This window comes from Lacticaseibacillus hulanensis (genome assembly GCF_004010095.1).
Taxonomy (GTDB): domain Bacteria; phylum Bacillota; class Bacilli; order Lactobacillales; family Lactobacillaceae; genus Lacticaseibacillus; species Lacticaseibacillus hulanensis.
Window position 1 is genome coordinate 57,672 of sequence record NZ_RRYD01000001.1, and the last position, 57,671, is coordinate 115,342.

Sequence of the window (57,671 nt, forward strand, 5' to 3'; positions counted from 1 at the left end):
CTGAACTACTGGCCGACTTTGGGGCGATTCAGAGCAGTTTCGACTAAGCACGCGTTGATACGGATGCTAGTTATATAGAAGAGCGAAGGAGAAACATTTATGAAAAAACGTACTATGTATGCTGGTGATGTTACTGCCATCAACATTGACCAAACCGTTACGCTCATGGGCTGGGTCAAAAAGCGACGTAGCCTCGGGAACCTAATCTTTGTCGACTTGCGCGACCGTGCCGGCATCGTGCAGCTCGTCTTTTCGGCGGACTTTGATCAGGACGCACTCGACCAGGCCAACAACCTGCGCAGCGAATACGTCATTGAAGCAACCGGTGTCGTTAAGGCGCGCAAGCCAGAAGCCATTAACAAGAACATGAAGACCGGTGAAATCGAAATTGAAGTGCAGGAACTCACCGTCTTGAACAAATCCAAGACGCCTGTCTTTGAAATCGAGGACGGCATCACCGCCTCCGAGGACACCAAGCTCAAGTACCGTTACCTTGACCTGCGCCGTCCAGAAATGCAAAAGGCCCTCATGACCCGGTCCCAGATTATCATGTCCACCAACCGTTACTTCGACGAGAACGGCTTCCTGTACATCGAAACGCCAGATCTGACCAAGAGCACGCCAGAAGGTGCCCGTGACTACCTCGTGCCTTCACGTGTCTACCCAGGTTCATTTTACGCATTGCCACAATCCCCACAGCTATTCAAGCAGTTGCTGATGGGGGCAGGTTACGACCGTTACTTCCAGATTGCTAAGTGTTTCCGGGACGAAGACCTGCGCGGTGACCGTCAACCAGAATTCACGCAAATCGACATGGAAACCAGCTTCCTGTCCGCTGAAGAAATTCAGGAGATTACTGAAGGCCTCATCGTTCGCGTCATGAAGGAAGTTAAGGGTATCGATGTTCCCCAGCCATTCCGGCGCATCAAGTGGCAGGACGCCATGGACCGGTTCGGTTCCGACAAGCCAGATTTGCGGTTCGGGATGGAACTGCAGGACGCGGCACCATTCGTCAAGGATGCGGGCTTTAAGGTCTTTGACAACGCACTTGCAAACGGCGGCCAGGTGAAGGCCATCGTGCTTCCAGGCGCGGCCCAGAAGTACTCCCGGAAGATGATCGACAAGCAGGCCGACTACATCAAGCGTTTCGGTGCGCACGGTTTGGCTTGGCTCAAGGTTGAAGACGGCAAGGTTTCCGGACCAATCGCCAAGTTCTTCGCCGAGAGCACAGAACTCGTGAATGGCCTCGGCGCGAAGGCGGGTGACATGATCATGTTCATCGCCGACCGCAAGAAGGTTGTCGCCGACACACTCGGTTACCTGCGGACGTACTACGGCAAGGACCTCGGCCTCATCGACGAAAACCGCTACGAGTTTGCCTGGGTTGTTGACTGGCCATTGTTCGAATTCGACGAAGGGGACCAGCACTGGGTTGCAGCACACCACCCATTCACGATGCCAAACGAAGAAGACGTTCACCTGCTGGACACCGACCCACATTCCGCCCACGCTCAGTCATACGACATTATTCTGAACGGTTACGAACTCGGTGGTGGGTCAATTCGTATCCACACCCGGGAAATTCAGGAGAAGATGCTCAAGGCCCTGGACTTCACGCCTGAACGGGCAGAAGAACAGTTCGGCTTCCTCCTGCAGGCACTTGACTACGGGTTCCCACCTCATGGCGGTCTCGCAATTGGTCTCGACCGGTTCGCAATGCTCCTGACTGGCAAGAGCAACATCCGCGACGTCATTGCCTTCCCAAAGAACTCCAACGCGACCGAACCAATGACCCATGCCCCTCAGCCGGTTGAAGCCAACCAGCTGCAGCCACTTGGGATTGAAGTTACACCAGAAGCAGAGGCTGAAATCGAAGCCGAAGCCGAAGACAAGCCTAAAGATTAATGCAAAAGCCCACGGTTTCCGTGGGCTTTTACTGTCTGGCAGCGTCAGTCCTTTTTACTTGGTGGGTACTGAAGTGGTCTAGGGGCCGCGCCTGGGCGGGGCCGGTGCGCGTTCCGTGCGGCTGGGATTTTCCGTGCGGCCGGTTGAAGCCCCAAAAGCGGGGTCTTCAACCTAAAAATTTAGCCCCACATCCGCTTCTTGAGGTTACAAGACTAATACGTGTTGTTAAGATCCGCTGGGAAACTTTGTCCTCCCTGGCGGGTCTTAATTTTTGCCGGCTATGGTGTGGAGAAGCCCGGCGCAAAAACCGCACCGGTCTTCTCTCACCATAGCTTTCACAGGAAAATCCCAGCCGCACTCCACGCGCACCGACCCCGCCCAGGCGCTACAACGTGGTTAAAAGAAAGTCTTACCGAGGTTTTTCAAAGTGACAGAAATGATCTATCACGTCTGATCCTTTAGCCATCGACTGATGACTACTCTAATGTTGTTGAGCACCATGTGATAACCAAGATGTTAACTGCTTATAAAGCGGAGCGTTGTGGGGTTTGGCCGGAGGGTCCGGGCTGGGTCTCGGGTGTGTCGCCCAGCTGTGGCAACAAGAAAACACGATGTGACGACTGTGTTTTTTGCAGTTGGCACATCGTATTTTCTTGAGGGAAAAATTTAGATTTGTGTGAGGAGCATTCAGGATTTAGGCACGAGATAGAGGTTTCGATTACATACCAAACATCGTACGAGTTAGACTCAGGCTGCGACGATGCAAAGCTAAATTTTTAGTCTGGAGACGGCGCTTTTCCGGCTCCAGACGACCGCCACAGCAACCACGGCGAAGCACACCCGAGGCCCAGCCCGGACCCGGAGGCCAAACCCCACAACGCGGAGCCTCCTCACTGGTCTACCTCAGCAATCACGCTGACGCTGCCGGACAGCGTTTGTAATTGATTGTTAAAGTGGTGGGGCACCGTGCTATACTGGTCTTACAAATTGGGAGGGTATTTCTTTGCAGGAACTTGATAAATTAATTCGTCGGCATCAGAATATGAGCCGACTTTCCGCCGCATTCTTCTATGGAATATGTGTCACCCTTGCGCTGAACCTTTTTTGGGAACCGGGTGGGATTTACGCATCCGGGATCACCGGGGCGGCGCAGCTGGTTGCCACGGTGGTTAGCCGCTGGTTTAATGTGGTTATTTATACGCCATTCGGGATGATTACAACCGCCACCATCTTCTCAACTGGGACGATGCTGTTCGTCCTAAACGTGCCTTTGTTCATTTTGGCTTGGCGCCGAATTGGACACCGGTTTACAATTTTTACCTTCCTGGCCGTTCTTTTTTCAACCATCATGCTGCACCTGTTCTCATTCCCGCCACTTACCAAGGACCCAATCATCTGTGGGATCTTCGGGGCGGTCGTTAATGGTTTGGGGACCGGTTTTGCCCTCCGCAACAACATTTCAACCGGTGGCCTCGATATTCTTGGGATTGTGATTCGCAAGCGAACCGGGAAATCGATTGGCCAAATCAACATCTTCTTCAATGCGTTCATCATCCTGTTCGCCGGGTTCATTTACAGCTGGCCCCACGCGCTCATTTCCGCGCTGTCGATTTTTATCAACGGCAAAATGATTGACTCAATGTACACGCGTCAGCAGCGCATGCAGGTGATGATTGTTACCGCCCACCCCAAAGAGGTGACGAATGCCATTCAAAACGGTCTGCGCCGCGGGATTACGATTGTCCACGACGTCGAAGGGGCTTTCCGTCATGAAGAAATGACCATTCTGTTCACCGTCATCAGTCGGGCCGAAATGTACGACCTCGAAGTCGCAATGAAGAACTCCGATCCGTACGCGTTCGTCTCAATTACCGATTCGGTCAAAATTCTGGGCCGCTTCTATGAGCCGAAGATCCAATAACCAAATAATCCATCCAAAAACGCCCAGACAGCAGCAACAATTGTCTGGACGTTTTCATTTGCAGTTTTTTCAATGTATCTTCTGTGTGCAGTGGGGAGTTGCGGCAAATAACCCGCAACTAACGCCAGCTGCCTAGTTATCAGTATCATCGAGGCCCATGTGTTCCAAAATCAGCGTGGCGGTCTCTTCAATTGACCGGTGCGCCGTGTTGATGACCATGCAGCCGAGCTTAGCGTAGAGCTGGTTGGCGTAGTCGAGTTCTTCAAGGACCTGGGTCCGAGCGGAATAATTGTTGTCCGGGTTCAGTCCGTAAGCAATCATGCGCTGGCGCCGAAATTCCATCAGTACCTGCGGGTCAGTGGTCAGGCCAATAATCTTATTGGGGTCGACCTTGTAGATTTCATCCGGGATTTTGGCGGAAGGAACCAGCGGCAGGTTGGCCACTTTGAGATTCCGGTTAGCTAGGAAGAGGGACAGTGGCGTCTTGCTGGTGCGGGAAACACCGAGCAGCACAATATCAGCTTCGAGGAACCCCTTAGGATCTTTCCCGTCATCATAGGTCACCGCGAACTCAATCGCGCCAATCCGGTCGAAGTAATTCTCGTTCAGGTCGTGAACTGAGCCCGCAATCCCCGTCGGTTCTTCGTTGAACTTCTTGCTAATTGCGCGCACGGCGGGGGTGAAGACGTCTAGGCAAGGAACACCAATCTTCTTTGCGTATTCATCAGCCTCATCAGCCAGGTCGGCGATTGCCAGGGTGTTGATGACAATCCCGTTGTCTTTTTGCGCATCGTCCAAGGCTTCAACTAGTTTTTCCCGGGTTTGAATGAATGGATAACGGCGGTAGCGGGGTGTCAGTCGGGGAAACTGTGCGGCCACCGCACGTGCCAGCTGTAAAGCGGTGTCCCCAACCGCATCAGAGATGATAAATAAATTCAATTCATTGCTCATAGACAAGACCTCATTCGGAAATATTTTTGTTAGCGTTATCACTTTGTATAATAACATGAAAGCATGCTTCAGGCGAGCCAGAGAATGTTACAATGAGCACAAGAGCGGGCGAATCAGCACCTTTTTTCACAAAACAAGGCGTTTTTTGCCTCAGGTGCATTGACGATTAGCTGCAGCTTAGATATAATATTTAAGAATTGCTGGCAGGATACTGTTCAGCGGTTACATCGTTTCGGAGGGAGGGATAACACATGGCAAAGACAACTGTTAAGAAAAACGAATCTCTCGACGATGCACTCCGCCGTTTCAAGCGGACCGTATCTAAGGCTGGCACCCTGGCCGAATACCGTAAGCGTGAGTTTTACGAAAAGCCTAGCGTGAAGCGCAAGCTCAAGTCTGAGGCGGCTCGTAAGCGTAAGAAGTACTAATCAAAGGACTGATTTTAAGTGGCATTAGCCGATGAATTGAATCAGGATTTGAAGAGTGCAATGAGGGAACACAACAAAGTTGCACTGAACACAATCCGCGCAATCAAAACAGCGCTCACCAACGCTAAGATTGCTTCTGGTAAAGAACTCAGTGAGGACGAAGAGCGTTCCATTCTTGCCACACAGCTTAAGCAGCGGAAGGATTCGCTGGAACAGTTCGAGGCAGGCAATCGGGAAGACTTGGCGGAAGAAACCAAGGCCGAGATTGTCATCGTCGAGAAATATCTGCCTGCCCAATTGGACGAGGCAGAAATCGGCAAGCTTGTCGATGAAGCGATAGCCGAAAGTGGCGCTACTAACGTCAAGCAGTTTGGCCTTGTAATGAAGGTCTTAATGCCCCGCGTTAAAGGTCGGGCGGACGGTTCAGCCGTTACCCAGATCGTTAAATCAAAACTCAATGCTTAACCGAAAAGAAGGCACCCGCGCAATTGCGTGGGTGTTTTTGCGTGCCCTAAGTTTTTGGCGTGCGATTAACCTTAATTCTGATTGATTATGGCCCCAATTCATTCAGGAATAATCATTCATGTGCTAAAATGGGACCAGAACACTCGGGAGGACAGTCTTTGACAGAAGAAACCGTAACTAAGCGTCTACTGGTAAGTGACGTGAACGAAATGTTGAACTTAATTGGTGTCGGCAACGCCTATCTGGACATTATTGCTGATGCCCTGGACGTCGACATCACCACTGTTGGGCAAGAAATCCGCATTACCGGCCCGCGGGACTCTGGCAGTACCGCCTACACGATTTTGCAAAAGCTCCTTGAGCTCCTCGCCCAAAACATCAAAATCGCCGGACCAGACGTGGTCAGTGCCGTGAAGATGGCACAAAAGGGCACGCTTGATTACTTCACCGACATGTACAACGAAGCCTTAATTAAGGACGCGAAGGGCCAACCCATCCGCGTGAAGAACTTCGGTCAGCGGCAATACATTGACGCCATCCGCCGCAACACCATCACGTTCGGAATTGGCCCAGCGGGGACCGGGAAAACCTTCCTCGCGGTCGTCATAGCCGTCGCCGCACTCAAGGCCGGTGAAGTTGAACGTATTATTGTCACCCGTCCGGCCGTGGAAGCGGGCGAGAGTCTAGGCTTTTTGCCCGGGGACCTCAAGGACAAGGTTGACCCGTACTTGCGGCCAATCTACGACGCGCTCCACGCGGTGATTGGGACCGAGCACACGAACCGCCTGCTTGAACGCGGCGTCATTGAAATCGCACCGCTAGCGTACATGCGTGGCCGCACCTTGGAAAACGCGTTTGCCATCCTGGATGAAGCGCAGAACACGACCCAGGCACAGATGAAAATGTTCCTGACCCGGCTTGGCTTCAACTCCCAAATGATCGTCAACGGGGACATCTCACAAATAGACTTACCAAGCAAGGGCCGCAGCGGTTTGATTCAAGCGGAAAACCTGCTGCAAAAGGTACCGCACATCCGCTTTGTGTACTTCGATGCCAGTGATGTCGTGCGCAACCCAGTCGTTGCGGCCATTATTGAAGCGTACAGCCGCGGCACCAGCGAACCACACACGCACGCCAGCGTTGCAAAGACCATTAAGCCAGAAAAAGACCCGAAGAAAGAGGACTAATCATGGATTTGACCCTGTACGATGACAACAACTTGTTAAGCGAAGAACACAAAGAGCTCGCAATTAAGTTAGTAGATTTTGCCGCAAAGGAACTTGGCTCGGCCGACGACACAGAAATGTCCATCACCATTGTCGACGACGACGAGATTCAGCGCATCAACCGCGAATACCGCAACACCGACCGGGTGACCGATGTCATTAGCTTTGCCATTGAAGATGGGGAATCTGATGACGACGAGTTTGCCGGCTTCGAGGGGATTCCCGAAAACATCGGCGATCTTTTCATCGACCCGTTCAAGGTTAAGGCCCAGGCAGAAGATTACGGGCACAGTTTTGAACGCGAGCTGGGTTACACCGTCGTTCACGGCTTCTTGCACCTGAATGGCTACGACCACATCAAGCCTGAAGATGAAGCAGTAATGATTCCACTTCAGGAGAAAATTCTGTCTGCATATGGCCTCGAACGGTAAGAATAAGAACTTTGGCCAGGCACTGCACCACGCACTGGCTGGCCTCGTCAGCATGGTGCGCACCGAACGGAATGCCCGGTTTGACCTGCTGGCGGCAGCAATTGCAATTTGCCTCGCGTATTTCCTGCACGTGCAGTGGTACAGGTGGGTGGTGCTCGCGGTTTGTATTGCTGCGGTTCTAGCTGCCGAGGCCATCAATACCGCAATCGAGACACTGGCCAACGCCATCGCTCCGGATCACCAGCTGCAAGCAACTGGACGAGCGAAGGATTTGGCGGCGGGCGCAACTTTACTGATTTGCCTAGGGGTTTTAGCCGCGGCAATCTGGCTGTTTGGCCCAGGGCTGCTGGCCTGCTTTTAACGAACAACAACGGGTTTAAGGGAGAATAATCATGGATAAAGAAGAATTGATGGCAGAGGCCATTACTGCTCGACAAAACGCGTACGTTCCATACTCACACTTCAAGGTTGGCGCAACGGCCGTGGCTGCTGATGGCCGGCACTTTAGTGGTGCCAACATCGAGAACGCATCCTTTGGTATCACCATGTGCGCCGAACGTAACGCAATTTTTGGTGCCGCGAGCGCCGGCGTGCGCAAGATTACCGCACTCGCCGTGGTCGCAGACACTGATGGCGGGGTATCACCATGTGGCGCCTGCCGTCAAGCCATGACTGAATTCATGAACGCCGACACGCCAGTTTTTCTAGGTAACCTGCACGGAGTAATTGAAGAAACTACTGTCGGCGCCCTTTTGCCCGGCGCATTTAACAAGGAGGACATGCACAATGCCTAACCATCGTTCCGGATTTGTTGCCATCATCGGCCGGCCTAATGTCGGCAAATCAACCTTCATGAACCGCATCCTAGGGGAGAAGATTGCCATCATGTCCCCAAAGGCGCAGACGACGCGGAATAAGATCAACGGGATTTACACCACCGATGACGCCCAAATCGTCTTTGTCGACACGCCCGGAATCCACAAGCCCCAAAACGAGTTGGACGAATACATGGACCAAGCCGCGTTGTCCACGCTCAACCAGGTTGATGCCGTCATGTTCATGGTTGCGGCGGACGAACAGCCCGGTCGCGGCGACAAGTGGATTATTGAGGAATTAAAGAAGGTCACCAAGCCAGTGTTCCTGCTCGTTAACAAGATTGACCTGGTGCACCCCGACGAATTAATTCCGCTGATTGACCAGTACAGCCGGATGCGCGACTTTGATCAAGTGTTCCCGATTTCGGCGACCGAGGGGAACAACGTCGACGAACTGCTGAAGTCACTCACGGCAACTCTGCCCGAGGGGCCGCAATACTACCCTGACGATGAATTAACCGACCACCCTGAATACTTCGTTGTCGGTGAGCTGATTCGCGAAAAAATTCTGGAATTGAGCCACGACGAAGTGCCACATGCGGTGGCGGTCGTCGTTGAGCGCATGAAGGATTACGCTGGGGGCAAGCTCCAGATTGAAGCCAACATTTTCGTTGAACGTGATGGCCAAAAGGCGATTATCATCGGGAAAGGCGGCTCGATGCTCAAGCAAATCGGGATTCGGGCTCGTCGCGACATCGAAAACCTGCTGGGCGAAAAGGTTAACCTTAAGCTCTGGGTGAAGGTGCAAAAAAACTGGCGTGACAACAACGCATACCTGCGCACGCTGGGCTATAACAAGAAGGACCTGCGCTAATGCGGGGCGCGCAGGTCAAGTTCGCTGGGCTGGTCCTGTCGCGTCACAATTATCGGGAAGCGGATATGCTGGTCAAGATTCTGACCGATCAGTACGGCATTCGTACCTTCATCTGCCACCGTGCCCGTAAACCCGGTTTTCAGTTCGCCGCGGGCATTTTACCCTTCACGCACGCGCAGTACTGGGGCACCATCAAGGATGGGTTCTCGTACATCACCTCGGTGCGCGATGCCAACCAGTTTCAGCACATCGCAGGCGACCTCATGGCTAACGCGTACGCCACTTACGTCCTCGGTCTCATCGACCTGGCGTTCCCCGAAAACGAGCCAATCCCGCAGTGGTTTAACTTTGCGAAAGCGGCGCTGCAAAAAATCGATGACGGCGTGGACGCACAAATCATCGGCCACATCGCTGAGATTCAGTTGTTAGGTGCGTTTGGCGTGGCCCCGCACTGGCAGGACTGCACCGTTTGCGGCCGGAGTGATTTGCCCCTCGATTTTTCGGAGGCGTACGGCGGGGTGCTTTGCAGTAACCACTGGCAGCTAGACGAGCACCGCTACCACGTTTCTCCGCGGAGCATGTATTATTTGCGGCTCTTTTCGACGATTACGCTGAAGCAACTCGGCAAGGTGAACGTTGCTCCGGCCACCAAGGTAGAGCTGCGGACAATTATTGACCGGTTGTACGAGGATATGGTCGGTGTAACGCCGAGGGCCAAACGCTTCTTGGACCAGATGCTTAGTGGTAGTCGCAAACTTAAGCCGCTCAGCCCGCGCTGACAGGCGTTTTCCCCTTGCCCTGAACACACCTCTGTGCTAAACTGGGCAACAGTTGAACAGGCGACGAGAAAAAGGGTCATTTGTTGCACCCACCAGCGAATCCGGGGCCGTGGAAGCCGGATCGGCAATGCAAATGATTGGCGTTTTTGAGCCATTACACGAAAGAGCGCAGAATTTATTCTGCGAAGTAGGGTGGAACCGCGCTAACAGCGTCCCTATGCCAAATTGGCATAGAGGCGCTTTTTTTATTTTCCCGGACGACCTGTGGGAGTGCTGCAGTGGCAGGGCTTCAGTCAATTATTTTTAGTAAACCAATTTAAAGGAGAGTTTTTCATGGTCAAGAAAATGAATGTTCAAACCATGATCCAGACGTTGCAAAACTTCTGGGGCGGTAAGGGCTGCATGCTCATGCAAGCCTACGATACAGAAAAAGGGGCGGGGACGATGAGCCCATACACGTTCCTGCGGGCAATTGGCCCAGAACCATGGAACGCGGCGTACGTTGAACCATCACGGCGTCCAGCTGACGGCCGTTACGGTGAAAACCCGAACCGTTTGTACCAACACCACCAGTTCCAGGTTGTGATGAAGCCATCACCAGAGAACATCCAGGAATACTACCTCGATTCTCTGCGCGCCTTGGGTATTGAACCACTGGAACACGACATTCGTTTCGTTGAAGACAACTGGGAAAACCCATCAATGGGTTGTGCCGGTGTTGGTTGGGAAGTATGGCTTGACGGAATGGAAGTCACCCAGTTCACCTACTTCCAGGTTGTCGGTGGCCTTGAAGTAAGTCCCGTTACCAGCGAAATCACATACGGTGTCGAACGCCTGGCCAGCTACATTCAGGATGTGAACTCGGTTTACGACCTCGAATGGGGCGATGGTGTTTACTACGGTGACATCTTCAAGGAACCTGAATACGAACACTCCAAGTACTCCTTTGAGGAGAGCGACCAGGAAATGTTGCTGCGCTTCTTCAACGACTACGAAAAGGAAGCATGGCGCCTGATGGATCTCGGTCTGGTTCACCCAGCGTACGACTACATCTTGAAGTGCAGCCACACGTTCAACCTGCTTGACGCGCGCGGTGCCGTTTCTGTCACCGAACGTGCAGGCTATCTGAGCCGAATTCGGAAGATGGCGCACAAGATTGCCCGTGCATTCGTTGCGGAACGCAAGAAGCTCGGATTCCCGTTGCTCCACGATGACAAAGTAGCGGAGGAGGACTAACATGCAGTATTTACTTGAAATTGGCCTAGAAGACATGCCCGCACACGTGGTCACCCCAAGCTTAAACCAGCTTGCTGACAAAACGGCCAAGTACCTAAAGGACGCTAAACTGGATTTTGGCACCATCACGAAGCTCGCAACCCCGCGCCGTTTGGCCTTAATCATTAATGACGTGGCCGATAAGACCGCGGACATCGCCGAAGACGTTAAGGGCCCCGCGAAGAAAATTGCGCTCGACAAGGATGGCAACTGGTCCAAGGCCGCAATGGGCTTCACCCGCGGCAAGGGCATGACCGTTGACGACATCACGTTCAAAGACATCAAGGGCACCGAATACGTGTACCTGCACAAGGAAATCGCCGGCAAGCCAGCCGCCGAAATCCTAAGTGGCCTGATTGATGTCATCAAGAGCTTGACCTTCCCAACCCGCATGCACTGGGGTAGCTACGACTTCGAATTCATTCGGCCCGTGCACTGGATTATTAGCCTCCTTGATGACCAAGTTGTGCCAATGCAGCTCCTTGACGTGCAGGCTGGTAAGACAACTGAGGGCCACCGGTTCCTCGGCCACGAAGTCACCATCAACACGCCAGCAGATTACGTCGAAGCACTGCGCGGCCAGAAGGTCATCGTTGACCCAACGGAGCGCAAACAGCTCATCGCGGACCAAATCAAACAGATTGCCCAGGCAAATGACTGGCAAGTTGATCTGGATGCTGACCTTCTTGAAGAGGTTAACAACCTGGTCGAATGGCCAACCGCCTTTGCCGGCAAGTTCGACGCTAAGTACCTGTCCATTCCTGAAGAAGTACTGATTACCTCCATGAAGGACAACCAGCGCTACTTCTACGCGCGCGATAACTCCGGGAAAATGGTCAACGTCTTCATCGGGGTGCGCAACGGTAACAGCGAATACCTGGACAACGTTATTCGCGGGAACGAAAAGGTGCTCACGGCCCGGCTTGAAGATGCAGCCTTCTTCTACGCTGAAGACCAGAAGAAGAGCATTGAGGAATACGTGGCTAAACTGCAGAACGTTTCCTTCCACGAAAAGCTCGGCTCAATGGCGGCGAAGATGTCCCGTGTTCAGACAATCAGTGCCATCCTTGCACCGAGTTTTGACCTGACTGCCGACGAGAAGAAGGACCTGCAAAGGGCCGCTTCAATCTACAAGTTCGACCTGGTTACCGGCATGGTCGGTGAATTCGCCGAACTGCAGGGGACCATGGCCGCACACTACGCCTCAATCAAGGGCGAAAACGCGACGGTGGCAACGGCACTTGGCGAACAATACATGCCAATCTCCGCGGAGGGTGACCTGCCAACAAGCAAGGTCGGTACTGTGCTCGCGATGGCCGACAAGCTGGACACCTTGCTGTCATTCTTCGCCGTCGATATGATTCCTAGTGGGAGCAACGACCCATACGCACTGCGGCGTCAGGCTTACGGGATTGTGCGCATGCTGGACAACGCGCACGTCTCATTGCCACTTGACCTGCTGCAAATGCTCATTGCGACCCAGCTGAAGGCCGCAAAGCAAGATGCTGGCCTGGACTACAGCAAAAACGCCGACCAAGTTACCAGCTTCATTCAGGACCGTGTGCGTCAGCTCCTCCAGTTGCGGCACGTTCGTCACGACATCATTGACGCCGTGACCGCGATGGGTTCCGCTGACGTGACTGCCGAAGTCGCCGCTGCAGCCACCCTGAGCAAGAACGCCGACAAGCCTGACTTCAAGGACCACATGGAGGCACTGACTCGGGTAGTGCGGATTGCCACCAAGAACCCGGTGGACGCAAAGGTCAAACCAGAACTGTTCGAAAACGATAGTGAAGGGGCACTTCACGATGCAATTAATGGTTTGAACGCCCAGGCCGACCTGGATGATTTGTTTGTCCAGCTGAGCAACCTGACTGCAACCATTAACGCGTACTTTGAAGCCACAATGGTTATGGCGGACGATGACGCCGTGCGGACCAACCGCCTCGCAGAGTTGAACCGGCTGGCCCAAATCACCCGTCGCTTTGGGGACTTGACCGTCGTGATTGCTAAATAAATATATTAATTTTTCTGCGTGGAAAATTTGAAAAAATCGAACTGTGGCGTTACAATGTAAGTTGCGCTTTTACGCAGTTTGGTGTGAAGGCGTGCCCCTTAATTTGGGGTGCGCCTTTTGCTTACCGCTTGATTGGAGGTGTGTTTCATGGCAGGAATGGTACCAACAGAAAAAATTGACGAAATTCGTGCAGCCGTCAACATCGCTGACTATATTGGTCAGTACGTGGCACTGGAAAAACGTGGTCAAAATTTATTCGGTCTGTGCCCATTCGTTCCGGAAAAGACACCTTCATTTACGGTGACGGAGCAAAAACAACTATTTAAGTGCTTCTCTTGTTCGCGTGGGGGAGATGTTTTCAAGTTCGTCATGGAATACGACCACCTCGACTTCATCCACGCGGTGAAGAAGGTGGCAGATTACGCGGGCATTGCCCTTGACGTGAATCTGAATTCCGGACGGCCCGAAAATCCCGCTGTGCGCCAGCAAAAGAACATTTTGGCGCAGGTAACGGATTTCTTCCACCACCTGCTGATTAACACCGATAGTGGTCGTCAGGCGTTGAGCTACCTGCACGAACGCGGATTGACGGATGAAACCATCGATGCGTACGGTCTCGGCTTTGCCCCGGAAGACGGGGACTTGCTGGTTAAGTTCTTAAACAGTAAGGACATCAGTCGTGACGAGCAGCGACAAACCGGACTGCTGGTTGATCGCAGTAACGGCGGCCTCTACGCCCGGTTCACCAATCGGGTGATGTTCCCGCTCCGGAACGAACGCGGCGAAACCATTGGCTTTTCTGGGCGGACGCTGAGCGGCGATAAAACATCGGCCAAGTACCTCAACAGTCCGGAGACGGTGATTTTCAACAAAAGTGACGTGCTGTTCAACCTCGACAAGGCGTTAAATACGCCGGGGAATACGGACAAGCAGTTAATTCTGTTTGAAGGTTACATGGACGTTATCTCCGCTTACCAGGCGGGGGTCACGAACGGTATTGCCTCGATGGGGACGTCACTCACGCCCAAGCAGGTACAAAGCATTGCCCGCCACACCGATAAGGTCACCATCTGTTACGACGGTGACGCTCCGGGGCAAAAGGCAATCAGCCGCGCGCTGGGGATGTTCGAGGGGACAGACGTGGATGTTGGTGTCACCTTTCTCCCCGATAATCTGGATCCCGATGAATTCATCCAAAAGCGTGGGGCCAAGGCGTTTGCCGACCAGCTCAAAGTCGTCCTCACGCCGACCGCGTTCCGCCTGCACCATCTAGCTAGCGGCGTGGACATGTTCAATGACCATGCCAAGCTTCAGTACATCAAGGATGCGCTGACGGTGGTTAAACGGGTCCCAGATACCGTTGCCCGTACGGTTTACCTTCAGCAAATCGCCGAGCAAACTGAGGTGCCCCTGGACGTGCTCAGTCAGCAACTTGACGAACTGCAGGTGACTCCGGCAGCAAGCCAGCCGGAAACAGGGCCGAACGGAGAAGATGAAGGCAGAACGCCGGCTTGGCCAAGCGATGATGATTTGCCGCCAGACACTGAAGACAATCCGTGGATTCCGGCTGAACCAAACGTCTGGCAGCCGGCAAGTACGCCCATTGCTGCGTCCAAGCCGTACCTGTCACGCTTTGATCGCGCAGAGCGAGCACTACTGCATTACGCGTTCACAGATGCGGAAACGGCTTTGCACCTGCAGAGTGACACCGTTAATTTTCTGAACGTTGGTTGTGCAAGCCTGGCTGCGGCCTGGCTGGACTTTCTTCAGGACAATCCGGTGACAATCGGTATGACGCCCGACTATCAAGGGTTCATTGCCACGCTGGATGCGACAGATGCCGATTTGGCAACGGCGATTGTGACGGAGAACTTGCCACCACTCAATGAGTTCAGTATCACTGAGCTGGAGCAAGTTATCAGTCAGGGCGACGTTTCGGTCCGCTTGTCGTCGGTGCGTGCCGAGATGAATCAGGCAAAACGATTGGGCGACAAGGAAAAGCAGGCGGCACTCGCCACGCAGTATGTGGTCTTGATGCGGCAGAAGCAAAATGAACTATAATTAATTCAGTCCCACCAGAAATCGGAGGAATTAAAATGGCAAAAACAGATAAAGAAAAAGAATACACATCTGCACTGAAAGCATTAGTTAAGGAATACAAACCTGCCAAGCAGATTTCCACCGATGAACTTGCAACGAAGATGGTTAAACCTTTTGAACTCAAGAGTGAGGCCATCGATGACCTGATGCAGCACCTCGAAGATTCCGGCATCAGTATCGTCGACGAAAACGGTGATCCAGCCGTCGCTGCAATTAAGGCCACCAAGAAGGTCTCCAAGAAAGAACTTAACGACACATCAGCGCCAAGTGGTGTGAAAATTAATGATCCGGTGCGCATGTACCTGAAGGAAATCGGTCGTGTATCCTTGCTGACAGCCGATGAAGAAGTTGCGCTTGCCCTCAAGATTGAACAGGGCGATCAAGAAGCGAAGCAACGTCTAGCAGAAGCCAACCTCCGTCTGGTTGTTTCCATCGCCAAGCGTTACGTTGGGCGCGGGATGCAGTTCCTCGACCTGATTCAGGAAGGGAACATGGGGCTGATGAAGGCGGTCGAGAAGTTCGACTACCGGAAGGGGTTCAAGTTCTCCACGTACGCCACCTGGTGGATTCGTCAGGCGATTACGCGTGCAATTGCTGACCAGGCACGGACAATCCGGATTCCCGTGCACATGGTTGAAACCATCAACAAACTGATTCGCATTCAGCGTCAGTTGCTCCAGGACCTTGGTCGCGAACCAACTCCCGAAGAAATCGGTGCCGAAATGGACATTCCAACCGAGAAGGTCCGCGAAATTCTGAAGATTGCTCAAGAACCAGTTTCCCTGGAAACACCAATTGGTGAAGAGGATGACTCCCACCTTGGTGACTTCATCGAAGACGCTGACGCAACGAGCCCAGAAGACCACGCTAGTTACCAGCTGCTCAAGGAACAGCTGGAATCCGTTCTCGACACGCTCACCGACCGTGAAGAAAACGTCCTGCGTTTACGCTTCGGACTCGATGACGGCCGGACCCGCACCCTTGAAGAAGTGGGGAAGGTCTTCGGCGTTACGCGTGAACGTATCCGCCAAATCGAAGCCAAGGCCCTGCGCAAGCTCCGCCACCCAAGTCGGTCCAAGCAGCTCAAGGACTTCCTGGAATAGCTTCATCAGTTCAATCAACCTCACGCTGATACTTGGCGTGAGGTTTTTTTGTGAAAATGTGGTGACACGCCAACATTGTTCGACAGATTTGCCAGTTTGTTGTATGTGACAGCTGACACGAGCGTAAAGATTGAATAACGGTTATAATTATGCTAATAGAACACAAGGAGGACAACGATGGAAATCACATTGAAACCCCTGGCGCATGACGAATTGGCAGAATTTTGGCAGCTTGCGTTCAGTAACCCTAAGGCAGAGTGGGCGCAATGGAACGGCCCATACTTCCATGACCAAATGCCAACGCGGCGCGAGTTTCTCACCCGGGTGGGCGTTGACGAATTCCAAGACAATCCCAATCGTCAAGTAATCTGGGCGGACGACCGCATGGTGGGGATGGTCTCGGCCTACTTCGACGACGGCGCGCTACTGCGGTGGCTCGACGTCGGCATCACGATTTACGACGAAAATTATTGGGGGCAGGGGATTGGTACCGCGGCCCTCAAGCTGTGGATTACCCACCTGTTTAACCACATCAACCTGCCCCACATCGGCCTCACGACTTGGTCCGGTAACGAACGCATGATGCGGCTTGCCGACCACCTGGGCCTTAAGCTGGAAGCGCGCGTGCGGCAGGTCCGCTACTGGCAGGGCCAGTACTGGGACTCAATTAAGTACGGCATTTTGCGCGACGAATGGTTTAACCAGGAATAGACAAGGAGCAATCATGGCAACAATTCATTTAAGCAAGCGGCTGCAGGCAATCGCTGACTGCGTTGAATCCGGCGAACGGGTTGCGGACATTGGTACCGACCACGCCTTCCTGCCCATGGCGCTGGCTCAGAGCGGCAAGATTGATTTTGCGCTCGCGTGCGACGTTGGCGAAGGCCCAATTGCCATAGCTAAGCAAAACATTGAAGTCAACGGGCTGCAAAATGTCGTCCAGACGCGGCTGGCAGACGGGCTTGAGGGTCTGCGCACCACGGATGGCATCAGCACCGTTGTCATCGCCGGGATGGGCGGGGAGTTGATTGCCAAAATCCTGACGCGGGGCCGCAAGCACCTTGACGGTACTGAGACCCTGGTCCTGAGCCCGCACCGCGACGTGCCCATTGTGCGCCAGTGGCTCGCGGACAACGATTACGGGATTGTTAGCGAAAAAATGCTCGAAGATGAGGGCCACGTATACACCGTCATGGTCGCCGGTCGCACTAAACCAGACGTGCCATACACGCCCGCAGACATCGAATTTGGGCCCATTCTTCGTCAGGAACGCAGTGAACTGTTCGTCAGCGAACTGCGGCGCGAAGAAAAGACCATGAAGAATATTTTGGCGGGATTAAAGGCGGCACAGCACTTGCAACAAGAACGCATCGCCGCAACCGAAGCCCGGTTGGCACTTGTCCAAAAGGAGCTTGAAAATGACTGACACTTTAACCATCGTGCGGGCCGTGACGGATTATGCACCCGCCGCACTGGCGGTGCCGGGCGATCCCATCGGCTGGCAATTGGGTGACCCACACGCAGTAGTTAACCGGGTGCTCGTGAGCCTAGATGTGCGGCCAAGTGTCGTTCAAGAGGCCATCGACGGACATTTTGATCTGATTGTTGCCCATCATCCGCTCGTGTTCAGACCAGCCCATAATTTGGATGAACGCAATCCGCAAAACGCGATGTACGCCAACCTGTTGCGGCACAACATCGGCGTGTTTGGTGCCCACACGAATCTGGACAACGCTAACCCGGGCATGAACGACTGGCTCAGTGCCGATTTACATCTGACCAACGTCCGTCCGTTCATCGATGCCGGTGAACTCCAGGGAATGGGGCGCATTGGCGAGTTACCGCACGCCCTCACGCTTCGTGAACTGGCGGCGCAGTGCAAGACGGTCTGGCAGTTAACGGGCCTGCGCGCAATCGCCAAGGACCTGGATAAACCAGTGCGAACAGTTGCCATTCTGGGCGGCTCTGGTGCTGACGTATATCCGGATGCCGCGGCGGCCGGCGCTGACGTGCTCATCACCGGCGACGTTTCGTACCACACCGGACACGACATCCTTGAAAGCAAGGTGGCGGTGCTTGATGTTGGCCACCACGTCGAACACGTGATGAAGAAGCATTTGGCCGCAATTCTGCAGGAACGCAATTTGGCAGACGGCTGGAATGTCACCATTGTGCCATCGACATTGAACACAGATCCATTCACATTTCTCTAACAAAAAAGGAGCGGTAAAATGCAGCCCGAATCGGGGTTGCATTTTACTGCTCCTTTTTGCATTATGAACCGATTAATCGTTAAAGGTTGGGATCCATCCGGAAGGTTAACTTGCCAAGACCCGTGGATTTGTCCAGCATCGTCATGCGCAGCTTTTCAAAGGCCGCGTCAGCAATCTTGGCCGCCTCGAAGGTTGAATCCGTTGCCAGTTTGGCAAGTGCGTCGGGGTCGGACAATTCAGCCGCCTGCGCGTTCGTGTCCACCACTAACTTAACGTGCTTGGCGTGAACCTCTTCCTGCGTGTTTTCCAGCAGTGGGGCAAACATCTGCGCGTGCGCGTCAATTAAGACACTGGTCAATTTGTACTGCCAGTATGCTGAATCGAGTGAGGCCGGAATTGCGCCAACCTGATAGTTCGCCGGCACATCAGTCAGCCCGGCAAAAAACGGGACGTACTGGCTCTGTGACGGCACACCCATCGCGAGCCACTGAATGTTGCCAATCTCCTTGGGCAGGTCGGACCGTAATTGCAACACGTGACTTTCCTGGGTTGCGGTGACACTGATTGGCCGGAAGCGCCGGCTGTCCTCGGGGTTCGTCTTTGCAAAGCGGCCTTGCGGGTCATACGGGGTGTCCTGGTAGTGCCGCGCCAGCAGTCCGGTTGCGTCCTCCAGTTGTAGTGGCCGGTTCGCGTGCATGATGAACGGCAAATCTGAGTCAGTCGGGGTTTCGCTGCTGGCCAGGCTGCCAGACAAAAACTGGTGACCATCCCACACCCGCGGCGTGTTGTAAATCCGGTCTGAGGGGTCGTCGGTGCCAAAGATGCGCCGCACTGAAAATGGCGTGCCCGGGCGCCACAGGTGGGCGTTCAGCGCAAAGTCCCGCAGCGTCGCATCAACAATGAAATCCTCACTGTCGAAGTCGACATCCTGAATGCTCAGCTGGTTTGCCACGACCGCATAGCCATCGTCGGGAATCCGCTGGGCCAGCCAGTGGTGCCCCGAGACAACCTCCATGTACCAGCCCTCGTCGCTGTCGGCAAACAAAATTCCGTTGGCCTCACCGGTGCCGTACTGCTCAATCAGACTGCCGAGGCGGCGCACGCCTTCACGCGCGGTGTGAACGTAGGGCAAGACAACGGTGACCATGCACTCTTCAAGAATTCCGTACTCGACAAAGGGGTCAAAACCCTGCACGCGGGCATTGGCGTACGCGCTTTCGGTGGCACTCATTGCGACCCCGGCACTATTAATGCCGTCTTCCTCAAACACCCCGTACTTATCCGTCCACTCGGGGGTGGCTGTGTACTTTAGGCTGTCTTTGGGCAAACTAATTTCAACACCCGTATCCTTTGATTTGAAGACCGGGGTCTCATCGCGGTGCGTCGCAGGGTGCACCACAACCGTCTTGGGCCAGGAAGACCTGGAATCTTCGTTGCGCCCAATCATCACGGAGCCGTCCGCGGTGGCTGCCTTACCGATAAGAATGCTTGTGCAAGAACTACGCATGTCTTATCCTCCTTAATGTCTTTTAAATGGTCTGGAAAAACTCAATTACCGTCCATTATACCGTTGCGGGTGGTAATCCAACAGTACTAATTCCAATGGCCATTGCGTTGGTCAACTGATTAAATTACAATACAAGCAAGTATTAATGGAGAAGCAGGGTGCAATCGCTGCGAAAGGGCAGGGTGGCTTTTATGCAGGCAATGTTGGGATTCATTACGCGGTTAGCAATAACCGCGTGCATCATCTGGATACTGTGGCTCGATTATCGGGCGCTATTCAAACGCAATCAATCGCAGCGAACCTGGGTCGACAAGGCGGCGGTGTACCTTAGCATAACTGCGTTTCTTGGCCTGACGCTGGTTAGCATTGTTGCCATCGTGAGCATCATCATCGCCGCTGTGCAACACCAATATTTTGGCGTGGGTGTACTGATTCTGCTGATCATCTACATCTTGGCCGGAATTGCCGGTGGATACGCCGCCGTAAGTATGTGGCACCTACTGCGCACTCGACCTGACACCGCCTCGGACGCCGATGCACATTTGACGAACAGGCAGTTAGCCGAGATTATGGCCAGTACCAAGTCAACTTTCATTTGGCTGCGTCTGCTTTACGCGGCGGGCTTGCTTGGCACCGTCATACTGGTTATCCGCGGCGAACTGGCCTCTGGGTTCTTGAGTGGCCTAATTGCTGCGGCCCTGATTGTTGCTGATTTCAAATTACACGCATTCACGCAGCACCGGGGCAAAGATTAATCAACTTCAGCAACAATGCACCCAAATAAAAAGGCGGCAAACATGCAATCATGTTTGTCGCCTTTTGTCATTATTCTTCGGACTTCAAAGTGCCACCAACAGCGTAACGGTCCTTGGCCATTTCGCTGAGCACCACGTGCACGTGTTCAGCTGGAGCACCCGTGTTCTTAACGATTGCAGCGGTAACGTCCTTGCAAAGCTGGCTTAATTGCGCCTGTGTGCGGCCCTCAATCAGCTCGATGTGAACTAATGGCATAATAATTTCCCCTTTTTAAACATAATTTTAACTGTTCAATTATCGCATATTTTGGTCAGCCCGTCACACACTTGCTGCGGGAAAGTGGCGGGGTAATGGTTACTGGCACAGACGCGGGACAGTCAGATTAAAGGGCCCCGGCCGGCTGCACAAACCCGCGGGCAGCTTGATCCGCCACCGCCGCGGGGCTTCTCGTGTTATAATTTTATGCGAGACTAAACTAAGTGGGGACTTTCGACATGCGCTATTGGGAACGGGTCAAGACATTAGGGGATAAATATCAGCGGTTGCCGGCCGTTACAAGCCAGCTGACCCCACTGACTTCCGCGCGCGACGCGATTATCGCTAGGCGTCTGCCAGAGCACCAACTACCCCGGCTGGGCTTAGACATTACGACCATCGCCATGGCCGGAACCGTCCCGAACGGCAAGATTGAAGAACTCGTGGCTCTCGACCACCTGCTCGGCAATTTTCGCTGGTACCTCGCTTACCACTATGGTGTCTGGGCGTACATCACCCAGGACCTAATTACCAAATGGATGGGCCTGTACCCCAATCGGCGCTACCTGGAAGTTGCGGCGGGCAATGGCCTGCTAAGCTACGGTTTCAGAAGTGCTGGCGCCAAGGTCATCAGCACCGACGCACTAACTTGGGTATCCGAAAACGGAACGGGTAAAACCCCGTGGACCAAGGTGGAGGCGGCAACCGCCACCAGTGCGCTGTGGGAATACGGCAACCAGGTAGACGCCGTCATCATGGCGTGGAGCCCGGACCGTGACCCAAGCGACGCGCACCTGCTCCAAACCATTCGCACCCATTTTCCGCAGCTCGAGCTGTTTGTGATTGGCGACCGTTTTGGCATCACCAACAGCAACTTGTTCTGGCGGGAGGCACGCATGGTCCCCGACAAGAAACTCCTGCAACTGAACCAAGCCTTCCGGAAGTTTGATCAGGTGGGGGACCACATTTACCTGATGCACTAACATTTCAAACTATAATTAGAAAGCGGGAAAAACGGTGTTAAGACACGCAATCATCAATATTCTGGGCGTTCTCGTCGCGGTTTTGGCCGGGCTGGCACTCAGTAATGCCGATCAAGCTGAATACGCCAACGTGCTGAACCATTCCGGCCTGTCCGACCAAGCCTTTGTGTACCACACGAAGAGCACCAAGACAGTTAGCACCGCAATTAAACAGCTGGAACAAATCGATGACCTGAACGACTACCAGGTGCAATTTGCCGTCAGTCGCAACAAGACCCTGTTCTACGCGAAGGGCGAGTACACCACGTTGCCGATTAAATCCGGGCATTTTTTCTCCTCAGCTGACTTCGATTCAACCCTGCCCGTAATGGTGGTGGGCGCAAACGTCACGCAGCGGCTCTACAAGGCGGGGGAACAATCCTACCTTTACAGCAATGGTCGCTACATCCCCGTCATCGGCGTCGTCGGTACACAGGAGGGAAACCAGCTGAACGACCACATCTTCATCAACGCCTCGTCAACCCGCAAAACCGATGACCCGCAGCTAAACAACGTGGAAATATTCGTCGATGGCGTTGATGAAAGTGAGCTGTCCGACTTCAGCCGCATCTTTGTGGCCAAGCCGCACCAGATTACCGTGGCCAAAACGCAAACGAGCCACAAGTCGTGGTGGCAACTACACGCCATCTGGCTGCTCGCCCTCATCGGTACCGCCATCGCCATGAGTCTAATTGCACTGCTGGCCGCCTGGATTGCACCGCGTGCCCAGGTTAAGGGCCTTGATGCACCACAAACTAATCGCTACCTGTGGGGAATGGGCAGTAACTACATGCCCGGTATGGCCGGGGCAATCGTTGTCGGGAGTGCAATCTCCTGGTGGCGGTTCTACATGAACAACCACTTCCGGCTCGTTATTATCGCCATCGGGTTATTCCTTGTATTCGTCATCACTACTCAAGTGTTCATGCACATGCGCCTAAGAAAGGAACAACAATAGTGTCATTACCAGAAGGATTCATTTCTAAATACACAAAACTACTTGGCGCAGACGCCCCGGCATTTTTTGCCAGCTACAATGAACCGGCTGGCGCGGGCTTCCGCATCAATCCGCTGCGGCCCAATTTTGACCAGGTGGCACTGCCGCTAACTGATCCAATCAGCTACTCCAAGTGGGGCTACCGCGGCCATGTCGACGGCAACGCAATTGACCACGTCAGCGGTTATGTCTACAGTCAGGAACCGAGCGCTCAGGTTGTGGGGGCCGTGGCCGACGCTCAGCCGGGCACCCGCGTGCTCGACCTTTGTGCCGCGCCCGGCGGCAAAACAACCCACCTGGCTAGTTCAATGGCCAACACGGGCCTGCTGGTGGCCAACGAAATTCACCCAACGCGCGTAAAGGTACTGGCGAGCAATCTGGAACGATTCGGTGTCCGCAACGCAATCGTGACCAACACCGACCCCGACAGCTTGGCGGCGGTTTTACCCGAATTCTTCGACTTAATTCTGGTCGACGCGCCGTGCTCGGGGGAGGGGATGTTCCGCAAAGACCCAGACGCCACCCAGTACTGGCACGAAGGCTATGCGCAGGAATGTGCAGACCGGCAGCGCGAAATTCTGGATGCGGCGCTGCTGATGTTGCGACCAGGTGGTAAACTGGTCTACTCAACCTGCACCTTTGCCCCCGAGGAGGATGAGCAAATCGCCGCGTGGTTGGTTCAGGAACACGGGATGGTGATCGACCCAATCACCCGCACGGAGGACATGCGCCCGGGGCACCCGGAATGGGCGGACGGCAATCCAGATTTGGCCGGGACCATCCGCATGTGGCCGCAGATCCAGCGCGGCGAGGGCCACTTCTGTGCGCGGCTCATCAAACCCGGCGAACCCGTTGCGGCCGCCCACACCAAAAAGAAGGGCAAAAAACAGCACCAAAACCAATCCACGGTTTCGCTGGAACAAAAGCAGCTGTGGCAGGACTGGCAGGCAAACAATCTCGCCACCGAGCTCACCGGCCGCCTAGTTGCGTTTGGCGACCAGCTTTACCTGCAACCAGATGGCGCACCGAAATTCGGTAAGGTCCGCGTGCTGCGACCAGGATTGCACCTCGGAACCTTTAAGAAGAAGCGTTTTGCCCCCAGCCACAGCCTCGCAACGGCCCTGAACCCTGATGACTTTTTGTGCACGATTGCAGTCAGTGATCAGGAGTACCGCGATTACCGACACGGCCTGACCATCAGCCGACCGGAGCAGGCGGGCAAATTCCACGTGCTGCTCACAAACCAGGGCAAAGGCTTTGCCCTTGGCCACCTCGTGAATGGCACCATCAAAAACATGTACCCCAAAGGTCTGCGCGTCTAGCACATCAGCGCAGACACACAAAATCCCTTAGGCTGACAAGCTCCGAGCTTGCCGTACCTAAGGGATTATTTTAGTTTAAGTTAAAGGTTACAGTCCGGCGTTCGGTACTGTCAATCCGCGCTGGGCCGCATAATGAGCCAGGTGGTCGGTGACAATCGGGACCTGCCGCAACTGCGCCAGATTAGTGCAGCCAAGGAGGGCAACAATGTCGCGCATCTCCTTCATGAATGCCTGCAAGCGAGCCTGCGTGGTTGCCTCATCCGTTTTGGTCAACCAGTGTAAAACCAGCCCGGCTAACCCAACGGCACTGGCGCCAAGGCGCAGAGCGGCGACAGCCTGGAGCGGGGTCCGAATGCCCCCGGTGGCAATCAGCGGCAGGGTGCACCCCTGCGCCTCAATCAGGGACTCCGCCGTCGTTTGGCCAAACCCGAACAGGTCGCTGTAATCCGCATCGTGGCGGCGCGCATTTTCGATTTTGGCGAAGTTCGTGCCCCCACGGCCGCCAACGTCAATGGCTGCAGCTCCAGTCGCTTCGATGGCCGCAAAGTCATCGTGCCGCATTCCGAAACCAACTTCTTTGACAATCACCGGCACGGGGCTAGCCGCGATGATGGCCGCCAAATTATCGCGCCAATCGAACTCCCGGGCACCCTCGGGCATCACCATCTCCTGCACGGCATTCAGGTGCACCTGGAGCATGTTCGCCCCGAGCAGCTTGATGACGAACTGCGCATCCGCGGGCGTCTTATCGGCTCCGATGTTCGCGAGCACGAACCCGTCCGGATTTTCCTGCCGAATCACGGTGAACGAATCACGCACTGCCGGCTCCTTCAGCGCAACCGATGCACTGCCACTTGCTAGCGGTAGGTGCAGGTTCCGGGCAATACGGGCAAGCTGTGCGTTAATCTTGCCCGTCGTCGTCGACCCACCCGTCATCGCGTTAATCAGCAGGGGAAACTGCCAGTCCGCAATGCCCGGCGCCATGTCAACCGCCGCCACGCTGCTCTCTGGCAATGCACTGCGGATAAAACGCACGTCATCCAGGTCAGAATTGCTGTCTTCCTGATAAAATTTTTCGGCCAGAAAATAATGCTCATCTTTGCGGTGGGACGCAACTGATTGTTTAGTCATCGACAGTTTCCTCCTGCAAGACCCGGGCTGCTGGGCCCGGGGCACAAATGGTAATTGGGTTATCTAGGTGGCGGGCCAATTGATCCGCCACTGCGTCAACGTACTCCGCGGTCGTGAGCACCTTCACGTTGGGACCGGCATCGATTGTGGTGTAGGCCGGTAACCCTTGGGCCCGCATCGTCTGCACCAACTGCAGGGCGGCCAGGGTTCCGGGCTGGAAGTACGTGAACGGCGGGTTGGCGGCTAGCGTTGTGGCGTGCATCATCAGCGCACTGCGTTCAGCAAGTTCGCCAACGAGTTTAAAATCATCCCCAGCAAGTGCGGCCACCATCTCCTGGCTGTTGGCTTCGGCGGTTTGCGCCCAGGCGGGGAAGAACGGGGAGGTGGCGACCGTCTCGGCCATGCCGGCGCGGGATGACACCTTTTTTGCGTGATGATTGATCACAATTGCAATCATGCGCAAATCGAGGGCGGGGTTCACCGCAATTGGCTCCGCAAAACTACTTTCGTCATCGATGCCGCGGTGCCAGATTACGCAGCCGCCATCAATCGACCGGCTGGCAGAACCCGATCCGCGCCGCGCAAGCCTGGTTAGCGCCGGGTGGTCCAGCTGCAGGCCCGCCGCCCGCGATGCCGCCAGCGCCATGGCCGCATACGCCGACGCGGAACTGGCTAACCCCGCGGCTGTCGGCACATGGTTGACTGACTGCACCTGCGCGCGCAAGTCCATGTCCGCCATGTCACGCACGTGATCCAAGAAGCGACTAACCTTCGCCACGGCCGCGCCGGTTTGCAGCACGCCATCCAGACTGAATGTATCGGCGGTTAATTGAGGGCTAAACGCAACCCTGGTATCCGTGTAAAACTGGTCCAGCGTGAGGGAGACACTGCTGTTTGCGGGCAACATTAATGCGGCATCGGCCTTGCCCCAATATTTAATCAGCGCAATATTCGTATGTGCGCGCGCGGTAACTGCTATCATCATCCAAAATCCTTTCAGAAGCCTGGTTAGGCAAATTCATGTTGCCAAACCTGAATGGCCCCGGCACTGCTCATTGCATCCGCAACTTGTTCGGCAATCTCGGCGGTGGGGGCAATCGCAATCACGCAGCCGCCCATCCCCGAGCCCGTCAACTTGGCGCCGAGTGCACCGGCCTGCATCGCCGCACGGACCAACTTGTCAATCTGCGTCGTGCTGACACCGAGGGCGGCCAGGTTGGACTGGGCTGCACTCATGCATTTGCCCAGCTCAAGCAGATTGTTCTCCGCGAGCGCCACGGCGCCGCGGCGGGTCAAGCGGCCCAGGCTAATAATCTGGTCGCGGGCCAATACGTCCACGGCGTAACGCTTTGCGACCGCACCAACAGCGGCCTTGGTCTGTCCCTGAACCCCGGTGTCGCCAATCACGAGAACACCCGCGTGCGGCATTGCGAGATTTTGCGGTTCATTCCCCCGAATCAACCACTGGGGGCGTTCGGCACTTGTGGTTGCTGCATCAATTCCACTCGGATTACCGTGAATCACCCGCTCGGAGACATCAGCCCAGCGCAGGAGCACGTCGTGGGGCAGGTCGGCGCCAAACGCCCGGTAGAACGCACGCACAATGGCAACGGCCGTTGCGGCACTCGAACCCATTCCGCGTTCAGGTGGCAAATCACTAATAATGTTGAGGTCAAAGCCGGTCGTCTTGGCGTCAAAAGCCACTAGCAGTTGGCGAATTAAGGTTGCCACACCGGCAAAGCGGGTGCTGCTTGCATCCTCCAGGCGGCCATTGTAAAAGGCGGAGGTCACTACCTGGCGCTCATCGCTGCGCGGGGTCAGCTCCGCCCGCAGCCGAATCGTGGGCACGGGAATTGCAATTGCGGGTTCCCCGTAAACGACGGCGTGTTCACCCAATAGAATTGTCTTGGCGTGACTTGTTCCAATCGCTGGTATCATTGGCCAACCTTCTTCCGGATTTGCTCTTCGTACACAGAGGTCATCTTGTCACCAAAATGAGCACCGCGCAAACGAAATCTGCAACTATTATATCAAACTATCCATGGTAGAATTGTAAACAGAAGTAAAACGCCAGAATTGGTGCTGAAACAGCCGCAAATTCACGGGAGGTAGCCGTAATGGGTCTAAACTTTGTGCTAGGGGACGGATTGGCAAATCACGAAGCAGTCTTAACTGAAAAAATGGTCAAGGTGCTCAAGCAAAATCCAAACGCCCAGATTTTGTACCTCGTGCCGAACCACTTGAAGTTCGAATCCGAAATCGACGTCCTCGGCAACTTGGCGGCCGCCCTGACCCCGAACGCCAAGTATTTCGCCTCCAGCCGCGTGCAGGTCATGAGTTTCACCCGGCTGGCATGGTACTACCTGAACGGTGACGCCATCTTCCAGCAGCCCCGGTTAACCCCGGCCGCAAGTTCAATGCAGCTGGCCAAAATCATGAGCGACCACCGCGACGAGCTGCGGATTTTTGCGGGTCAGGTAGACAATCCAGGCTTCACCGCCAAGCTGCAACGGCAACTGGACCAGCTTGCTCTCGGCGGCATCACCTCATTTGACCTACGCGGGGCCATCGCCGCCCTGGTGAAGGTGCCCGCCCCAACACCCGACACAGACATGCTGGCATGGCGTCAGGAAGTCCTTCGCAGCGCTGATGGGGACCGCCACCTGCCCAAGTTGCTGGATCTTGCCACAATCCTGGCCGCTTACGAACAAGAAACAAGCGGCTTGCTGAGTACTGCCGACCTGTTGCTAGCGTTAAACGCGCACCTGGAGCACATGGATTTGCGTAATACCTACGTGTTCATCAACCACTTCAACGTCTTTGCCGCACGTGAGCAGGCAGTGGTCAACACACTGATCCACCGGGCACAAGAAACCGTGGTTGCCCTGACAACCGACCGGCCGGGAATTGACCAGCCCACACCACCGGACCTGTTTTTCCCGGCCAAGCGCCTCTATCACCGGCTGCACGCGCTGGCCGCCCAGCCGCTAAACGACATGGCGCCGGCCCCAATTCGGCCCGACAATTATGCGCCCGCGCGCAAACTGCAACCAGGAATCCAGAACCTGGGTAAATATTTCAAGGCCGCCACCGCCCTGCGCGACAGCCTGTTCCCGCAGGATAAGTTCATCGAAAACGGTGATGGTCACGTGGACTGGCAGGGCATCACCATCGCCAAGGCCAGCACCACGTACACCGAATTGCGCACCGTCGCCCGGGATATTCGCCAGCACGTGCAGCAGGACGGGGCACGCATGCGCGACTTCCTGGTCCTGGCCCGCCACCTGGCACCGTACAGCACCAAGGTCCAAGCGGTGTTTAATGAGTTCGACCTGCCCGTGTTCATTGACCGTGAACGCCAAATGAATAGTCACCCGCTAGTTGCCTTCATTGACAACTTATTTGCGTTGCTCGACCGGAATTTTGATTACCAAAGCGTGTTTGGCCTGCTGCGGACCGAGCTGCTGGTGCCACATGACATGCCAATTCACGAGTTTCGCCACGCAATCGACATCACGGAGAACTTTGTCCTGGCAACCGGCATTCGCGGCCAAAAGCGCTGGCTTGACCCAACGCGGTGGGTCGATTTTCGCTTGCACCAACACCCCGTGAGCGACGATGTGGTCGCCGAGGATGATGACGCTGGCACCGTGGCCATTAACCAGATTCATGATCTGGTGCGCACCACGATTGGCCCGCTGATGACCACGCTGAAGGGTGCCAAAACCGGCCGTGACCTCGCGACGGCAGTCTACCAATTCCTCGAAGAAGTCGGGGTGCGGGCGCAAATCACGAACTGGCGCAATGCGGCAAATGACGCCGGGGACTTGGCGCGCGCACAGGGGGAAGAACAGGCATGGAGCACCCTGTGCACCTTGTTTGATGACTTTGTGAGCGTCTGGGGTGAGCGGGAGATTAGCGCAACCCAGTTCGTCAGCCTGCTGGATGCCGGCTTTGGCAGTGCCACGTACACCCAAATTCCGTCAACGCTGGACCAAGTGGTTGTCTCCGAAACTGGGCTCACCCGCATTGCCCGCGCCAAGTACGTTTACATCATCGGCGCCACCAGCTTGGTCATGCCGGACACAATCGACGACAAGGATATCCTGACCAGTGACGACCGCCACGTGCTCGGCCCGGTTCTGCCCAGCGGGTGTTTTTTGCCGGACGCCGGTGCCGACGCCGCGCTGACCGAACCGTTCATTAATTATCTGGTCTTCGTCGCCCCAACCACGGAATTAACCATCAGCTACCCCGTCCGGGAAGAGGGCGAAAACGAACCATCAGCCTACGTAACGGGTCTGCAAGCGGCGGCTAATTTGTCGTGGCAGATTTGGAATGACGCCACGCCGGATGATTCTGTCGGCAAGTTGATTGGGACAAGCCGCAGTCTGCTGAGTGACCGTCTGACCATCCTGCGCGCCCTCAAAGACACCAAAACGCCAATTGCTCCGAGCTGGACGGCGGTGGGGGAGCATCTTCGCAAAACCACGTGGCAGCCACTGCTCGTGCAGCTGGATGCCAGTCTGGATTACACCAATAGTGCCGGACACCTCGAGCCGCACCTGGCGGAAGAGCTGTACGGACGCCACCTGGCCGTGTCGATTTCACGGCTGGAGACCTTCTACAAGAATCCATTTGAATACTTCGTTAAGTACGGGTTAGCCCTGACGCCGCGGCGAGAGTTCACGCTCACGCCGGCGGATACCGGCACGCTCTACCACGCGGTGATGCAGCAACTACTGGCGGAGGCGCAAAAACGCGGCGGTCTTTTCAACATGTCCAGTGCCGAGGTGGACGCCACCGTGCAACAGCTTGTTCGGCAGCTGATTGAGCAACCCGAATTTGCGGTGCTAACCAGCTCAGCGCGCATGCAGTTCATCACGCAGATGCTGCAGAATATCCTGCGCCGCTCTGCCTGGGCCGTGCACAAGGAGCAACAAGCCAGTTCCTTCAAGGTCGCCGCTGAAGAACTTGACTTCGGGATGGGTAGCCGTAATAGCCTGCCCGCCCTTGATGTGCCCATCGATTCGGCCGGCCATCAGCACGTGCTCGTTCGTGGCCGCATCGACCGGCTCGATGAATACCAGGCCGGTGACCAGACCGAATTCATGGTGGTTGATTACAAATCAAGCGCGCGAAAATTCTCCCCGCAAGACGCCTACTTTGGGCTGGGCATGCAAATGCTGACGTACATCGCCGCCGTTTCGAATGCGGGCAGCCTGCAGCAGCGTGCACTCGCGCCGGCTGGTGGGGTGTTCATGCACCTCTTCAATCCGCGTCTGCCATACCAGGCGGGTATTAATACTGAGACCAAGGACGATTTGCTCCTGCCATTGCTGCAGATGCAGGGCATCATTGTGGGCACGGACAGTCTGCCCGCACTGGACACGACGCTCACGGACGAAACCGGGGCGCTTCGCGGCGGTCAATCATCACCGTTTTTCCCGCTCAAACTCAAAAAAGACGCAACTCCAGCCGCGACAACGCCAGTGGTGACACCCGCGCAGATTGAGCTGCTACTGGACAACAACACCGAGCTGATTCGCTTGGCGGCCGCGCAGATTCTGGCGGGGGTCATCGAACTAGCACCAGCACGTTACGACCAAAAAGCCGACAGCATTACCAAGAGTGATTACACCAGCATCATGCAGTTTGACCCCGCACTAACCGGGAACCGTTACCGTGAATTGGCCAAGTTGTCCCTGAAGGATGTGCTGGCGCGGCTAGTGGCGGGCGAGCGACCGTACACGGACCAGGATTTTAAGTAGGAGGAAATAACCATGGCAGATGAACCCAATTTTACCGCCGATCAAGAGCGGGCCATTACGGACGGAACGCCTGATTTTGCGCATGACGCCGCTGGCAGCCACAATGTTCTGGTTTCTGCTTCTGCTGGTTCTGGGAAAACGGCCGTGCTCGTGGAGCGTATTCGCCGGCAGATATTAGCGGGCGGTGACGTGACGCGCATGCTCGTTGTCACGTTCACCAACGCCGCGGCGGCGGAGATGAAGGCCAAAATCGACACCGCGCTGAAGAAGTACCTGACCGCCCACCGCAAAGAAATGGATGACAACATGCGCCGCCACCTGACCCAACAGATTGGGCTGGTCGACAGCGCCCCCATCAGCACCCTCGACGCCTTTGCCCTGCAGGTGGTGCAACAATACTACTATGTGGCCAATCTTGACCCGAATTTCCGCATCCTCGCCGACCAGACTGAGGCACTCATGATTCAGGAGGGGGTCTGGGATGATCTGCGGGAAAAACTTTACGCAAACGACGCGGAGGCGTTCGGTGAACTGACAACCAACTTTGCCACCGGCTGGCACGACGACGTGCTCGGCGACCTCATTTTGCGCATCTACACCTACGCGATGACCACCACCGACCCCAAAGCCTGGATTGAGCAATTGCCGAACGCGTACACCGCCGACTTAACGGCCGGTTCTCCGTTTAACGTTGCGCTGGCCCGCGCGATGCACCCAGCGCTGATCGAGGCCGATGCACTGCTCAAGCAGGCGGAGCAAATTACCACCGTCCCGGAGCTGGCGAAATGGAATGCAATCATCGCCTCAGACCGCCAGAATCTTGGCCGAATTGTTGATGAGCTCGGGAATGATTACAGTTTTGTTCACACCGCACTGCTGGACCTCAAGTGGCCAACCTGGTCAACGGCCCGGCTGAAGGACGATGATTTGAAGGCGGCCAAAAACCAGGCCAAGAGCTTGCGGGATGCGGCGAAAAAGGTAATCGAAAAGCACGTCAACCCGCTCGTGATGCTGGACACCGAGGACTTGCTGCGGACACTGACGGGGGCCAAGTCAGTGGTCAGCGAGCTGAGCAAGGTCGCCGGCTTATTTTTGGTGGCGTACGGGAAGGAAAAGCACCGTCGCCGCGTCATGGACTTCGGCGACATCGAGCAGGCCGCGCTGACCATCCTCACCACAAAGGATCCCGATACGGGCATGAAGGTGGGGGATGCTTACCTGGACGGGTTTGACGCGGTCATGGTCGATGAATACCAAGACACGAACCCGCTGCAGGAGGCCCTGCTCGACGCCGTTAGCAAAAAGGGCGCGGGCAACCGCTTCATGGTTGGGGACGTCAAGCAGAGCATCTATGGCTTTCGCCTGGCCGACCCCACGATGTTCATGGACAAATACAACACGTATGCTGAGGCACAAACGGGCAGCGACCAGGACTTCAAGGCGCGCGGCGAACACATTACGCTCGCCGACAATTTCCGCTCCAGCCAGAACATTCTGGATTTCACCAACCTAATCTTCAAGCAAACAATGGACAAGCAACTCGGTGCCGTCGATTACACGGGCGGTGAACTGCTCCAATACGGTGCAAAGGACTACGGCGAGTTCAAACCCAAAACCGAGGTGCTCCTTTACGCGCCAAATGCGGAGGACGGCGATAATGCAATCGACAAGGACGAAGCGCAGGTGCGCATTGTTGCCGAGCGCATCAACCAGATTGTGGGGAGCACAGACACGCAGATTTTCGACCGCAAAAAAGGCGTGATGCGGCCAATTCAATACCGTGACATCACACTGCTGGAACCGACGCGGAGCCAAAACCTGGTCATCCAGCAGGTCTTTGCGGACGCTGGCATTCCGGTGGTCGTGACCAACGCACAGAATTATTTCAAGACCACTGAACTGCAAGTGATGTTGTCCTTACTGCGGGTGATTGACAATCCGCTGCAAGAAATTCCGCTGGTTGCAGTGCTGCGCTCACCAATCGTGGGGATGACCGCCGATGAGCTTGCCGTTATCCGGATTACGGACAAGAGCATCCCGTACTACGACGCATTCACCAAGTTCGTGACCGATTTTGCCCAAGACGCCGCAACGCCGCTTGCCAGCAGGGCCCACGCCAAGGCACTGCGCTTCATGGATGAGCTGGACAAGTGGCGCGACCTTGCGCGCATGAACCAGCTGGTTGACCTGATCTGGGCAATCTATAACGATACTGGTTACCTGGACTTCGTGTCGGGTTTGCCGGGCGGCCGCCAACGCCAGGCGAACTTGCACGCACTGTACGAACGTGCGCATGCATACGAGGAGGGCGGTTTCCGGGGCGTATTCGCGTTCGTTCACTTCATTGAACTCATGATGAACCGTGATCAGGACCTGGCAACCCCCGTGGTCATCGACCCGAACACCAACGCCGTCAATTTGATGACCATCCACGGCAGCAAGGGGCTGCAGTTCCCGATTGTCTTCCTGATGAACACCAGCCGGCACTTCCGCGGTGGGCACGGTGACATTGGGGTGGTGCTGAATACCAGCGGCATCGGCATCAACTGGTTCGACTCGGAGCACAGCACGGTCGTCCCAACCCCGCAGTTTGCCCTGGCGAGTGCTGCCAAGGCGGAAGCGGAGCAGGCCGAGAACATGCGGGTGCTGTACGTGGCCCTCACCCGGGCGGAGCAACGCCTCTTCATCGTGGGCAACACTAAGGACGAGGAGACAACCATCAACCACTGGCGGAGCCTCGCGAACACCGACGAGACGGTGCTACCATTGGCCAGCCGGTTGGACGCTGGTTCTGAGCTCGACCTGATTGGCGCCAGTTTGGTGCGCCATCCGCAGTTCCCGGGCAACACCGGCACCAATGCCCACGCGCTCACGGAAGACCCAACCGAATTTTCACTGCAATTCTACCCGCAACCACCCGCAAAGCTCGGCGCGCAAAGCAATCATCAGTATCAGCAGCCTGCCCTCGACGTGGATGTCGATAAATGGCTGAATTTTCAGTACCCATTCACGGCCGCGACAACGACGACGGGCTTCCAATCCGTCTCCGAAATTAAAAGTGCCTTCACCAGCGACCCATCAATTCTTGAGTTGCGCGAACGTAGCGGGCAAAACAGCCCGTGGCAAAACCGTGTCGGCAGTGATTTGGCGACACCACAGTTCATGCAGGATACTGAAAAACCGGACGGGGCGGCGATTGGGACCGCGACGCACGCACTGCTTCACGAGCTGGACCTGACCCAGCCAATTACCGCTCCTTCAATCGCTGCCGCACTGGCGGAGCTCGTCACCCAGCAGGTTGTGACCGAAGACGTGGCTGCGCGGGTCAACGCCGCTAATGTGCTGCGCTTTTACGCGACACCGTTTGGCCAGCAGCTCATCGAAAATGCCGAAAACGTGCAGCGGGAAGTACCGTTTGCCATGCTCGTGCCGGCCAGCCGCCTATTTGACCAGATGGCCGGTGATGATCAGTCCATCCTGGTACACGGGATTATCGACGGGTACTACGTTGACGGTGATTCCGTGACGCTGTTTGATTACAAGACCGACCACGTCAAAGACGGCAATGAGCGCGAAGTGGTGGACCGCTACACGGGCCAGCTTGGCCTGTACGCGCGCGCCTTGAATGCAATGTTGCACAAAACGGTGCACCCGTACCTCGTTTTGCTGGAAACTGGTAGCGTGGTGGCGTTAAGCGACTATCCAGAGTAAAATAAAACGTATGTATATTGCGCGGGGTCTCCTTCGCAATTTGAAAATTTTAAAGCGTGGCGCGTTTGGCCACGACAACAAAGGTGATTAGATGAATCCAGACACCGTTTATGCGGTGATTGACCTCGAGACCACGGGCCCCGACCTCAAAAATGGGGGCCGTATTATTCAATTCGGGTGTGCGCTCGTTCGGCGGGGGCACGTCATTCAGACCGTATCGCAACTGGTCAATCCGGATGCGCCGGTTCCGCAATCAATTCAGCAATTAACCGGGATTACCCCCGACATGCTCGTTAGTGCGCCGTACTTCGATGAAGTGGCCGGTGCGCTCGCCGGATTACTTAGCGACAGCGTCATCGTCGCGCACAACGTTAATTTTGATTACCCATTTTTCAACGCTGAATTAAGGCGCGTGGGCGTACCACCACTCACGAACAAGGCCATCGATACGGTGCAGCTGGCCCAAATCCTGTTGCCAAACCAGCCCAGCTACCGGTTAGCCGACCTGACGAAGGTGCTGGAGATAAAGCACGACAACCCGCACCAGGCCGATAGTGACGCAATCAGCACGGCGGGTCTCCTCCAGAAACTAACCAAAAAATTCACCAAACTACCCGGACCAACCCAGCGCCTCATCGCAGCGCGCAGCGACTTTCTGGTGCGGGAAACGGGTGAGTACATTCGGTTCTTGGCGCAAAGAGCACCAGCAATCACCAAGAATTACGTTCAGGTGCAGGATCTAGTGGTCGCAAACCCGACTGCCCCAATCCCGCGGGCACCGCAACCCGATTTTCCGGCGACGGATAAGGCCAAACGGCACGCGCTAAAGGCGGCCAAGTTGCGCTTCCGCTTCGGTCAGGCCAAGATGATGGACAAAATCTACGCTAACGCCAAGACTGATCAACTGCCGCTGCTCATCGAGGCGGGAACCGGGCTCGGGAAGTCACTCGGTTACCTGACGCCACTTGCGGCAATCGCGACGCCGAAAAAAAAGGTCATCGTCGCCACCTCCACAACGGTCTTGCAGCAGCAACTGGCCTCGAACACGTTTACCGAGCTCGGCAAGGTTTACGGTAGCAAGTTTGACGCGGTGGTCCTAAAGAGTGCCCGGCACTTCATCGACCTCAACAAATTCGCGACAACCCTGCACATGACGGGGGACTTCAACCGTGCCGACCAACTTCTGCAACTGCGCATCTGCGTGTGGCTCACGCAGACGCAGACTGGAGACATTGATGATTTGCACCTGACCGGGGATCAATCAATGTTAATGCGCCGGATTCGCCACACCGGTGATTTCGGTAGCAACCAGAGCAATCCGTTTTTCAAATTTGATTTCTACCGGCGGCTGCTTGAGCGGGCCGACCAGGCGACGTTCATCATTACCAACCACGCCTTTTTGGCCCGTCACTACGAGGACTCGTCATTTGCCGACCAGCCATACCTGGTTGTGGATGAGGCGCACCGCTTTGCGGATAATGTTGCCCCCGGGTTGGGGGTGCACTTCAACCTGACCCAGCTGCGGCGCCTATTCAATTCCCTGACAACAATCATCACGCACCCCGAAACCAATAATCTGAGTAGCATTTATCAGCACGATGCCCTGGTGAGTTACCAGTTAACCCAGATGGAGCAGAGTGCAAATAGGGCGCTCAAAACGGTGGAGGGCATTCAAACGCAGTTGTTCCACCATTACTTCAGCCACCGCCAGCGCCCGCACAATGGTTCAATTAACCAAGTCCTCACTGAGGGCGAGGTGCAGGAATTCTTCAACCGCTTCGGTGACAGCGCCCAGGAGCTCGAGCGCAACATCCGCTTGATCCTCCAGGTCGCAACCAAGCTCCGCACGGATTATCTAAGGACCCGCTCCCGCTTCGTGGCTAGTGACGCCCAAGTATTTCAGCGTCTCGACGAAATCAGTAGTGCCCTTGAGCAGCAGCTCATTGCGGTGCACGATGTTGCTGAGGCAACGCCACGGCTCCAAACAACCGAGCTCACGGTGCCACTGGTTCAGCTCAAACACCCGGACGACTTGACCAGCCTCACACTCAGGTGGCGGGCCGTGGACACCGGCGTGCGCATTCAAGAGCTGCTTAGTCACTTCACGGCGCCCGTCTTCACCGGTGCCACCCTGACCGTGCGCCGGCGCACAAATTTTCTCGCCCACGAGCTGGGCTACAATTCATTCAAACCAGAGCAGGTGCTCATCACGCGGAGTCCATTCAAGTTCCGCGACCAGGCCCGCATCCTGCTTGCAAGTGACGCCCCGGAAGCGCCAACGACTATCACACCCGAGTACATTAAGTATTTGGTCGACAGCATTAGCGCCCTAGTTGACAATGAACACCAAACCTTAGTGCTTTTTACATCACTCAATACCATCAAGGCGGTATATAATGAGCTATGCAGTCGCCCGGTTGCGGGCAACAAGGAAATTCTGGCGCAGGGGGTCACGGGCAGCGCGGCAAAAATCGCGCGGCGCTTTGCGGTCTCCACGAATGCGGTCTTACTCGGCGCCGCCAGTTTCTTCGAGGGCGTTGATTATCCAAGCAAGCAACTGGAATCGGTCATCGTGACCAGGTTGCCGTTTGCTAACCCAAGCGACCCAGTGGTTAAGGCCCGCGCGGAAGTGCTGAAGGCAAACGGGCTGGACCCGTTCAAGGTCGACGCGTTGCCGCGCGCCACGCTGCAGCTGCGCCAGGCATTCGGCCGCTTGATCCGGCGCGAAGACGATCGGGGGGTGTTCATCATCCTCGATCCGCGTTTCACCAAGACGCAGTTCGGGCGGGGCATGCAAAAATCGTTGCCCCACGTTGACACGGACCTCATGACCACAGCGGAAATTCCCGCAGCAATTGAGCAATGGCTAAAGCCACTGGCAACAGATTTGCAGGAGACTGAAAGGAAGTAATCATGCGCAGAACAAAACAATCTTGGCAGCACTGGGCTATCCTAGGAATCATTCTCGCGGTCGTTTGCAGTATGATTTTTGTCCTCTGGTCCGCAATGCATCCGTTCGCTAAGGTACGCAGTGATGCAGAGCACATCGCGGTTAAGTCCGCCAAAACCACCGATATCAACGGCTTCTGGTGGAACACGCGGGACAAGAGCTACTTGACGGTCAGCGGTAACCGCGATGGTCAGCCAGTCTACGTCGTCATTGCCAAGAAAACAGGTAAGGTTAACGTGCTGCACAAGGCCAACGGAACCACCCGCAACACAATCTTGCGCAAGACCTGGCGTGATTTTGCCCCAAAGCGGGTGCTCAATGCAGCCCTGAGGAAAAGCGGTAAGGACTTCGTTTGGGATGTCGGCTTCGTTAGCAAGAACGGCACCCTGGGTTACGTCACTTACGATTTCGAAACCGGCCAACAACTTAAGGTAATTCGTGATTTATAGAAGCATCAAATTTGGAAAAGAGGCAAATACTATGCACATTGCAAAGAAACTTGCACAAGTAAATCCAAGCGCAACACTCGCGGTTAGCCAAAAGACCGCCCAGATGAAGGCCGCTGGCGCCGACGTCATTGATTTGTCCGTTGGTCAGCCCGACTTCACGACCCCCGATGACATCGCAAACGCGGCCATCGCGTCAATTAAGGATGGCAGTGCCAGCTTTTACACCCCAGCAGCGGGTCTTCCCGCACTCCGGCGTGCAATCGCGGACCACGTTGCAAAGAAAACGGGTTACCGTTACGAACCAAACCAAATCGTGGCGACCGACGGGGCGAAGTTCGCGCTCTACGGCATTTTTACCGCCATTCTCGACGAGGGTGATGGGGTCTTAATTCCGCTGCCCGGCTGGGTGTCATACGTTGAGCAAGTTCGCCTCGCAGGTGGGGTGCCACAAGCCGTTAAGTCCCAGAAGGGCTTCAAGGTGACCGTCGATGATTTGGACGCCGTGGTAACATCAAAAACCCGCGCTCTGGTCCTCAACAGTCCGCAAAACCCAAGTGGTGTGATTTACACCAAGCAAGAACTGACCCTAATTGGTAACTGGGCTGTGCGCCACAACATCTTGATCATCGCTGATGAAATCTACAGTGACCTCGTGTACAACGGTGCCAATTACACTTCAATGCTGCAGCTGGACCACTCCATCGTCGAAAACACGGTCCTCGTAAGCGGTGTATCCAAGTCCTACGCAATGACCGGCTGGCGGGTTGGGTTCATTGCAGCACCAAAGAAGCTGGCCCAGGCAATGGCCACCATCGTCAGCCACGCAACGGGGAACCCCGCCGCGGCCAGTCAGTACGCGGCAATTGCGGCGTTTACCGGTGACCAGGCATCCGTTGAAAAGATGCGGCAGGCGTTTGAAGAACGACTCAACACTGTTTACCCACTACTGAAGGCCATCCCCGGATTTGAATTCGACGGCAAGCCAGATGGGGCCTTTTACCTCTTCCCGAACGTCCGGGCGGCGGTCAAGGCAACCGGCTTCGAATCAACCGACAAGTTCGTCACCGCGCTACTGGACGATACCGGTGTCGCCGTGGTTCCGGGCCGTGCATTTGGGATGCCCGATTACATTCGGCTCAGTTACGCCAAGGGTCTCGATGACTTGGTTGAGGCTGCAAAGCGCATCAATAGCTTTGTCACCGCGAACGGTAATGCCTAATAACGGGTAAGAACGTGCATCGTATGTTCAAAAATGGTATTTTAGAGGCCGGGGTTAATTCCTAGGCCTACATATTTAACCGCAAGTGCGGGACAGAAGGAGAAGTATACAATGGCACAACGTATCAGCATCATCGATGCCAAAGACCATGTTGGTGAAGAAGTCACCATCGGGGTTTGGCTCACCGACAAACGGAGCAGCGGGAAAATCGCTTTTCTCCAGTTGCGTGACGGCTCTGCATTTTTCCAAGGGGTTGTTCGCAAGAATGACGTAAGCGAAGAGGTCTTCACAACCGCGAAGGGCCTGCACCAGGAAACTAGTTTCTGGGTTACGGGTGTCATTAATGAAGATGCACGTAGCCACTTCGGTTACGAAATTCAAATCAGTGACATCGAGGTTGTTGGTGAAAGTGAAGACTTCCCAATTACACCTAAGGAACACGGGATTGAATTCCTGCTTGATCACCGGCACCTGTGGCTGCGCAGCAAGCGGCCATTTGCCATCATGCACATCCGCAACGAAATGATTCGCGCCACTTACGAATTCTTCAACGACAACGGCTTCATCAAGATGGACTCACCAATCTTGACGGGCTCCGCTCCTGAAGGCACAACCGAATTATTCCAGACGGATTACTTTGACCACGACGCTTTCCTGAGCCAAAGTGGGCAGTTGTACGCCGAAGCAGGTGCAATGGCTTACGGTAAGGTATTCACGTTCGGCCCAACGTTCCGTGCCGAAAAGAGTAAGACGCGGCGCCACCTGACCGAATTCTGGATGCTTGAACCAGAAATGGCGTTTACCACCCAGGACGAAAGCCTCAAGGTCCAGGAACGCTACATTGCTTACCTGGTTCAGAACGTCATCGACCACTGTGCTTACGATTTGAAGCTCCTTGACCGCGACGTTGATCAGCTGCGCAAGTACACGAAGCTGCCTTACCCACGCATCAGCTACGATGAAGCCATCGAGATGCTGCAAAAGGGTGGCTTTGATTCCAAGTGGGGCGACGATTTTGGCGCTCCTGAAGAAACCTACATTTCCGATCAGTTCGAGCAGCCTGTGTTCATCATGAACTACCCGAAGTCAATCAAACCATTCTACATGAAGCCACACCCTGACCGCGACGATGTTTACCTGTGTGCCGACATGCTTGCTCCGGAAGGGTACGGGGAAATCATCGGTGGCTCTGAACGTGAAACTGATTACGAAGCCCTCAAGGAACAAATCATCAAAAAGGGTCTCGACCTGAGTGAGTACGAATGGTACCTCGACCTGCGTAAGTACGGCAGTGTGCCTCACTCTGGGTTCGGTCTTGGGCTCGAACGTGCCATCACCTGGATCTGCAAGCTGGATCACCTGCGTGAAGCAATTCCATTCCCACGGATGATTAACCGCATTAAGCCTTAATGCAAAGGGGGCACCGTCATGACCAATCTTGGTGCTTACATCAACGCGGGTAGTAGTAGTTTTTCCAACTTATTATTCACGAACTTCAAGGGTACGGACCTGACGTCCACGGAGTTAATGGTGTACCTATTTCTAAGCCAGTACGTCCAAAACCATTCCGATGCGCCTGACCTGCAGCGATTAGCCGCCGATGCCAAGATGCAGAGCACAACGTTCATGAACGCATTGAATAGCCTCTGCGCCAAGAAGGCCGTGGAACTGGTAACGACAACGGACGCCGCGGGTAAACTGGTTGACCATTATGACGTGACGCCGCTTCTAGAAGAGCTGAGCGGAAAACCGGTAACTCCAGAAACCGACGTTAAAACGGCTAGTGAATCACCAATTCGCAAGGTAACCAGCCAAGTCGAAACCGAGTTTGGCCGGCTATTGACGCCAATTGAGCAGCAAATGATTCGGGACTGGCTGAACATCGACCATTACAACCCCGACCTCATCAGCCTCGCATTACGGGAGGCTGTGCTGAACCAAGCGTACTCGCTTAAGTACATGGACCGCGTTCTATTGCGGTGGGAAAAGCAGCACCTAACGACGCCGGAAGCAGTGCGGCGCCAGCAGCAAAAATTCGATTCATTATAAACAAACAAGGGCCAAAGCTGGCAGGAACGCCGGCTTTGGCCCTTGTTGTTGGCTTGCTTGTAACACACTATCGATACAAAACAGCCCCCGCTAGGCTTGCCGTAAATCACGGCAAATCTAACGGGGGCTGTTTTGCAGGTAATTCCGCGGTTAGTGACCGGCTGGCGTGGAACTAGCACTGCTTGAATTATTTCCAGCAGCTGGCTTGTCGCTTGGCTTACTTGAGGCAGTCTGGCTGCTCTGCGTGTTGTCAGTCTGATTGCTGCTATCAGTGGCGCTGCTTTGACTCTCAGCGCTATAACTGCTTGATTCGCTGCTGCTTGATTCACTAGACGAAACGGAGCTGGTCGAACTCGATTCGCTGGACGAGCTGCTTGTGCTGCTTGATGATGATTCATCAGCGCTGAAGTTCTGCAGGTCCTCACTACCAGCAACGAACAACTCGCGCTGACCGTTGATGTTCTTAGCGATGACTGAACTTGGCTTATTCCAATCCTTGTTCTCTAGGGTTGCAGACACATAGGCCATCAGGTTCTTGTAGATTAGCAGGGCGATGCGCTGACTGGTGGCACCCAGTCCGTCTTCTAGCGGCTTATCGTAACCCGTCCAGACGGAAATTACCCGGTTGCGGGTATAACCCGTGAACCATTCATCCTTGTTCAGGCCATGGAGGGAAGAGTTCCGCTCAAGTTCGGCATCCGAGTAGTTAACACTACCAGTTTTACCCGCTTCGTACAGATTACCGGTTTTGGCGGACGTCCCGGTCCCGCTCAGCATAACGTCCTTCAGCATATCGGTCACCATGTAGGCCGTGCTGCTCTTCATCGCTCGTTTTGGCGTGGACGAGTACGACGTCGAAACACCATCAGCGGTGGTAATCTTGCGCACGTAGTAAGGCTTGTAGTACTGGCCACCGTTGGCAAAGGCCCCATAAGCAGCAGCCTCTTCTTCAGTGGAAATTCCGGCACCAATCCCGGACGCGTAGGCTGACCGTTCCGCCTTGGAGAGGGTGATGCCAAGACCCTTAAGGAAGCTGTTCGCGCGGGTTAAGCCGACTTTTTCCAGCATCTTAATTGCCGGAATGTTACGGGAAAGCTTGAGCGCAGACCGCATAGTCATGTTGCCCATGTACTTGTTATCCCAGTCGTGCAAAACTGTCCCGTCCGGGTAGGTGAAGGGTTCATCGGCGATGTTCGTGGCGGTCGATGCGCTCAGGTACTCAACGGCAGGACCGTAATCCATCATCGGCTTCATTGTGGACCCGTTGGAGCGCGATGTCTGCGTTGCCCGGTTGAGACCCCGCTGGACCGAGCCGGTCTTCCGGCCACCAATCTGGGCCATCACCTGCCCGGTCTCCGGATCAGTCATCGTGACCGCGGCCTGGAACTTCTTGTCGGGGAAGTTCACGTAATCATTGGTGTTAACAATCTTGTACAGCTTCTTCTGGGCATCGAAGTCCAGATTGGTGTAAATCTTCATCCCCGAAGTGTACGGGTTCAGGCCGGTCTTCTTCTGGACTTCCTTAATGACGGAGGTGACGTAACTATCAACGACCTGCTGATCTTCGCTGGTTGCCTGAGCAGTTTGCTGCTTCACCATACCGGATGATATTGGGGTGGCCTTCGCAGCCGCTGCGTCAGCCGCCGTTATCTTCTTATTCTTCAGCATGGCATCAATCACGACATCGCGCCGCTCTTTTGCCGCCTCAGGATGTGTGTACGGGTTGTAGCCAACTGGCGATTGACCGAGACCAGCGATAAAGGCGGTTTGTGCAAGAGAAAGCTTGCTGAGGGACTTACCATAGTAGTACTGGGCACCGGTTTCCATCCCGTACTGACCGAAATTCATGTACACCTTGTTAATGTAGAATTCCAGAATCTGTTCCTTGCTGTATTTTTGCTCAACCTGGAACGCTAAGACGGCTTCTTGGGCCTTACGCTTTAGGGTTTGGTCGGACTGCTTGGTTGAGAATACCGACAGCTTGACCAGCTGCTGGGTAAGGGTACTGGCACCCTGCAACTCACCCCGGTGTAGCACGTTATTCACGGCCGCCGAAGCTATGCGAATGGGGTTGACCCCAAACGGTTCGTTGTAGAAGTGGCTGTCTTCAACGGAGACCACCGCGTCTTTGAGCTGCTGGGGAATCTTCTGCGCGTTAATGTAATCGCGATTCTCAATGCCAAGCGACGTGATTGGCTTGTTGTTCAGCGCGTAAAGGGTCGAGCTCCCGTCACTTTGCAGTTTTGCCAGCGTGATGGTCGGTGCGTCCTTTGCGTAGTACGAAAACAATCCGACACCGAAAATAAAGGCGGCCAGCACGACAATTCCCAGCCACTTAAACACCCGGCGAATTGGGTGATTTGCGCGCGGCTTCTTTTGCTCCTGCCGTTTGCCTTGTCTCTGTTCGCGTTTCTTGGCCATTCGTGAATCATTCGGGTTCGTTCTTGCCACGAAGAGTACCTACTTTCTTTTTGATCAGCCAATCGACCCCATCTAGGTAGGGGACGGTCGGAACAAGCTGTGGGGTGAGTTCATAGCCATCCGCCAGAATTGTGTCCAGCGTGATGGATTTGCGCCCACCAGTGATTTGCGCATCCCAGGCCATGATTACTGGCGTTGCCGGTAATAGGAACAGCCGGTGCAGTGTCGCAAATCGAATCACGACAAAACACAGGCCGTCTTGGCGTAAGCATGCACGCATGTGGTCAATTTGGTGCTGATGAAAATTCTTTAGTGGAAAACTTGCTTTATTCTTGGTTTCCTTGGCTTCAAAGTCCAGATACCAGCCGCGATACACGCCATTGTAGTCGGTGGTTGATGGCGTCTTGAAATAGCCTTCACGGATAACCGCTTTGCTGCGGGCGGGGTAATCAACCCGCACAATCTGAATTGGCGTCGGTTTCTTGTGGACAACGGCGCGCCCTGTCTGTAAGTAATACGCATTTGCGGCGTTCAGTTCGTCCTCGAGCGTCATACCCCGGCCACCATAAATTGTGTTACTGTGGGGCTTAACTTCTGGGGTAGATGATTGCTTTGCCGACGCGTATGAACTACCATTTGGGTAGTGGAATGCCATGTTCATCACGCTCCTGTGCTTTATTATAACAATTTTGACACACAAGCGCGCGTATCGAGGGGGAGTTTCCGTGTTAAAACGCCTTTGGGTGACCGGTTATCGTGCCTATGAGCTTAACGTTCATGGGCAGAAGGACCCACACATCCCGGTAATTAAAGATTCACTAAGAAATGTACTACTAGAAGCACTTGATGATGGCCTCGAGTGGATTATCACCGGCGGCCAGCAGGGGGTGGAGCAATGGGCAGCGGAAGTCGGCATGGAGCTTAAGGCTGATTACCCGAATTTGCAAGTAGCAATCATGTTGCCCTACCTCAACTTCGGCAATCGCTGGCAGGAAGAAAGCCAAAGCCAGCTGGCGGCATTGCGGGAGCGCGTCGATTTTTCGGCCAGCATCAGCAATCAGCCGTACCAGTCGGGTTATCAACTAGCGCAGTACGGTCAGTTTATGACGGCACACACAGATGGGGCACTATTCGTGTATGATCCCGAGTTTCCGGGCAAAACCGAGTTCGACTACAAGCGCGCAACCAACCTGCCGGCCGCCCGTAACTACGACGTTAGAACCATCACGATGGACGACCTGGAAGAAGTAGCGCGAACCCTCGCGGAGAACGAGGCCGAAAAGCATTTTGAATAAAATAATCATTTTCAGAACTAATAATTTATGCTAAAATAAAAACATCCCCGCGTGGGAATTTCCGAGGTGTATAATATGGATTCAGAAAACGAACAGCAATTCAGTGTCCAATACGGACCAAAAGATATTCTCAATAAACAGTTTAAAACTAAGATGCGGGGCTACGATCCTGACGAAGTCGACGAATATCTCGACTCCATCATTAAGGATTACGAAGCCTACGCAACCGAAATTGACCGTCTCAACGACGAACGGGCTCGGCTCATTAGTCGCGTTGATGAACTCAACAAGCAGCTAACAGTTGCTAAGGGGACGGCAAGTACCGCTGCGCCAACCAGCACTGCTGCCACGAATTACGACATCCTGAAGCGGTTGTCGAACCTCGAACGGCACGTGTTTGGGAGCAAGCTTGCTGGTGAAAACCAGACAGGCGCCGATCCACATGAACGTGGGCAATTTTAACTTTGTTACTAAACCTGTAAACCACAAGTAATTGCGCGTTGCTTTTGCAGCGTGAGGAAGGTCCATGCCCGCACAGGCTGCGATGCCTGTAGTGTTTGCGCCAGGCCCAATAAGCCTGGGTACCGAGCAATCGGTAACGGCGACCAAAAGCGCTAAGGCGAAAGCTATGCGCGAGTAGGTCTGAACAGTGCCACAGGGACGATGCCAACCGGAAACGGCTGGAATGGAACGGGTAAACCCCGCAAGCGAGTAACCCAAACTTTGGTAGGGGCGTTTCGCCATGGGAATTGAACCGACGGCGGAATAGTGCATTGCACTAAGATAGATGATTACTAATGGTCGGAAGTGCCTGACTTCCGGCCGGAACAAAACATGGCCTATAGGGGTTTACAGGCAGGCACAGCTTGGGGCAACCCAAGCTGTTTTAGTATGTATTCAAAAATTTGCATGAACGCAAAACAAGAACTGCAGGAATTACCTGTTGCACACGCGGCCCAAACGGTCGCATTGGGCGCTGCGCCCAGGGAAAGGGAAACATGAAATACCAATTAGTAGCGACGATGGCGGCCGGATTTGAATCCGTCACCGCCCACGAATTACAGGACATGGGTTACACCACGCGCACCGAAAACGGGAAGGTGTACTTTGAAGGCGACGAGCGGGACATTGCGTACACCAACGTTTGGCTCCGGTCCGCCGACCGCATCAAGATTATCTTGGCGCAGTTCAAGGCACTGACCTTCGATGACCTATTCGAAGGGGTTAAGGCGATTCCGTGGGCGGATTACCTGCCAATGGACGCACAATTCCCCGTTGCCGGTCGCGCAGTTCGCAGCAAGTTACACTCCGAACCTGATGTCCAGGCCATCACCAAAAAGGCGATTGTTGACAGCCTCAGCACCACATACCACCGGCACTCCCGGCTGCCAGAAACTGGTGACAAATATCCACTTGAGGTGTCCATTCTGAAGGACATCGCGACCATCACGATTGATTCCACTGGGAGTTCACTCTTCAAGCGGGGCTACCGTGTGGCTAAGGGGCCCGCACCGCTCAAGGAAAACTTCGCTGCGGCGCTAGTTTTACTGACCAACTGGCACCCCGACATGCCATTTTACGATCCAACTACCGGTTCGGGGACAATTGCAATTGAAGCTGCCCTGATTGGCCGGAACATCGCCCCCGGGATCAAACGTGAATTTGCCTTCAGTAATTTCCAATTTATGAAGCCAAGCATTCTCGAAGATGTTCGCGCCGATGCGCACGCCAAGATCAACGACCGCGAACTCACCATTATTGGTGGGGATATCAACCAGGAAATGATTGAAATCGCGAACGTCAATGCGCAAAACGCAGGTGTGCTCCACGATATCCATTTCCGCCAGGTCGCCGTTAAGGACTTCCACACCGACCTCGAAAATGGGGTCATCATTGCGAACCCGCCATACGGTAAGCGGATGAATGACGTCGAAGTTGCACGCCGGCTCGCCACCGAAATGGGCGATGTCTACCGGACAATGCCTACTTGGAGCAAGTACATCCTGACAGGGGATCTTGAATTCGAACGGTACTACGGCCAAAAAGCCACCAAGCGCCGCAAACTCTACAACGGGGCAATTCGCACCGACCTGTTCCAGTACTGGGGCAAGCGGGCGCACAAGTAACAGGTACACCCGAGTCGACTAAATGCACATCAACAGACCCGCTTCAGCCAATTGACTACTGAAGCGGGTCTGTTTGCATCTGAACACAGCAGCCCGCCCGTTTTCGCTCCGGGTATTTGGCCAATCTGGGCCAAATATTAAATTTTGGCAACCATTCCGTAAATCGCCCACACACAGCAACTTACGGGGTACAATGTGTTTGTAACCGATTTCAACAATGAAAGAGGAGGACTAACGCATGGGCGAAAGCATGATTGACATTCTCAAACGGTTGAGCGAGGCCCGGATTTCCGGGGAGCAGGTCACCGTCGCCACTATGGACAAGCGGAAGTGCAAGGGGACGATTAAAGAAATCATCCCCGGTCAGGTAAAACCCTTTGCCGACCGCTCGGTGATTTTAGTTCAAACCAAGTCGGGGATTAAACGGATCCCAGGATATGCCATCACGCGAATCGCGGCAGGCACCAATTAACAGTTGAATATGATGCAACTGCGCCGAATTTATCGGCGCAGTTTTGCTTTATGCGGCTATTTTCCGGCAAAAACCTGAATATGGCAGACACAACTTGCTTTCTGAACTTTATCTTCTAGTTGTTTTTGAGTACAATGATGTAGTTATTAGAAATAGATTAAGTACATACATGATTAGGGAGGATTCAATATATGTCAGATGAAACGCCAAGGTACCAAGATGACCTATATAACGCCGTTAACGGCGAATGGGCGAAGACTGCGGTTATTCCCGACGACAAGGCAACAACGGGTGGCTTCCAGGATTTGGCCGACGAGGTAGAAAAGACCTTGATGGCCGACTTCGACGCGGTTGCGGATGGCAGCAAGAAATCCACTGACGGCTACTTCACCAAGGCCGTTGAACTGTACAAGGTGGCATCGAATTTTGCCAAGCGTGACGCGGACGGTATTGCTCCCGAACTGAAGCGCCTGCACAAGATTCAGGCGCTCACTTCACTTGCAGACTTCAATGCTCAGGCGGGCCAGCTGGCACTAAACGGCTTTGTCATGCCCGTTGACGTTGACGTTGATGCCGACATGAAGGACACCAGCCATAATTCCGTTGTGCTGACGGGACCAAGCACCATTTTGCCGGACACGACCTACTACGCTGAAGGTAATGAACAGGGCAAGCAGCTACTAGCAACCTGGCGGACAACCACAGCTAAATTGCTGGCCGAAACTGACTTGAGCGAAAAAGAACAGGCTGAATACCTGGACGCCACACTGGCCTTTGATGCCGAAATCGCTAAGCGGGTTAAGAGCTCCGAAGAATGGGCCGATTACCCGGCATGCTACAACCCAATCGACCTCACAGAAGCGGCCAAGAAGACCGATTCATTTGACCTCGTCGGCTTTTTGAACGACACCATGCCCGCACTGCCCAACAAGGTTATTGCCTACGATCCACGCTTCCTTGACGAAGCAGCAACGCTTTTCAACGCAGACACCTTCGCGAGCTACAAGGCGTGGGCGTACGTTAAGGACCTGTTAGGCCACACCGGTTACCTGAGCGACGAACTGCGCGTCGCTGGTGGGGCGTACGGCCGGGCTCTGAGCGGTCTGGCCGCGGCACCTTCTAAGGAGAAGTCCGCTTACCGGCTCGCCAACAGCTACTTTGCAGAACCAATCGGTGTTTACTACGGGCAGACCTACTTTGGTGAAGAGGCGAAGGCCGACGTCACCAAGATGGTTGAACGCATGATTGCCACCTACAAGGATCGGCTGCAAAAGAACGAATGGCTCTCCGAATCCACTAGTCAAAAGGCCATCGTTAAGCTGGACAAGATGGTGCTCAAGATGGGCTACCCAGACAAGGTTGACGCAATGTACGACACCTTCACCGTTGACCCGGACGCCAGTTTGCTCGAGAACGTGGTTGCCATCAGCGCGGCAAAGCGGCAGTGGCAGTTCAACAAGCTGACCAAGCCGGTTGACCGCACCGAATGGGCAATGCCCGGACACCTCGTTAACGCTTGCTACGACCCATCACGCAACGACATCACGTTCCCCGCAGCAATTTTGCAGGCACCGTTCTACTCACTGAAACAATCATCTTCCGAAAACTTCGGCGGCATCGGGGCAGTTATCGCGCACGAAATCTCGCACGGCTTCGATAACAACGGGGCCCAGTTCGACGAATATGGTAATTTGAACAAGTGGTGGCAAGATGACGACTACAAGAAGTTCAATGACCTGACTCAGGAAATGATTGCCGAATTCGACGGCATTGAGTTCGCTGGCGGGAAGGTCAACGGGAAGCTCATCGTCAGCGAAAACATCGCCGATGCCGGTGGCCTGTCCGCGGCACTCACAACTGCCAAACAGGAACCCGACGTTGATTTGAAGGCATTCTTCACCAACTGGGCGCGCATCTGGCGCATGAAGGAACGGACCGAGTACGCGCAGCTGCTTCTGTCGATTGACGTGCACGCGCCGCATTACCTGCGTGCTAACATTCAGCCACGCAACCTCGACGACTGGTACACGACATTCGACGTTAAGCCAGACGACGGGATGTACCTGGAACCCGAAAAACGCATTACCATCTGGTAGCATCAATCAAACCGCTGTGAAACTGGATTACCAGTTTCGCGGCGGTTTTTTTGGTGGCTGAAGGATGCGCGGAATCATCGCTGTCACAAAATAGAAGGTGGCACACACGCCTGGTCGCCGCTGACCATTGGTGGGGACAAACATTATTGGTGCCAACTCATAAATGCATATTTGCAAAAAACACAAATATGTGTCGCGACATTTGTAACGTACACGCAAAAAAAGCCAAAAAGTTAGCCCCTTTTCCCATAGGTGTCACGCCACCCGGTATAATTTAAGTAGGGAAAAGGATGTAGCATGCTTCACACTGAGTCTTCTGCCCAAACGGTATGGGGATACCGCGCAGAAAACCAGTGTGAACGGGAAAATGGGTGAAAAAATGTTAACCTATCAACTTTTTTTAGGGCACAATGACCAGGCGCGTTTAGAGTTTTATCAGCAATACGTCGATTTACCCCGCGAATACCAAACAGCCGAGGCGGTGGCAAAACTTCGTCGCGTCAGCAGTACCAGCGTGTACCGGATGATCCAGATTATCAGTGATGAACTCAACGAGCTCCGCGGTGAGCGGGGGCTGAAGTACGTGCCAACCTCAGCACCAATTCTGAAGAAATTCAACATTCCCGCACCCGCCTATGCGGTCTATTTGATGCGCAAATCGCTAGTGGGACAGTTCATGCTTGCGGTGGTGCAACACCCAGAATGGACCGTTAAGGACTTTGCCGTGGCACAAAACACCAGCACGGCCACGGTCTCACGGCGCCTCAAAAACATGAGTGCCTTTCTGCGGCGTTTTGATTTGCGCCTTGCCTTTAATCCAATTGGCCTGTGTGGTAACGAAATGGTTGCCCGCGTGGCTCTCAGCGAAATCTTGTGGCAGATCTGTCAGGACGGGACCCAACTATTCCCGGAACTCGGTGATTTACCCGAAGAGAGCGCGACAAGAATCGAAGCGGCAAAGCTGGTCATGCCGAACTTTGCGCACTCCAGGCTGCAGGTAATCTGCGCGGTCAACATCATCCGCGCCAACCAGCACCACGAGTTGCCCGCGATGCGCCCGCTTGAAGAGGTACTCACCGTCACTGGCTCCAAGGATTTGGCTGGGCACATCCCCGCACTGGGCCACGAGTTGCCCAACACCATGGCGCTCATTCACCTGCAGTCCATGCTGGGGGCCGGCTTCCACGTACCGCAAGAGCCACTGCTTGCGCGCTTCATCGGCTACCACGCCCGCATGAACACGGCGGAATGGCAACTCGTCACACTCGTGATTAAGCGGGTCAAGGCAGTCGCCGGAATTGACGAACACCAGCTTGAAGACCAGGTGCTGATTGCCAACTTGCTGTCCATCACGGTTGCCATGAACCTGCTTTGACAATCGGTTCCGGTCTTTGAACCGGTCATCGTCGCGGCCGGGAGCAAGACCCCGGTTTCACTACAGAAGGCCGTTCAACAGGTCTTTGCCACTTTGCCGAGCCACTTGCAGAGCTTCCGGCGTATCCAGACAGCCCTGATGACCAGAATTTTACCGTTACTGGCCACAGCGATGCCCGATGCCCTGGAGAAGGTCCGGGTTTACATCGACAACACGATGGACCACCAAATCTACACGGCCGTCGCCAGTTCGCTCGCGTTAATGCCCGCCGTCCACATGGTTAAGACGCCCGACATCGCGCGCCTCATCGTGACTGCGGACCTAACCAAGGCGTTTGTCCCGCTGACGCCGCAAGCTAACTTCTTCTATTTCCCAATCAGCAGTTACAGTGCCTGGTTGCGGCTGGAACACTACATCCACTATCTGGCGGTGCACGAGCTTGGTATTCGCACCGGATCGGGCATTAATTACACGTACGTAGATGTGGGCCTGCCGCTTGCGGCCGAAGAATAGCGAAAAATGCCCCGGACCGCACCAGATTGCGGTAAAATACTGGTGAGGTGAGAAACAATGAAGCGTAGGAAACAAGATGAAGCTGTTCGACTCGATATGAACATTTCGTTAGTATCCGCCGCACAACGCATTCTCCACGACCACCACGTTGAGGACAAGCTGGTAGCGGTTCTTGATCAGTGGCCTCAAGGGGTCGACAAATTACTGCAAGATGGTGGTGCGACCACGAATGACTACCACGCAATCGCGATGGGCTATTTGCGGGATGCATATCAATTCACCGGCGACGAGTTAACCAAAGAAACCGACGCCATGATTAAGCAAGCCCAGGCAGAATTTCGCAAGAACCCGAAACGTTTTGACGATATTTAAGATTAATTCAAAAAGTGGGCTCGAAAGCTATTGGCTTCCGGCCCACTTTTTTTGATGTTTTACCGCCCTCAAGCACCGCGTTCCGGCAGGGCCAGAACCCGGATTCAAGGCGTTATGCCTGATGCAGTGCCATTTGGGCCAAATCATGCGCCCGCCGGTTCTGCCGGTCATTTTGCCACGTTGGGATAACCAGGGGAAAGGGGGCCGCCGCGTCAACGAGCCGGTCGTACAAATCGGCGTAGTGTTTGACGTAGCCCTTATTCAGCGCATCAATGACCAACTTACTATCTGAGATTAACTGAACGTTCTGGCCGGCAAGTCCCCGGTCAGCCATGGCCTGTAGCCCCGTGATGGCCGCCAAAAACTCGGCTTCGTGGTTGCTCATCAGTTGACCGCGCGGAAGCGGCACGCTTATTTCGATGGGTTGATCCGCGCCCACAATCATAATTCCGAGCCCGACAGTTCCTGGGTTGCCTTTTACTGCTGCGTCTGTGTACAATTTGAACATATGAATTTTTCCTAGGATGGCGATTAATTTGCGACAAAAATTTGCGTACCAACCCCCAGTCATGGACCTAATTATCTTCTGGGGGCTAATCATTGCGGCATACGGGCTGGCAATTTCACTGCAGATGGAAACCACCAACGTCTCGCTTGCTGCAATCATTGTAGCATTACTCACCAGCCTGGTGGTATTGGTGCAGGTTATCCGTTACCGCGGCGTAGTGAACCGGGAAAACCTAATCCTGCGCCGCGTTTTGCCCAGCAACACCCTCACAATTCCGACCAACAACTTAACGGTCACCGCGATCAGCAGTCACCGCTTAACGCTCGTGGGGACACCATACGGGAATTTACAAATCGGCACCTGGCGCAGGGCAAGTAAGGTCGCCGAACTGATCAAACAACAGGGGGAAACCAAATAATATGTCAGACATTGATATTGCACAAGCAAACGAACGCACCGAGATGAAGCCAATTGCCGCGGTTGCGGAGGCAGCGGGTCTGCACCCAGATGAGATTGAACAGTACGGTCCATTCAAGGCCAAATTGACGTTTGCGGCCCAGAAGCGGCTGCAAACAAAGCCCCAGGGCAAACTCGTCCTAGTCACTGCCATTAACCCCACACCAGCGGGGGAGGGGAAGTCGACCATCGTGGTTGGCCTCGGTGACGCGCTGCGCCGAATTGGCAAGAAGGCCGTGCTGGCGCTGCGTGAGCCCTCACTAGGTCCCGTCATGGGGATGAAGGGCGGCGCCACCGGGGGCGGTTACGCCCAAGTCGTGCCAATGGAAGACATCAATCTGCATTTCACGGGCGACATGCACGCTCTGACGTGCGCAGTCGACACACTCGCGGCCCTCATCGATAACCACATTCAGCAGGGGAACCACCTTAACTTGGACCCCCGGCGGATTAGCTGGAAGCGTGGCCTCGACATCAACGACCGCGCCCTGCGCAACATCGTCATTGGGTTGGGGGGCCCGTACCAGGGGGTTCCCCGTGAGGACGGATTCGACATCACCGTTGCCAGTGAATTAATGGCCGTCCTGTGTCTGGCCAGCGACCTCCACGATTTGAAACAGCGCATCGGCCGCATCGTAATTGGTTTCACCTACGACCGCAAGCCGGTAACCGTGGATGACCTCGGCGTCACCGGCGCCATCACGGCCCTGCTCAAGGACGCAGCAAAGCCTAATTTGGTGCAAACCCTGGAGCACACCCCGACGATTATTCACGGCGGTCCGTTCGCCAACATCGCCCACGGGTGCAATTCGGTCGTGGCAACCCGGGCAGCCCTTGCGCTCGGGGACATCGCCATCACCGAGGCCGGTTTCGGTGCCGATTTGGGTGCGGAAAAGTTCATGGACATCAAGGCCCCAGTGCTGGGCAAAACGCCCGATGCAGTCGTAATTGTCGCAACCGTGCGTGCACTCAAGTACAATGGGGGCGTTACCCTTAAGGAACTTGCCGGCGAAAACTTGGATGCGCTGCGCAAGGGGTTTGCTAACCTTGAGCGGCACATCGACAACATGCAACATTACGGCGTGCCCGTTGTGGTGGCCATCAACGCTTTTTCTGCGGACACCGCCGCCGAAATCAGCCTGGTTCAGGAGCTTTGTGCCCAAAAAGGGGTGCAGGCAATCAACACAACCGTGTGGGCTGATGGCGGTGCTGGCGGGGAGGAATTGGCCCGCGCCGTTTTGACGGCAGTCGACCAGCCAAGCACATTTAAGCCCCTCTACGATCCGAACTCGAGCATCCAAGACAAGCTGGCGACCATCGTGCAGAAGGTTTACGGCGGCAGCGGGGTCGAATTCAGTCACCAGGCCCAAATCAACCTCAAAGTCATCAAGAAAAACGGGTGGGAAAACTTACCAATCTGTGTGGCCAAAACGCAGTATTCATTCAGCGATGACGCCACCAAGTTGGGGGCCCCCACGAATTTCACCATCCACGTCAGCGAAATCATCCCCAAACTGGGGGCGGGCTTCCTCGTGGTCAAAACCGGTGCCATTCTCACGATGCCGGGACTGCCGAAAGTGCCTGCAGCAAACAACATTGACGTCGATGATGATGGCGTAATTTCAGGACTCTTCTAAACCAAACAGAACGGAAGCTAAAACGTGATAATTTATCTAATTCTTTCGGCCGTACTCATCGTCGCCGATCAACTGCTCAAAAGCTGGGTTGCTACCAACATCGCCTTGAACACCAGCCACACGCTGATTCCCGGTGTCCTCAGCTTCACCAACCTCCGCAACGATGGCGCTGCCTGGAGCATGTTCTCCGGTCAGCAGTGGTTCTTCTACATCGTCACCATCGTCGCACTCATCGTCGTTGCGTTCCTCTGGCGCGACAGTAAAAACAAGCCGATGTACCGGCTCGGCCTCGCCTTCATTCTGGCGGGCGCCATTGGCAACTTCATCGACCGCCTGCACCAACAGTACGTCGTGGACATGTTCCAGACCGACTTCATCAACTTTCCCATCTTCAACATTGCCGACATGTGCCTGACCGTTGGGGTGATTCTCGTCGCCGTGTATATCATCTTCTTCGATAACGATGGGGGTAAACAGTAATGCCGGAGCTGACCATCACCACTCAAAGTGGCCGGATTGATAAAGTGTTGGCCGATGCCTTCACCGAATTCACCCGGTCACAGGTACACCAATGGCTCCAGGACCAGCGCATAACCGTCAATGGCAAAGCGGCGCGGCCGTCCTACAAGGTGCACGCGGGGGACACCATTAAGATTGACCCGCCCGCACCAACCGTTTTGGATGCCGTACCCCAGGACATTCCCGTCGACATCGTGTATGAAGACGACGACGTGATTGTGGTGAACAAGCCCCAGGGGATGGTGGTGCACCCAGCACCCGGCCACCCAGACGGAACGCTCGTGAACGGACTGCTGTACCACACACACCTGGCCGCAATCAATGACGTGATTCGCCCGGGCATTGTTCACCGCATCGACCGCGATACGTCGGGCCTGCTCATGGTGGCCAAGAGCCAAAAAGCAATGGTCAGTTTAAGCGCGCAGCTCCACGCCAAGACCAACCGGCGCGAGTACCTCGCCATCGTGCACGGCAATATTCCTGAGGACAAGGGGACCGTTGACGCACCCCTTGCCCGCGACCCCAAAGACCGTAAGAAGATCGCGGTCCAGGCGGGTGGCCGCCACGCGGTAACGCACTTCACCGTCGAGGAGCGGTTTGGCAACTACACGCTGGTCCGCTGCATCCTCGAGACCGGCAGAACGCACCAAATTCGGGTGCACATGGCTTACATTGGCCACCCCGTTGCCGGCGATCCCGTGTACGGACCAAAGCGCACGTTGCCCGGTCACGGCCAGTTTCTGCACGCAGCGGTGCTCGGCTTCATTCACCCAACCACCGGCAAGGAGATGCTCTTTACCGCCGACGTGCCGCCAATCTTTGCCCAAACGCTGAACGACCTGCGCGCCGGCATTGACAAGTCCAAGCGAATTCGGTAAGCTTGTCCATAATCTAAATACCTTTAATTGAGTCCAGAGAGGCTTCGAAGGAAATCGGCACCCTTGCGAGGGTCAAACTGTGCCTCCCATCTAACTCTGGACGGGGGGCATTTTTTAATACAGTTAGGAGCAAATCATGGCACAAACAGAATTTCACAATGATGCAGCAGTTCTAGATATCGGGGACCGCCCGAGCTTTCCGCAGTGGGTGGGGCTATCCATTCAGCACTTATTCGCCATGTTCGGCTCCACCGTCCTTGTCCCGATTCTTGTCGGCTTGGACCCATCAATTGCCCTCATGAGCAGTGGGGTGGGGACACTCATGTACATCCTGATTACCAAAGGCAAAATCCCGGCGTACATGGGCTCATCGTTTAGCTTCATCACCGTCATGCAGGCGCTAATGAAGGGTGCCGGCTATCCGGCAATTGCCCAGGGGACCATGGCTGTGGGGATTGTTTACCTGATTGTCGCACTGGTGGTTAACTTCATCGGTAGTGACTGGATTGACAAGGCGCTGCCCCCAGTCGTTGTTGGCCCCATCGTCATGGTCATCGGCCTGTCACTGGCCGGTACTGCCGCGACCGATGCCACAATGCGGACACTAGCAAACGGCACGTCGGTGTACGACCTGCGCTACTTCGCGGTGGCAATGCTGACGCTGATTCTGACTATCATCTACAACATGTACCTGAAGAACTTCATCAGCCTGCTGCCAATTCTGCTCGGGATTGTCAGTGGCTACCTGATTGCCCTGGCGTTCGGAATTGTCGATTTTTCCGGCGTGGTCGCTGCCAAGTGGTTTAGCCTGCCTGATTTTCAGGTGCCGTTTTTAACCTACCAGCCAAAACTGTACTGGGGTGCAATCCTGTCGATGGCGCCAATCGCGTTCGTCACCATGACCGAACACATGGGGCACATCATGGTGCTGGATAAGCTGACCGGGCGCAACTTCTTCAAGGACCCCGGGTTGAACCACACGCTGGCGGGGGACGGGACCGCGTCCATCATCGCCAGTCTGATTGGTGGGCCCGCCGTTACCTCTTACGGTGAGAACATCGGGGTGCTCGCCATGACGCGGGTGCACTCAATCTACGTCCTGGGAGGCGCCGGTTTCTTCGCCATCGTCTTTGCCTTCATCGGTAAACTCAGTGCACTCATCCGGTCCATTCCGAGTCCCGTCATTGGCGGCATCAGTTTTCTCCTATTCGGGGTCATTGCCAGCAACGGGCTGCGCGTGCTGATTGACAACAAGATTGACTTCAACAAGAAACGCAACCTGATGATTGCGTCCACCATCCTGGTCATCGGCATCGGCAACGCCAGCCTGCAGTTTGGCAATTACACCTTCTCCGGTCTGG

Annotated in this window: 51 protein-coding genes and 1 other RNA gene (2 of these 52 cut by a window edge); 43 read left to right on the forward strand and 9 right to left on the reverse strand. The window is 54.8% G+C overall.

The window, feature by feature from the left end; genetic code table 11:
* The 3 genes from hisS to EKN00_RS00285 form a co-directional block, all read left to right on the forward strand.
* Window positions 1–47: the final stretch of a histidine--tRNA ligase gene (gene hisS / locus EKN00_RS00275; protein WP_127848135.1), read on the forward strand. 1,231 nt of this gene lie to the left of the window's left edge; the window shows 47 of its 1,278 coding nt (coding positions 1,232–1,278); its start codon lies beyond the left edge, outside the window; it ends in the stop codon at window positions 45–47.
* A gap of 52 nt (window positions 48–99) precedes the next feature.
* Window positions 100–1,905 (forward strand): aspartate--tRNA ligase, encoded by a 1,806-nt coding sequence (gene aspS, locus EKN00_RS00280; protein WP_127848136.1) that lies wholly within the window; start codon window positions 100–102, stop codon window positions 1,903–1,905.
* 1,003 nt (window positions 1,906–2,908) lie between these two features.
* Window positions 2,909–3,826: a YitT family protein gene (locus EKN00_RS00285; RefSeq protein ID WP_127848137.1), complete on the forward strand. Its 918-nt coding sequence runs from the start codon at window positions 2,909–2,911 to the stop codon at window positions 3,824–3,826.
* 132 nt (window positions 3,827–3,958) lie between these two features.
* Here the strand turns inward: EKN00_RS00285 and EKN00_RS00290 are convergent, their stop codons facing one another.
* Window positions 3,959–4,777 (reverse strand): pyruvate, water dikinase regulatory protein, encoded by an 819-nt coding sequence (locus EKN00_RS00290; RefSeq protein WP_127848138.1) that lies wholly within the window; start codon window positions 4,775–4,777, stop codon window positions 3,959–3,961.
* Between the two features lie 251 nt (window positions 4,778–5,028).
* Between EKN00_RS00290 and rpsU the strand changes: the two genes are divergently transcribed.
* The 15 genes from rpsU to EKN00_RS00365 all read left to right on the forward strand — a co-directional run bounded on the left by rpsU (window position 5,029) and on the right by EKN00_RS00365 (window position 18,503).
* A complete protein-coding gene (rpsU, locus tag EKN00_RS00295; protein ID WP_127848139.1) occupies window positions 5,029–5,205 on the forward strand; it encodes a 30S ribosomal protein S21 in 177 nt (58 codons plus the stop codon).
* A gap of 18 nt (window positions 5,206–5,223) precedes the next feature.
* Complete coding sequence (locus EKN00_RS00300; protein WP_127848140.1) at window positions 5,224–5,670, forward strand: GatB/YqeY domain-containing protein; 447 nt, start codon at window positions 5,224–5,226, stop codon at window positions 5,668–5,670.
* Window positions 5,671–5,828: 158 nt separating this feature from the next.
* Complete coding sequence (locus EKN00_RS00305) at window positions 5,829–6,857, forward strand: PhoH family protein (RefSeq protein ID WP_421825356.1); 1,029 nt, start codon at window positions 5,829–5,831, stop codon at window positions 6,855–6,857.
* A 2-nt stretch (window positions 6,858–6,859) separates the two neighbouring features.
* Window positions 6,860–7,327 carry an rRNA maturation RNase YbeY gene (gene ybeY, locus EKN00_RS00310; protein WP_127848142.1) on the forward strand — a complete coding sequence of 156 codons (468 nt, stop codon included), beginning with the start codon at window positions 6,860–6,862 and terminating at the stop codon, window positions 7,325–7,327.
* Entirely contained in the window at window positions 7,311–7,688 is a 378-nt protein-coding gene (locus EKN00_RS00315) for a diacylglycerol kinase family protein (RefSeq protein WP_127848143.1), read from the forward strand. The genes ybeY and EKN00_RS00315 overlap by 17 nt, the downstream gene beginning before the upstream one ends.
* Before the next feature lie 31 nt (window positions 7,689–7,719).
* Window positions 7,720–8,121 (forward strand): cytidine deaminase, encoded by a 402-nt coding sequence (locus EKN00_RS00320; protein WP_127848144.1) that lies wholly within the window; start codon window positions 7,720–7,722, stop codon window positions 8,119–8,121.
* On the forward strand, window positions 8,114–9,016 hold the full coding sequence (gene era, locus EKN00_RS00325) for a GTPase Era (RefSeq protein WP_127848145.1): 903 nt from the start codon (window positions 8,114–8,116) through the stop codon (window positions 9,014–9,016). The genes EKN00_RS00320 and era overlap by 8 nt, the downstream gene beginning before the upstream one ends.
* Window positions 9,016–9,795 (forward strand): DNA repair protein RecO, encoded by a 780-nt coding sequence (recO, locus tag EKN00_RS00330; RefSeq protein ID WP_127848146.1) that lies wholly within the window; start codon window positions 9,016–9,018, stop codon window positions 9,793–9,795. The genes era and recO overlap by 1 nt, the downstream gene beginning before the upstream one ends.
* Before the next feature lie 333 nt (window positions 9,796–10,128).
* Entirely contained in the window at window positions 10,129–11,031 is a 903-nt protein-coding gene (gene glyQ / locus EKN00_RS00335) for a glycine--tRNA ligase subunit alpha (RefSeq protein WP_127848147.1), read from the forward strand.
* Window position 11,032: 1 nt separating this feature from the next.
* Window positions 11,033–13,087 (forward strand): glycine--tRNA ligase subunit beta, encoded by a 2,055-nt coding sequence (gene glyS, locus EKN00_RS00340; protein ID WP_127848148.1) that lies wholly within the window; start codon window positions 11,033–11,035, stop codon window positions 13,085–13,087.
* 147 nt (window positions 13,088–13,234) lie between these two features.
* The gene (dnaG, locus tag EKN00_RS00345) at window positions 13,235–15,148 is read left to right on the forward strand and encodes a DNA primase (protein WP_241559425.1); all 1,914 of its coding nucleotides are present in this window, start codon (window positions 13,235–13,237) and stop codon (window positions 15,146–15,148) included.
* 35 nt (window positions 15,149–15,183) lie between these two features.
* Window positions 15,184–16,290, forward strand: coding sequence for an RNA polymerase sigma factor RpoD (gene rpoD / locus EKN00_RS00350; RefSeq protein ID WP_127848149.1), 1,107 nt, complete (start codon window positions 15,184–15,186; stop codon window positions 16,288–16,290).
* Between the two features lie 177 nt (window positions 16,291–16,467).
* Entirely contained in the window at window positions 16,468–17,001 is a 534-nt protein-coding gene (locus tag EKN00_RS00355; RefSeq protein ID WP_127848150.1) for a GNAT family N-acetyltransferase, read from the forward strand.
* 13 nt (window positions 17,002–17,014) lie between these two features.
* Window positions 17,015–17,716, forward strand: coding sequence for a tRNA (adenine(22)-N(1))-methyltransferase (locus EKN00_RS00360; protein ID WP_127848151.1), 702 nt, complete (start codon window positions 17,015–17,017; stop codon window positions 17,714–17,716).
* The gene (locus EKN00_RS00365) at window positions 17,709–18,503 is read left to right on the forward strand and encodes a Nif3-like dinuclear metal center hexameric protein (protein ID WP_127848152.1); all 795 of its coding nucleotides are present in this window, start codon (window positions 17,709–17,711) and stop codon (window positions 18,501–18,503) included. The genes EKN00_RS00360 and EKN00_RS00365 overlap by 8 nt, the downstream gene beginning before the upstream one ends.
* Before the next feature lie 79 nt (window positions 18,504–18,582).
* Here the strand turns inward: EKN00_RS00365 and EKN00_RS00370 are convergent, their stop codons facing one another.
* A complete protein-coding gene (locus EKN00_RS00370; RefSeq protein WP_127848153.1) occupies window positions 18,583–20,010 on the reverse strand; it encodes a C69 family dipeptidase in 1,428 nt (475 codons plus the stop codon).
* A gap of 191 nt (window positions 20,011–20,201) precedes the next feature.
* Here EKN00_RS00370 and EKN00_RS00375 point away from each other — a divergent pair, with 191 nt between their 5' ends.
* Window positions 20,202–20,765: a hypothetical protein gene (locus EKN00_RS00375; protein ID WP_127848154.1), complete on the forward strand. Its 564-nt coding sequence runs from the start codon at window positions 20,202–20,204 to the stop codon at window positions 20,763–20,765.
* Window positions 20,766–20,835: 70 nt separating this feature from the next.
* Here EKN00_RS00375 and EKN00_RS00380 read toward each other — a convergent pair whose 3' ends face one another.
* On the reverse strand, window positions 20,836–21,021 hold the full coding sequence (locus EKN00_RS00380; RefSeq protein ID WP_127848155.1) for a 2-hydroxymuconate tautomerase: 186 nt from the start codon (window positions 21,019–21,021) through the stop codon (window positions 20,836–20,838).
* A gap of 239 nt (window positions 21,022–21,260) precedes the next feature.
* Here EKN00_RS00380 and EKN00_RS00385 point away from each other — a divergent pair, with 239 nt between their 5' ends.
* The 3 genes from EKN00_RS00385 to EKN00_RS00395 are packed head-to-tail and all read left to right on the forward strand — an operon-like array spanning window position 21,261 to window position 24,362.
* Window positions 21,261–22,004, forward strand: coding sequence for a class I SAM-dependent methyltransferase (locus EKN00_RS00385; RefSeq protein WP_127848156.1), 744 nt, complete (start codon window positions 21,261–21,263; stop codon window positions 22,002–22,004).
* A gap of 34 nt (window positions 22,005–22,038) precedes the next feature.
* Window positions 22,039–23,001 (forward strand): ABC transporter permease, encoded by a 963-nt coding sequence (locus EKN00_RS00390; protein WP_127848157.1) that lies wholly within the window; start codon window positions 22,039–22,041, stop codon window positions 22,999–23,001.
* Window positions 23,001–24,362, forward strand: coding sequence for an RsmF rRNA methyltransferase first C-terminal domain-containing protein (locus EKN00_RS00395; protein ID WP_127848158.1), 1,362 nt, complete (start codon window positions 23,001–23,003; stop codon window positions 24,360–24,362). The genes EKN00_RS00390 and EKN00_RS00395 overlap by 1 nt, the downstream gene beginning before the upstream one ends.
* Before the next feature lie 87 nt (window positions 24,363–24,449).
* Here EKN00_RS00395 and fni read toward each other — a convergent pair whose 3' ends face one another.
* Genes fni through mvk form a run of 3 tightly spaced genes read right to left on the reverse strand, consistent with a single transcriptional unit; the run spans window position 24,450 to window position 27,431 of the window.
* Window positions 24,450–25,493 carry a type 2 isopentenyl-diphosphate Delta-isomerase gene (gene fni / locus EKN00_RS00400; RefSeq protein WP_127848159.1) on the reverse strand — a complete coding sequence of 348 codons (1,044 nt, stop codon included), beginning with the start codon at window positions 25,491–25,493 and terminating at the stop codon, window positions 24,450–24,452.
* Entirely contained in the window at window positions 25,486–26,472 is a 987-nt protein-coding gene (gene mvaD / locus EKN00_RS00405; protein ID WP_127848237.1) for a diphosphomevalonate decarboxylase, read from the reverse strand. The genes fni and mvaD overlap by 8 nt, the downstream gene beginning before the upstream one ends.
* A 29-nt stretch (window positions 26,473–26,501) precedes the next feature.
* Entirely contained in the window at window positions 26,502–27,431 is a 930-nt protein-coding gene (gene mvk, locus EKN00_RS00410) for a mevalonate kinase (protein WP_127848160.1), read from the reverse strand.
* Window positions 27,432–27,610: 179 nt separating this feature from the next.
* Between mvk and EKN00_RS00415 the strand changes: the two genes are divergently transcribed.
* The 7 genes from EKN00_RS00415 to EKN00_RS00445 all read left to right on the forward strand — a co-directional run bounded on the left by EKN00_RS00415 (window position 27,611) and on the right by EKN00_RS00445 (window position 41,642).
* Window positions 27,611–31,264, forward strand: a complete 3,654-nt coding sequence (locus tag EKN00_RS00415) for a PD-(D/E)XK nuclease family protein (protein ID WP_127848161.1) — start codon at window positions 27,611–27,613, stop codon at window positions 31,262–31,264.
* A 12-nt stretch (window positions 31,265–31,276) separates the two neighbouring features.
* Window positions 31,277–34,975, forward strand: coding sequence for a helicase-exonuclease AddAB subunit AddA (addA, locus tag EKN00_RS00420; RefSeq protein WP_127848162.1), 3,699 nt, complete (start codon window positions 31,277–31,279; stop codon window positions 34,973–34,975).
* A gap of 91 nt (window positions 34,976–35,066) precedes the next feature.
* Window positions 35,067–37,886 (forward strand): helicase C-terminal domain-containing protein, encoded by a 2,820-nt coding sequence (locus EKN00_RS00425; RefSeq protein WP_127848163.1) that lies wholly within the window; start codon window positions 35,067–35,069, stop codon window positions 37,884–37,886.
* Window positions 37,887–37,888: 2 nt separating this feature from the next.
* Window positions 37,889–38,374, forward strand: coding sequence for a cell wall elongation regulator TseB-like domain-containing protein (locus EKN00_RS00430; protein ID WP_127848164.1), 486 nt, complete (start codon window positions 37,889–37,891; stop codon window positions 38,372–38,374).
* Window positions 38,375–38,405: 31 nt separating this feature from the next.
* Window positions 38,406–39,593 carry a pyridoxal phosphate-dependent aminotransferase gene (locus EKN00_RS00435; RefSeq protein ID WP_127848165.1) on the forward strand — a complete coding sequence of 396 codons (1,188 nt, stop codon included), beginning with the start codon at window positions 38,406–38,408 and terminating at the stop codon, window positions 39,591–39,593.
* A 111-nt stretch (window positions 39,594–39,704) separates the two neighbouring features.
* Window positions 39,705–41,003, forward strand: a complete 1,299-nt coding sequence (asnS, locus tag EKN00_RS00440; protein WP_127848166.1) for an asparagine--tRNA ligase — start codon at window positions 39,705–39,707, stop codon at window positions 41,001–41,003.
* Between the two features lie 18 nt (window positions 41,004–41,021).
* Window positions 41,022–41,642, forward strand: a complete 621-nt coding sequence (locus tag EKN00_RS00445; RefSeq protein WP_127848167.1) for a DnaD domain-containing protein — start codon at window positions 41,022–41,024, stop codon at window positions 41,640–41,642.
* Between the two features lie 150 nt (window positions 41,643–41,792).
* On the opposite strand, the gene EKN00_RS00450 is transcribed toward EKN00_RS00445, so the two are convergent.
* Both EKN00_RS00450 and recU read right to left on the reverse strand, forming a co-directional pair.
* Window positions 41,793–44,063, reverse strand: coding sequence for a PBP1A family penicillin-binding protein (locus EKN00_RS00450; protein ID WP_127848238.1), 2,271 nt, complete (start codon window positions 44,061–44,063; stop codon window positions 41,793–41,795).
* A gap of 7 nt (window positions 44,064–44,070) precedes the next feature.
* Window positions 44,071–44,718 (reverse strand): Holliday junction resolvase RecU, encoded by a 648-nt coding sequence (recU, locus tag EKN00_RS00455; RefSeq protein WP_127848168.1) that lies wholly within the window; start codon window positions 44,716–44,718, stop codon window positions 44,071–44,073.
* A 70-nt stretch (window positions 44,719–44,788) separates the two neighbouring features.
* Here recU and EKN00_RS00460 point away from each other — a divergent pair, with 70 nt between their 5' ends.
* The 9 genes from EKN00_RS00460 to EKN00_RS00500 all read left to right on the forward strand — a co-directional run bounded on the left by EKN00_RS00460 (window position 44,789) and on the right by EKN00_RS00500 (window position 52,312).
* Window positions 44,789–45,358 (forward strand): SLOG family protein, encoded by a 570-nt coding sequence (locus EKN00_RS00460; protein WP_241559426.1) that lies wholly within the window; start codon window positions 44,789–44,791, stop codon window positions 45,356–45,358.
* A gap of 75 nt (window positions 45,359–45,433) precedes the next feature.
* Complete coding sequence (gene gpsB / locus EKN00_RS00465; protein ID WP_127848170.1) at window positions 45,434–45,820, forward strand: cell division regulator GpsB; 387 nt, start codon at window positions 45,434–45,436, stop codon at window positions 45,818–45,820.
* Window positions 45,821–45,839: 19 nt separating this feature from the next.
* Window positions 45,840–46,205, forward strand: an RNA gene (gene rnpB, locus EKN00_RS00470) — RNase P RNA component class B.
* A gap of 151 nt (window positions 46,206–46,356) precedes the next feature.
* Window positions 46,357–47,484: a THUMP domain-containing class I SAM-dependent RNA methyltransferase gene (locus EKN00_RS00475; protein WP_127848171.1), complete on the forward strand. Its 1,128-nt coding sequence runs from the start codon at window positions 46,357–46,359 to the stop codon at window positions 47,482–47,484.
* 238 nt (window positions 47,485–47,722) lie between these two features.
* Window positions 47,723–47,956, forward strand: coding sequence for a hypothetical protein (locus tag EKN00_RS00480; protein WP_127848172.1), 234 nt, complete (start codon window positions 47,723–47,725; stop codon window positions 47,954–47,956).
* 191 nt (window positions 47,957–48,147) lie between these two features.
* Window positions 48,148–50,052, forward strand: coding sequence for a M13 family metallopeptidase (locus EKN00_RS00485; protein ID WP_127848173.1), 1,905 nt, complete (start codon window positions 48,148–48,150; stop codon window positions 50,050–50,052).
* Between the two features lie 379 nt (window positions 50,053–50,431).
* Window positions 50,432–51,427, forward strand: coding sequence for a helix-turn-helix domain-containing protein (locus EKN00_RS00490; RefSeq protein WP_164847970.1), 996 nt, complete (start codon window positions 50,432–50,434; stop codon window positions 51,425–51,427).
* Window positions 51,428–51,565: 138 nt separating this feature from the next.
* Window positions 51,566–51,940, forward strand: a complete 375-nt coding sequence (locus tag EKN00_RS00495) for a hypothetical protein (RefSeq protein WP_127848175.1) — start codon at window positions 51,566–51,568, stop codon at window positions 51,938–51,940.
* A gap of 57 nt (window positions 51,941–51,997) precedes the next feature.
* Window positions 51,998–52,312 carry a hypothetical protein gene (locus EKN00_RS00500; RefSeq protein ID WP_127848176.1) on the forward strand — a complete coding sequence of 105 codons (315 nt, stop codon included), beginning with the start codon at window positions 51,998–52,000 and terminating at the stop codon, window positions 52,310–52,312.
* A 112-nt stretch (window positions 52,313–52,424) separates the two neighbouring features.
* Here EKN00_RS00500 and EKN00_RS00505 read toward each other — a convergent pair whose 3' ends face one another.
* Window positions 52,425–52,820 carry a ribonuclease HI family protein gene (locus EKN00_RS00505; protein ID WP_127848177.1) on the reverse strand — a complete coding sequence of 132 codons (396 nt, stop codon included), beginning with the start codon at window positions 52,818–52,820 and terminating at the stop codon, window positions 52,425–52,427.
* A gap of 28 nt (window positions 52,821–52,848) precedes the next feature.
* Between EKN00_RS00505 and EKN00_RS00510 the strand changes: the two genes are divergently transcribed.
* From EKN00_RS00510 to EKN00_RS00530, 5 genes are all read left to right on the forward strand, one after another.
* The gene (locus tag EKN00_RS00510) at window positions 52,849–53,238 is read left to right on the forward strand and encodes an EbsA family protein (RefSeq protein ID WP_127848178.1); all 390 of its coding nucleotides are present in this window, start codon (window positions 52,849–52,851) and stop codon (window positions 53,236–53,238) included.
* Between the two features lies 1 nt (window position 53,239).
* Window positions 53,240–54,913, forward strand: a complete 1,674-nt coding sequence (locus EKN00_RS00515) for a formate--tetrahydrofolate ligase (RefSeq protein ID WP_127848179.1) — start codon at window positions 53,240–53,242, stop codon at window positions 54,911–54,913.
* Window positions 54,914–54,937: 24 nt separating this feature from the next.
* Window positions 54,938–55,393, forward strand: coding sequence for a signal peptidase II (lspA, locus tag EKN00_RS00520; RefSeq protein WP_164847971.1), 456 nt, complete (start codon window positions 54,938–54,940; stop codon window positions 55,391–55,393).
* A complete protein-coding gene (locus EKN00_RS00525) occupies window positions 55,393–56,310 on the forward strand; it encodes an RluA family pseudouridine synthase (protein ID WP_127848180.1) in 918 nt (305 codons plus the stop codon). The genes lspA and EKN00_RS00525 overlap by 1 nt, the downstream gene beginning before the upstream one ends.
* A gap of 136 nt (window positions 56,311–56,446) precedes the next feature.
* On the forward strand, window positions 56,447–57,671 hold the 5' portion of the coding sequence (locus EKN00_RS00530; protein WP_127848181.1) for a uracil-xanthine permease family protein. The gene runs 65 nt beyond the window's last position; 1,225 of the gene's 1,290 nt are visible here — the first part of the coding sequence; it begins with the start codon at window positions 56,447–56,449; its stop codon lies beyond the right edge, outside the window.

Excerpts from the sequence above, each read along its gene's own strand:
- aspS (WP_127848136.1), top strand. The coding sequence starts at position 100 with ATGAAAAAACGTACTATGTATGCTGGTGATGTTACTGCCATCAACATT.
- EKN00_RS00290 (WP_127848138.1), bottom strand. The coding sequence starts at position 4,777 with ATGAGCAATGAATTGAATTTATTTATCATCTCTGATGCGGTTGGGGAC.
- rpsU (WP_127848139.1), top strand. The coding sequence starts at position 5,029 with ATGGCAAAGACAACTGTTAAGAAAAACGAATCTCTCGACGATGCACTC.
- ybeY (WP_127848142.1), top strand. The coding sequence starts at position 6,860 with ATGGATTTGACCCTGTACGATGACAACAACTTGTTAAGCGAAGAACAC.
- EKN00_RS00315 (WP_127848143.1), top strand. The coding sequence starts at position 7,311 with ATGGCCTCGAACGGTAAGAATAAGAACTTTGGCCAGGCACTGCACCAC.
- EKN00_RS00320 (WP_127848144.1), top strand. The coding sequence starts at position 7,720 with ATGGATAAAGAAGAATTGATGGCAGAGGCCATTACTGCTCGACAAAAC.
- era (WP_127848145.1), top strand. The coding sequence starts at position 8,114 with ATGCCTAACCATCGTTCCGGATTTGTTGCCATCATCGGCCGGCCTAAT.
- recO (WP_127848146.1), top strand. The coding sequence starts at position 9,016 with ATGCGGGGCGCGCAGGTCAAGTTCGCTGGGCTGGTCCTGTCGCGTCAC.
- glyQ (WP_127848147.1), top strand. The coding sequence starts at position 10,129 with ATGGTCAAGAAAATGAATGTTCAAACCATGATCCAGACGTTGCAAAAC.
- glyS (WP_127848148.1), top strand. The coding sequence starts at position 11,033 with ATGCAGTATTTACTTGAAATTGGCCTAGAAGACATGCCCGCACACGTG.
- dnaG (WP_241559425.1), top strand. The coding sequence starts at position 13,235 with ATGGCAGGAATGGTACCAACAGAAAAAATTGACGAAATTCGTGCAGCC.
- rpoD (WP_127848149.1), top strand. The coding sequence starts at position 15,184 with ATGGCAAAAACAGATAAAGAAAAAGAATACACATCTGCACTGAAAGCA.
- EKN00_RS00355 (WP_127848150.1), top strand. The coding sequence starts at position 16,468 with ATGGAAATCACATTGAAACCCCTGGCGCATGACGAATTGGCAGAATTT.
- EKN00_RS00360 (WP_127848151.1), top strand. The coding sequence starts at position 17,015 with ATGGCAACAATTCATTTAAGCAAGCGGCTGCAGGCAATCGCTGACTGC.
- EKN00_RS00365 (WP_127848152.1), top strand. The coding sequence starts at position 17,709 with ATGACTGACACTTTAACCATCGTGCGGGCCGTGACGGATTATGCACCC.
- EKN00_RS00370 (WP_127848153.1), bottom strand. The coding sequence starts at position 20,010 with ATGCGTAGTTCTTGCACAAGCATTCTTATCGGTAAGGCAGCCACCGCG.
- EKN00_RS00375 (WP_127848154.1), top strand. The coding sequence starts at position 20,202 with ATGCAGGCAATGTTGGGATTCATTACGCGGTTAGCAATAACCGCGTGC.
- EKN00_RS00380 (WP_127848155.1), bottom strand. The coding sequence starts at position 21,021 with ATGCCATTAGTTCACATCGAGCTGATTGAGGGCCGCACACAGGCGCAA.
- EKN00_RS00385 (WP_127848156.1), top strand. The coding sequence starts at position 21,261 with ATGCGCTATTGGGAACGGGTCAAGACATTAGGGGATAAATATCAGCGG.
- fni (WP_127848159.1), bottom strand. The coding sequence starts at position 25,493 with ATGACTAAACAATCAGTTGCGTCCCACCGCAAAGATGAGCATTATTTT.
- mvk (WP_127848160.1), bottom strand. The coding sequence starts at position 27,431 with ATGATACCAGCGATTGGAACAAGTCACGCCAAGACAATTCTATTGGGT.
- EKN00_RS00415 (WP_127848161.1), top strand. The coding sequence starts at position 27,611 with ATGGGTCTAAACTTTGTGCTAGGGGACGGATTGGCAAATCACGAAGCA.
- addA (WP_127848162.1), top strand. The coding sequence starts at position 31,277 with ATGGCAGATGAACCCAATTTTACCGCCGATCAAGAGCGGGCCATTACG.
- EKN00_RS00425 (WP_127848163.1), top strand. The coding sequence starts at position 35,067 with ATGAATCCAGACACCGTTTATGCGGTGATTGACCTCGAGACCACGGGC.
- EKN00_RS00430 (WP_127848164.1), top strand. The coding sequence starts at position 37,889 with ATGCGCAGAACAAAACAATCTTGGCAGCACTGGGCTATCCTAGGAATC.
- EKN00_RS00435 (WP_127848165.1), top strand. The coding sequence starts at position 38,406 with ATGCACATTGCAAAGAAACTTGCACAAGTAAATCCAAGCGCAACACTC.
- asnS (WP_127848166.1), top strand. The coding sequence starts at position 39,705 with ATGGCACAACGTATCAGCATCATCGATGCCAAAGACCATGTTGGTGAA.
- EKN00_RS00445 (WP_127848167.1), top strand. The coding sequence starts at position 41,022 with ATGACCAATCTTGGTGCTTACATCAACGCGGGTAGTAGTAGTTTTTCC.
- EKN00_RS00450 (WP_127848238.1), bottom strand. The coding sequence starts at position 44,063 with ATGGCCAAGAAACGCGAACAGAGACAAGGCAAACGGCAGGAGCAAAAG.
- recU (WP_127848168.1), bottom strand. The coding sequence starts at position 44,718 with ATGGCATTCCACTACCCAAATGGTAGTTCATACGCGTCGGCAAAGCAA.
- gpsB (WP_127848170.1), top strand. The coding sequence starts at position 45,434 with ATGGATTCAGAAAACGAACAGCAATTCAGTGTCCAATACGGACCAAAA.
- EKN00_RS00475 (WP_127848171.1), top strand. The coding sequence starts at position 46,357 with ATGAAATACCAATTAGTAGCGACGATGGCGGCCGGATTTGAATCCGTC.
- EKN00_RS00480 (WP_127848172.1), top strand. The coding sequence starts at position 47,723 with ATGGGCGAAAGCATGATTGACATTCTCAAACGGTTGAGCGAGGCCCGG.
- EKN00_RS00485 (WP_127848173.1), top strand. The coding sequence starts at position 48,148 with ATGTCAGATGAAACGCCAAGGTACCAAGATGACCTATATAACGCCGTT.
- EKN00_RS00490 (WP_164847970.1), top strand. The coding sequence starts at position 50,432 with ATGTTAACCTATCAACTTTTTTTAGGGCACAATGACCAGGCGCGTTTA.
- EKN00_RS00495 (WP_127848175.1), top strand. The coding sequence starts at position 51,566 with ATGACCAGAATTTTACCGTTACTGGCCACAGCGATGCCCGATGCCCTG.
- EKN00_RS00500 (WP_127848176.1), top strand. The coding sequence starts at position 51,998 with ATGAAGCGTAGGAAACAAGATGAAGCTGTTCGACTCGATATGAACATT.
- EKN00_RS00505 (WP_127848177.1), bottom strand. The coding sequence starts at position 52,820 with ATGTTCAAATTGTACACAGACGCAGCAGTAAAAGGCAACCCAGGAACT.
- EKN00_RS00515 (WP_127848179.1), top strand. The coding sequence starts at position 53,240 with ATGTCAGACATTGATATTGCACAAGCAAACGAACGCACCGAGATGAAG.
- EKN00_RS00525 (WP_127848180.1), top strand. The coding sequence starts at position 55,393 with ATGCCGGAGCTGACCATCACCACTCAAAGTGGCCGGATTGATAAAGTG.